Here is a 57,671-nt window from a genome sequence, read left to right as displayed (position 1 = left end):
TCAGCAGTGATGCCAAAAGTTTTAATAAGGTACTTTTCCCACTGCCGGAGGGGCCTGTGATCGTCACATGACTGCCTGATTCAATCATGATCGAAATATCCTGAAGGATCATCTGCTGATCAGATTCATAAAAAAGAGATTCTGTTGTTAAAATCGGCTCCACGTTTTATCTACTCCTATCCTATTTTTACTAATATCATCTTCTATCTTACCGTCCAGTGCATTTTGACTCAATAGTTAATTTGATCAAACAAAAAAAAACGAAACAACCAATAATCCTCTTTGATCGCTCGTAGAGTTTTACTCGTTGCTTCGTCTTTACTTAGTTTTTTTGAAATGATGTTAATCATACGTAAAAATCAGTGCTGTTCCATTTGGATCTGGCACGATCAACGCATTATCATTTTTTTCATGAGCAATTGCTTGTTCCTGCAAATGCTTTTGTAATTGCTCATAAGCTTCTTTATTTGGTAATGAAAATGTATAGGATTCTAAACCAAATTGTTCCGGCTGCATTTTTGGCAGATCACGGCTTTCCCAAACATTCATACCAATATGATGATGGTAATTACCAGCCGCGAAAAACTTCGCCTGACGCCCAAAATTGTATTTTAGCGAAAAGCCGATTTTCTCCATAAACGCCCCTGACTTTTCTATGTCAGAAACACTCAAATGAATATGCCCAATTTTTGATCCCAAAGGCATTCCACGCCAAGTTCTATCAGCCTCAGCAATAATCCCGTCTGCATCAAGTTCTTCTGTGACACCGACGATTTCACCGTTTTCTCGGATATCCCAGTCTTCCATTGGACGATCACGATAAATTTCGATCCCATTTCCTTCTGGATCTGAGAAATAGAGTGCTTCACTATAGCCATGCTCGCCAGCACCGATTTCGATATTGTTTTGCAATAACCATAACAGTGTATTGCCTAAGTCTTTTCTTGTTGGAAGTAAAAAGGCGATGTGATACAATCCTGCCGTCTTTATCGTTTCTTGAGGTTCTGGTAGTTGTTTTACTACTAAAATAATTTTTTCAGGAGTTCCTTGAGCACTTAGATAAGCCGTTTGTGCTTCTGACTTAACAAGCATCAGTCCAACGATTTCAGTGTAAAACGCAACCATTTTCTCTAGATTTTTTACTTTTAAAACAACTTGACTTGGATGTGTCTCAGCAGATAATTGAAACATCGTGATCCCTTCTTTCTCCCAGCTTGAACTTTTTTTAACCGAATGTTTTAAAGCGAGCGCTGTCTTCCATGTATTCTTTTGAACCGGCTGCTTCTTCGATCGAACCAAAGACTAATTGTCCTCTTAATTTCCAGTTACTTGGAATCGACCATTCTTTAGCAACAGCTTCATCGATCACTGGATTGTAGTGTTGTAGGTTTGCACCAATATTTTCTTGAGCTAATGCAGTCCAAACGTTTGCTTGTGTCAAACCACTTGCTTGTTCTGACCAGATTGGGAAGTTTTCTGCATATAATTCAAATTGTTCTTGTAAAGATTTCACTACGTCTTGATCTTCGAAGAATAAAATCGTTCCTTTACCTGCTGCAAAGCTTTGTAGTTTTGCTTGAGTATTCGGGAAAGCTTCTGCTGGTGTTAGAGGTTTCAATGCTTCTTCAGTGATTGACCATAATTTTTTATGTGCGTCTCCAAATAAGAAAACAACACGTTGAGTTTGTGAGTTGAATGAAGATGGGCTTTCTCTTACAACTTCTTTAACTAACGCTTCGATCTCTTCATTTGATTTCGTTACGTTTGTTCCTAAAGCGTAGATTGAGCGGCGTTTTTTTAATGCTTGAATAAATTCTGTCATGGGTATTTCTCCTTTTCGATTTCAAATAGTTTTTAGATTACTTACACAGTATATACTCTTACTAAAAGTAAGTAAAGAGTTTTGACTTACTTTTTATAAGTTTTTTTGAAAATAAAAAGAAAAGCCTGCAACCATAAGATCCTTGTTGCAAGCTTTTTGTCTTTTCTATCTAAATATAATCAATGTCACTAACGTAATAATTGCCGGCACACCTTGTTTTAAAAGAATCGATTTTGACGAGGTGAGTCCGCCATATACAGCTGCCACCACCACACAGCTAATAAAAAAGGTTACGACTGCCCAAGAATTGGACGCGAAAAATGCGCCCCATAAAATACCCGTCGCTAAAAATCCATTATACAATCCTTGATTCTTAAATAAGGTCTGTACGCGTTCATCTGATAAAAATTCTTTATCTAAACCGAAGGCTTGTTGCGCTTTCGTTGACGTTGTCTGAAACATCTCTAAATATAAAATGTAATAATGTTCAAGTGCAACAATCACTGCTAAAACTAAAGGAATCATCTGCATTGTAGGTTTCTCCTATCTCCAAAAAGTAATATCTTCTGCTGGTAAACGATAAGAAGGATAGCCTGCTTCTTTGGCTTTTCCAATCGATACGATCATTATAGGATAGTATTGTTCTGGGTCCAACTGTAATGCTTCAGTGATTTTTTCACGGTCAAAGCCGCCGATCGGATTCGTATCATAGCCATACGCGCGCGCAACAAGCATCAGATTCATAGCAGCTAATGAACCATCGATCAAAACCGTTTCTTTTTTCACGTCCAAAGGCATTTTTTCCATCAACGGACTAAACATTTCCAGTTGTCGTTCTTTTACATCTTGAGGCATCAGGTTTTGTTCGACCGCCGTACCATAAATTTTTTCTGCCTGTGCAAAATTATCCAGGTCACCAAAAATCACGACCATTGCCGCAGATGTTTCATTTTGCAGTTTATTGAAATGAACTAAAGGAGCCAAGGTTTCTTTCCCTTCATCACTGCTCACTACAACAAAACGCCACGGCTGCATGTTGATCGATGATGGGGCTGTAACAGTATCATTGATGATTTGTTCCATTTCTTCTTTAGAAATTTTAACCGCTGGATCATAGTTACGAACAGATCTCCGGCCTTTTAATATTTTTGAAAAGTCGTTTTCTTTATATGTGTTTTGCATAATATCCCTCATTTCCTTTTTTGTTCGAAAATATTCGAACTATTAAAATATAGCATTGTCTAAGTAATATGTAAAGTAGAAGGTTTGTGGTATACTCATCCTATGAATAATAAATATGATTCCAATAAAAATGACCCTGTTTTACTCGCTCTTCAGGCCGTTAGTGATCCGATCCGCTTGAATATTTTGACTTGTTTACTGATGGATGGCGAGAAACGAATTACCTCAGAAACCTACAATATTGTTAAATCCACACTTTCCCATCATGTAAAGTTGTTGAAAGATGCCCAGTTGATCCGTGAAAACAAAGTAGGCACCACTAAAAAATATGCATTGAATCAGACGTATATCGAACGAGAATTACCTGGTCTGATTGAACTTATTCGCCATAGAGCAAAAAAACAGAACGTTTAAAGAGAGCGAAACAAAACTAAAAATCAGTTTTGTTTCGCTCTCTAAATTCAAATAAACGGCGAGAAAAAAGTAGCTCCTACGCTACGCTTCGATCACACCAGCTAACAAAATTCTAAGTGCTAAAGCATTAAGAGTTGAAGGCATCGGAAATAAGCCGAAACTCACTAAAATTTGAAAAGCACCAAGTAGGAATCATTCAACATCGAAAGGTACACTTTCGTGTTTCTTGTCATTTTCGTGAATTTCTTCTTATTGCTGTAAACACAACGAAGAATGGGTTGATGCTTTCTCGTCAAAGACTCGTCGCAGATAAACAGTGGTACACTTCGTTTCGATCTCATCAATCTCTAAGGATCAAAGATCCTAAGAATTGTAGGACTTGGTTCTCAGAGCTAAACACTTTTGTCTCAGCCTCTTCTGGCTATACTTTTTTCGTAAGCCCTAGGATAGCTCTCGCTTCTTCCGGCGTTGCCGGTTCTTTCCCTAATTCTTTGATCAAGGTTTTTGAACGTTCAACAAAGTCAACATTCGATTCAGCTAACTGACCTTTAAACAAGTAGCTATTGTCTTCCATTCCAACCCGAACATGACCGCCGAGCGCCAATGTCGTCATCAGGATGGGTGTACTTTCTTTACCGATCCCAAAAGCACTCCATGTCGCATTTTCAGGAAGTAAGCTTTTTAGATAAACTAAATTTTCAACTGTTGCCGCAATACCGCCTGGTGCACCTAATACAAACTGAAAATGCAGCGGCTCTTTTAAAATACCTTTTTTAGCATAATACAGCGCGTTGTACAACATCCCTGGATCAAAAACTTCAATCTCTGGTTTCACATTGACTTCCTGCATTTTCTTCCCTAATTTTTCTAAAAACATAGGATTATTTTCAAATACTGTCGTATGCTGCCAGTTCATCGTACCGCAGTCATAACTAGCGATTTCCGGGAGCAGCTCTACAAATGGTTTCATTCGCTCATCATCATTGAAGCCAGTTCCACCAGATGTAGTAATGTTGATGACGATATCACATTTTGATCGAATCAATTCCACTGTTTCTTTAAATTTCTCAAAATCCATCGTTGGATTTCCAGTTTCATCTCTTACATGGATGTGGGCGATCGCCGCACCTGCTTGATAGCATTTGTACACCTCATCAGCGATCTCAACTGGTGTTAGAGGGACATTCGGATTATGTTCCTTCGTCGTATAACCGCCTGTTGTCGCAACGGTGATGATTACTTTGTTTTTCAATTTTATCAGACCTTTCTATTCGTCGATCATAGCAACAGCTCTGATCCAGCCGCCGCTTGCTGCTTTTAATTTTACAGGAAAACAACTGAATTTAAATCCTGTTGCAGGCACTTGATCCAGATTCGCTAATTTTTCGATATGGCAGTATGCTTTTTCGATTCCGGCAAAATGACCTTCCCAAATGATACTTTTGTCGCCAGTTTCATCAAATTCTTTGCCGACGATTTTAAGCGGGCGATCCCAGCTCCATGCATCTGTTCCCATTACATGGATGCCTTGTTCGATCAGCCATAACGTAACCTCTCTGCCCATTCCGCAACCGGCTGACAGATACTCGATCGATCTCCATTTTTTAGAGGCTCCAGTATTTACCAAGACGATATCGCCTGGCTTCAAGGTATAGTTTAAGCGTTCAAATTCTTTTTCAAAATCTTCGATCGTTGCAGCAGAACCATCTGGTTTATGTGTAAAATCAACGACTACACCATCACCATAGCACCATTCAAGCGGTACTTCATCGATCGTCCAGGCACGTTCACCATTATTCATTGTTGGATGGTAATGATAAGGTGCATCTAAATGTGTGCCTGCATGAGTAGTCAATGTCACATCTTCCAAAGCCCAAGCCAAGCCATCCGGCAAATCTTCAGGTGTAGCCGTTCCAAAAAAACTCAACATGTACTCGATGCTATCTTTATGATCCTTATATTTGATCTCTGGAATCATTCCTACAGGATCAGACGGCAAACCACTTTCAATCGTTGTACTCAAGTCGACAAATTTCATATTTCTTTCCTCCTAAATAAGTTATTCTCTTTAAAATAAAACAGCTAAAAGCAATGCTGCGATAAACGCGATGAAACTTCCTACTACAACAGATATAAACAAATTTTTGTACGTTTCTTTATGTGTCAATCCCGTCAACGCATACATCGACAGTAAAGCGCCGCATTGAGGCAGACAAGTCAATACACCTGAAGCAATCGCTGACATTCGATGGATGATGGCTGGGTCGATCCCCATATCGACATAAGGCTGGACAAAATTGTTCATTACGATCCCTAGCGCACCAGAAGATGAACCAGTTACACCTGCCATGGCGCCTGTCAAAATCGATAAACTGATCAACGGATTTCCAGGAATGCTTTGAATGCCCGCTAAAATCGTTTGAAACCCTGCTGCTGATGCTACTACAGAACCAAAACCAACAGCCGAAGCAGAAAAAATCGTTGGTGAAATCGCTCCTGTTGCCCCCAGATTTAGAACTTGTTTATGGCTTTCAATGTAGGGATGGAATACAGCAGCTGAAAGAATGATCGATACCGTAAGTGCTGGAATGATAATGTTGCTGACTTTAAAAAAGCTGCCGACAAAAATAATAATGATCAATGTTACTAACGGCAAAAGACTTATGATCAAGCTCGGTTGTTTTCCTTCTGTTTTTACGTCTTCTTTTTTCGCATACTTTTGATCGAAAATCTCACCATTATTCAATGCTGCTTTAAGTTCTCTTTTCATACACCATAATCCCCAGATCGTCACTACGATCGAGGCAACAATGCCAAGGATAGGAGCTGCTGTCAAAGTAGTACCTAAAGTCATCGTTGGGATGACATTTTGAATAGCAGGTGTTCCCGGCATCATCGTCATCGTTACAGTTGCAACCCCTAAAAAATAAGGTGTGATGATCAGACGCCAAGGAATATTCAATTTTTCAAATAGATTTCTTGCCAAAGGAACGACCGCAAATAGAACAACGAATAAGCTCACACCGCCATAGGTCAATAATAGGCTCATTAGAAAAATCGCCACTAAAACAGAATAAGGTTTTTCCGTCCCAGTCAATTTCAAAATACCATTTGCAATTGAATTAGCTGCACCGCTTTCTTCACTATATTTCGCTAACACAGAGCCTAGTAGAAAAATAATAAAGAATGAGGAAACAAATCCTGATAATCCACCCATATATGAGTTTGGTCCTTTTAATAGGCTATCCAAGATCGGCATTTGATTCGTCAGCATAACAAGTAAGGCACAAAGCGGAGAAATAACTAAAATATTGATGCCTTTCAATGACAAGTAAATAATTAGGCCTGTCGCAAAAACAACCCCTGCAATCGCTAAAATTTCCATTAGTTGGACTCCTTTCGTTCAACGATCATCGATACGCCCATGCCGCCGCCAACACATAATGTGGCTAGACCTGTTTTCGCTTTATTCGCTTCCAAGCCATGTAACAGCGTGGTTAAAATCCGGGCACCTGAGGCTCCAATAGGATGACCTAATGCAATTGCTCCACCATAGATATTTGTTTTTTCTAAATCTAAACCAAGTTCTGATGCAACCGTAAGTGATTGTGCCGCAAAAGCTTCATTCGATTCTACTAAATCAATTTCCTTGATGTGCATGCCGATTTTATCAAGAGCTTTTCTCGTTGAAACAACAGGACCATAGCCCATAATATCAGGTTCCACTCCTTCAAAAGCATAGCTTTTGATTGTTGCCATATAAGAAATGCCAAGCGTCTCAGCTTTTTCTTTGCTCATCAAAAGCAGCATTGCTGCACCATCATTGATACCGGAAGCATTGCCGGCTGTTACAGTGCCATCTGCCTTAAAGACAGCTTTTAGATTGCCTAATTTTTCAAGTGATAGGCCTGCGCGAGGACCTTCATCTGTTGTCATATCAAAGGGAGCTTTTTTCTTTTGCTGTATAGTGATCGGTACGATTTCTTCTTCAAATTGATGATTTTCAATTGCTCTCAATGCCTTTTCCTGACTGTTCAATGCAAAAGCATCCTGTTCTTCACGGCTGATATGAAAACGTTCTGCTAATTTCTCAGCTGTGATTCCCATATGGATGCCGGAAAATGCATCTGTTAATCCATCAGATAATATCGTATCCGTTAATTGACTATGCCCCATTCTCATCCCCCAACGACTATCAGATGAAACATATCCAGCCTGACTCATACTTTCTGTTCCGCCAACTAAAACAACCTCTCGATCCCCAGATAAAATTGCCTGCACACCATTGATAACAGCCTTCATTCCTGAGCCGCAAACATTCCCAACAGTGGAAGCTGGTACTGAAAATGGTAATCCAGCGTTTACAGCAACTTGTCGAGCCACATTTTGACCTTTACCAGCAGATAAGACATTTCCGATGATGACTTCTTCGATCATTTCTTTAGATACGCCAGCTCTGACGATCAAGCCTTCCACAGCTTTCACACCTAAATCAACGGCTGAAAACGATGCTAGTGTACCGCCAAAGGTACCGATCGGCGTTCTCATCGCTGATACAACCACTACTTCTCTCATATTACTCTCTCCTTTAATTCAATAGTTCTGGAAGAATATCAAACTCTGCTTCAGTCGAAGCCTTGATTTCTTCTAAATTACTTCCTTCACAAATTTCAATAAGCGTTAAGCGATTTTCAATAAATTTGAAGACAGCCATCTCTGTGACGATCATTGAAACCGCACCGCTGGCTGTGAGCGGTAATGTACAAGCTTTTAAAATTTTTGGTTCCTTATTTTTAGTCATATGCTCCATCGCAATAATAACTTTTTTGGCTCCCGCTACAAGGTCCATAGCTCCACCCATTCCCGGAATCAACTTACCAGGAATCATCCAGTTTGCTAAATTTCCATTTTGATCCACTTGCAACCCACCTAAAACGGTGATATCGATATGTCCTCCCCGAATAAGAGAAAAGGAAGTCAGGCTATCAATAAATGTTCCGCCTTTGATAATTCCTGCTGGTGCACCACCGGCATTCACTAAAGTTGGCTCAATTTGATTTTCCAAAGGTTTGTCAATACCAACGACCCCATTTTCAGATTGTAAAAATACAGTAATGCTTGGATCGATGTAATTTGCAACTAATGTCGGCATTCCGATACCTAAATTGACAACATCACCATCTCTTAGTTCTTTCGCTACCCGCTTTGTAATTTTATCTTTTACCCGCATTGTTCTTCTCCTTCACCAAGATTTTATCGACAACCACAAATGGTGTCACGATTTCTTCTGGATCAAGCTCCCCCACTTCTACCAGTTCATCAACTTCAACGATCACTGTTTTTGCCGCTAATGCCATTACTGGATTAAAATTACGTGCTGCTTTTTGGTAAACAAGATTTCCTAAAGAATCTGCTTTGTATGCTTTGATCAACGCAACATCGGCAGTCAATGGGGCTTCCAAAAGATATTTTTCCCCATCAACAGAAATAATTTCTTTGCCTTCTTCTACAATGGTTCCTAGTCCAGTTGGTGTCAGAAAACCGCCAAGTCCTGAACCGCCAGCATGAATCTTTTCGGCTAATGTTCCTTGCGGCACCAATTCTACCTCTATTTCTTTGTTGATCATTTGTCGACCTGTTTCAGCGTTCATCCCAATATGCGAGGCAATAACTTTACGAACTTTATGCTGCAACAATAAATGACCAATCCCCAATCTATCTTGATCATCGGAAGAAACACCAGTATCATTACTAATGATCGTTAAATCTTCCAGCTCACTTTCAGCAATCGCTCGAATCGCTGTGTCCGGAGTTCCCACTGACATGAAACCGCCGATCATGATCGTCTCTCCTGTATGAATTAAATTTATTAGATCTTTTTGATTTATCCTTTTCATAACTTCCTCCATCGCCTTTGATTAAAACGGTTGCATTTCCTTATATACTAATAATATCAATGCTTTTTTTTCACGTCTAAGACTTTATTTTCATAACACCTATATGTTAAAGTTATAGGTATAGAATAGTTTATAGGAAGAAATATTTACTAAAGGAGGAGAATCATTTGGATATCAAGCAATTAAAATATTTTGTGACGATCGTCGATTCCGATAATAATTTATCTGCCGCGGCAAAAAAAATGCACCTTTCCCAACCTGCATTGAGTAAGATGATCAAAACGTTTGAAGAAGAAGAAAATGTCGAGTTGTTTATACGCAAACAAGGAAAACTTTCTGCTTTAACCGCTGTTGGGGAAACGTTTTACGAACAAGCCATCGAAGTCATTGCTTCTTATGAAGAAATGATGAAACAGCTCGAAGAAAAAAATCAGTTTTTGACTGGCAGTATCACGATCGGGATCCCGCCATTGATTCTTTCTCTGGTTTTTGCGAATTTTTTATCTCAGTTTATTCTAGAACATCCTGAGATAAGAATAAACATTGTCGAAGAAGGTGCGTATGAGCTAAAAAAAATGCTGCTGGTCAATGAAATCGATCTAGCCATTTTACTGCAGCCGACAGAATTAGCGAATATCGAGGAACATACGTTGGTAGAAGATGAGCTATATGCATTTATGAGTATCAACAATGCCTATGCTGAAAAGGAATGGATCACTTGGGAACAACTGGCAAAGGAGCCGTTGGCATTATTCAACGATACCTTCATGATCCATCATTTGGTCATGAGTTATTTTGACAAGCTAAATTTAAAGCCAATGATAAAAATCCAATCTGGTGCGTGGGATTTACTACTGAAAATGACCTTTAATACAGCATTTTTGACTATTCTGCCAGCTCCTGTCAAAGATTTCATTCAAGAACGGGATTACAAAGCTGTTCGAATCCAGCATCCATTATCTTGGAAAGTCACTGTCTGTCGTCCAAAAAAGAAAAATTACTTAAATGTCGAAAAATTTGTTTTAAAAAGTATCTTAGAACATTTTTCTAAACCGAATAACTAAAAAAAAAGACTGAACTCTATTCTATAATGATCAGTAGAAGGCACCTTCTATTGATCATTATAGACAGAAATCTCAGTCTCTTCTTTTTTATTCACCCATTTTTATTACGATTTTTCCGACCGCATGATGAGTTTCGCTCAAAGCATGTGCATCATAAACACCTTGTCTTGAGAATGGGAAAACCTCTCCAACAACAGAAGTAACTTTCCCTTTTGCCATTAAATCAGCGATTTTACTCAACTGCTCACCATCTGGCTGTAGCCAAATACCTTCCGCTCGAATATTTTTTTCTTTGGCAAGTTCTTCGTCTACGATCCCAACGATCGAAATCAAGCGGCCTGTATCAGCTTTTAGGACCTTGAAACTATTTTTTTGAACGTCTCCGCCCATCGTATCAAACACTAAATCGATATCCGATAAAATATCTGTAAAATCTGTTGTATGATAATCGATCACTTCATCTGCACCTAATTTGTTCAATAACTCATGATTTTTTTCACTAGCTGTTGTAATAACATAGGCACCTGCTTCTTTTGCTAATTGGATCGCATAAGTTCCCACGCCGCCTGCACCCGCATGGATCAAGACTTTTTCACCTTTTTTAAGATCGCCATGATCGAACAATGCTTGCCAAGCAGTCAGCCCTGCTAATGGCACAGCAGCAGCTTCTTCAAAGCTAATATTTTCAGGGATCGCTGCTAATAAATGATCATCGACGATCGTTTCTTCTGCGTAAGTGCCAAAACGAGTGGTTTCAGGACGAGCGAAAACTTTATCGCCGACTTTCCACTCTGTTACAAGGCTTCCAACCTCAGTGATCACACCGGCAACATCCCAGCCTAAAATAATTGGAAATTCCCAGTCGAACATTTGCTTCAAATAGCCTTCTCTAAGTTTCCAGTCGATTGGATTGATCGACGTTGCATATTCCTTTACTAATACTTGATGTTCTTTTAATTCAGGTAAGGTAACCTCTTGTTCTTCTAAGACATCCTTACTGCCATATTGATTGATTACTACTGCTTTCATGATCGTTCCTCCGTTTTTCAACAAAATGTAAACTTAGTATACTCCTTTTTATTTATTTAGGTAACTAATATGCTTACTAAAAGAAAGTAAAAAAGACAAAGCAAAATGAGCTGGTATCTTTGCTTTGTCTTTCTATTTTCTATTTATTTTTATTCATAACGTAAAGATTCGATTGGATCTAATTTGGCTGCTCTTCTTGCTGGTAATGTTCCTGCTAAGAAAGCAATTGCCATGATCACTAAGATAATCACGAGTGAAGACCCTGCTGAAAATTGGATCAGTGTAAATCCAGTCAATGCTTCTAAGAATGAATCTGCAGCGATTTGGTTCACTAGTGCGCCAACACCGACTGCTCCTAAAATTCCTAATACTGAGCCTAAGAATCCGATCAACGCTGCTTCTACACTAAAAATCGTAAAGACTTTACCACTACTTAATCCCATTGCTTTCATTAAGCCGATCTCTCTTGTGCGCTCTTGAACGGACATGTACAACGTATTGATGATCCCAAAGCTTGCTGCTAATAATGCAATCGCCCCAAACATTGTTAAGACTCCTGTAATTGCATTGATGATATTTCTGATCATACCGATTTCATCTTCCACGGTCGATCCAGTATAACCTGCTTTGTCCAAACGATCTTTAATTGCCGTAATGTCTTCTTTTGTACTATTTTTATCCGCAGCTGCAATGACCATTCCATATTGGTTTTGCATGTTTTCCGGCAGACCTTCTTCGTTGATTTCGACCAGTTTATCTACTAATGAGCGGTTCATCAATGACATACCACCTTGAATCAAGCTGGTATTACGAACGCCAACGATTTTTGCTTCGACCACTTTTTCTTCTCCGCCAAGCGTTGGAGCTGTTCCTAGTTTCACAGTTTTACCAACTGCGTCCTTACTTGATTTGAAGCCAAGTGATTTCACATATTCAGGTGCTAAATTGATTTCAAATGCTGTGCTGTCTTGAGAAACAGTTTTACCCGTTTCCAGATCGATATTCATATCTTCCATCGTCGAACTTGCAGAAAATACATATTTTTCACCGTTTGTACCTTCAATATAATCGATCGTTGCAGATTTCATCGGTTCAACAGAATCGATCCCTTTAAGTTCTTTTATTTTTTCAACATCTTTTTCTGTCATTGCTTGTATTTGTGACATTGTGCTGGTCTTTTTATCTGGATCATATTTTGTAGGCTCATCGCTATTGCCCATGTTCATTTCCATTTTCGGCTGAACAAAAATTTGATTTTCTCCGCCGACACTGCCGACTTGCTTATCGATATAGTCATTCACACCAATATTGACCCCTGTCGTCAATGAGATAGTAAAAGCACCAATAAAAATCGCAACAATCGTCAAAATCGTCCGACCTTTGTTACGCATTAAGTTTGAACTTGCTGATTTCAAAATATCGCTGAATTTCATCTACTCATCTCCTCCTATGATCAAGCCGTCACGAACATGGATCTGACGATCACAGCGAGCCGCAAGTTCTGGGTCATGCGTTACAATGATCAGCGTGATGCCTTTTTTCTTATTCAAATCAAATAAAAGCTGTTCGATTTTATCTCCTGTTGTCGAATCCAGATTCCCCGTTGGTTCATCAGCAAAAATGATTTTCGGATTATTGACTAACGCACGCGCAATACAAACACGTTGCTTTTGTCCACCAGATAAGTTATTGGCTTTGTTATTGATTTTATCTTCTAAATCAACAGCTTTAAGTGCCTCAAGCGCCATTTCCTTGCGTTTACCACTAGAGATCCCACCGATTTTTAACGGCAGCATCACATTGTTTAAAACGGTATCTTTAGGGTTCATAAAGAATTGCTGGAAGACAAAACCGAATTGTTCATTCCTTGTTTTATCTAATTGTTTTTTACTGATGCTGGTAACATTTTGATTATTTAATAAAATTTCACCGGATGTTGGCTTATCCAACAATGCGAGAATATGCATAAATGTTGATTTTCCTGATCCACTTTTCCCGATGATCGCTACAGATTCGCCTTCTTCAACTGATAGATCCACACCTTTTAAGGCATCGAATCTTGATTCGTTTCGTCCATAGCTTTTTTTTATGTTTTTAGCTTCGATTACAGACATTTTATCCCTCCATTTTTTGACTTACTGCTTGATTTAGTAAGTGATGACTTTTCCAGTTTTCCCTTTTTCCACATACAACCTCCTGCTACCCTTACTATTTTGAACTAAGTTACTTTTCTTGTCATGGTACCTTAGACCTATAAACAGATAGACTTTAGGTGGATATTGAAAAAACAACACAAAACAAGTCAAGTGACTGCTCTGTGTTGCTTTTTTCAACATTTTATAACATGGTGTTTCGATTCTCATTTCAGGTCATCAACCTTTTTGGAAGGCTTAGATTTTTATATTCTTTTAATCGACCGCTTTTTTCGTCTCCAACATTCTGTAGCCGATCCCTATCTCAGTTAAAATATATTCCGGTTCTACTGGATTTTCTTCGATCTTTTTACGAATATTCGACATATTGACTCTTAGCGTCTGGCTTTCATTGCTGTATGGTCCCCAAACTTTTTGAGAAATAAAGGTGTGTGTCAAAACCTTTCCCATATTTTCACCTAAGACTTGGATGATCTTGTATTCGTTTGGCGTCAAGTGAATGATTTGTCCTCGTTTTGTCACTTGATGATGTTCAATATCGATACACAAATCTCCATTTATGATTTGTTTAACTTCTTGTGTATTCGAATGAGCCGCCGCATGACGCAAGGCTGTTCTGATCCTAGCCAAAAGCTCAGGAGTGCCAAACGGCTTGGTGATATAGTCATCAGCTCCAAGATCTAAGGCTTCTACCTTATGATCCTCATGATCCCGAGCTGAAATAATGATGATCGGTATAGAGGAGGCTGCCCGAATGCTTTTCAATACATCCATCCCATCTTGATCTGGCAAGCCAAGGTCCAGCAAAATCAAATCGACAGGCCACATTCGATACGTCGACAAGCCTTCAAGAGCCGAGCGTGCGATATAGATCGTGTGTTTTTCTTTTTCTAAAACGGCGCCCATAAACTCTGCAATTACATCGTCATCTTCTATGATTAAAATCGTTGCCATTTATAGTTGCTCCTTTCTTTCCAGAGGGAGTGTAAAGGTAAAGAATGCGCCCCTTTGTGGTCGATTGCCGGCGTTTAGTGTCCCATCGTGTGCTAAGATGATCGTTTTTACAATGGATAATCCGATGCCCATGCCATTTTTTGAATCGACGGGTGTACTTTGCTGGTTCATTCCGCTGAATAGACCTTTTAGCTGTTCTGAAGTCAAGCCCTGTCCTTGATCTGCCACTTCGAATACAGCATCATTTTCAGCTAGTGAGATCGTCACAAAAATCGCTGATTGGCAATTGGAATGACGAATAGCATTTTCCATCAAATTAAAAAGCACTTGTTCGATCAAAATAGAATCCATCGGTACTAAAATAAATTCTTCTGGTAAAGAAACCTTGATCTCACTTGTTGGATAGCTTTTTCTAATTCGCTGAATCGCTGAAGCAACAACTTCTTCAACCGCTTCTTTACGTTTTGCGACTTTCATAGTTTCCTCATTGATCCGAGTGATCGATAATAGATTTTCTACCATACGAATCAACCAGTCTGCATCCTCTTTGATTCCGACCAGTAGTTTTTGTTTCGTTTCTGTAGGCAGTAAAGTGCTTTTATCTTCTGCAAGAATAGCTTCAACTGAGCCCGAAATCCCTGTGAGCGGTGTACGCAGATCATGTGAGATCGCCCGCAACAAATTTCCACGCATTCGTTCTTTTTCACTTTCAAATAAGATTTGCTGACGCTCTGAGGTGAGTATATTTTGTTCGAGGGCAAGTGCCAACTGTGTCGAGATCAACTCTAGGAAGCTAATGATTTCATCCGTGATCGGGTTCTCTTTACTTTTTTCAATACCGATCACAGCTAAGGTAGCACCATTTGATAATACTGGTAAATAGAGTGCTTTAGCTCCCATCAATGTATCAGTTCCATAACCAGCCTGCTTTTGATTGACAAAGACCCAATTTGCGACTGCCAATTCTTCCAAACTTCTTAACGGCCCTTTGATCGGTGCGCCATTTGGTTCTTTGACTTCCTGTTCGTCATACAGCACGACTTCACGATCCAGCATGTTCGATAGATAGTCGGCAGTTGTTGCTAGAATTTCTTTTTGATCATGAGTTACTAAGTATTTTTTATTTAGCTCGTATAAAATTTCCAACTGATGTTCACGTTTCATCGCATAAAAAGCCTGTTTTTTGATCTGCATCATCAAATTACTGACTAACAAAGCAACCAAAAGCATAAAAAAGAGGGTCAATGGGTAGCCTTGTTTATAGACTGTCAATGAATAAAGCGGCGCTACAAAAAACCAATTGAACATCAGCACACTAGCAATCGATGCTATCGCTGTCCATAAATAACCCGTTGTGGCTCTAGCTACCAATAATACAAATAAGATGTAGATCAGAATCAGATTTTGGTCGCCGATATGAAAGTACGAACCTAATTCTGATAAAATGGTCGCCATCGCCAACAACCCCAGTGTCATATAAAAATCTTTCCAAGTGAAAACGGTATTCAGATTTTTTTTCTTTGCAGCATATTTATTCAAAAGATACTTATTTGACTGATAAGGCACTAAATGGATGTCCACATCCGGGATGAATGAAACAAGCTCATCTTCTAGATCCGGCCGATACAAGCGAATGAAACGAGAGCGATTGATGACTTTCCCCATCACAAGATCCGTGACACCGCGCATTTTGACATACTGGATGATCGTAGCTCTTTGATTATCACTTTCTAAAGTGACCACTTCACCGCCTAATTTCGTTGCTAATTTTGCGTTTTCTGACTCGGAATGCTCAGACAAATCTTCTAAAATTTCCAATGCAATCCACTCAGTCCCCAATGCTTGTGCTAATCGAGCGGTCCAACGTAAACATTTTTTAGTCATTTCAGGATTTTTCTCATCAATAACTGTTAGTAATTTAGAATGGATTCCTGTACTCTTTTGCGTTTCCTGTTGATTTGTCGTATTGATATGATCGGAGGCTTTACGTATGGCAAGTCCTCTTAACAGTGTGAGATTGTCCGAGGTAAAAAAGTTCGCCATCGCTTTTTTGGCGTTTTCTGAATGATAGATCTTCCCTTGTTTTAGACGCTCTAAAAGCTCTTCTGTTTCAATATCAACGACTTTTAAAGCACTTGTTTCAAAAAAAGTATCTGGAACTGTTTCGGAAATATGAACACCTGTTACTTGTTCAACGATATCATTCAGGCTTTCGATATGCTGAACATTGACTGTCGTATAAACATCGATTCCAGCTTTCAATAATTCTTCGATATCCTGGTATCTTTTTTTGTTGCGGGCGCCCACAGCATTTGTATGAGCCAATTCATCCACTAAAATAAGATCCGGCTTTTCTTTTAGAGCAGCATCTACATCAAACTCTCGGATCGTGATTCCTTTGTAGGTATACTTTTTAGTCGGCATAATGGGAAGCCCTTTGACCAAGGCTTCTGTCTCAGGTCTAGCGTGAGGTTCTACATACCCCACGACGACTGTCTTTCCTTCTGCTTGTTGCTCATGCGCTTCTTTCAGCATAGCATAAGTTTTTCCTACCCCTGCAGCATAACCGAAGAAAACCTTCAGTCTACCAGACCTCAGGCTTTGTTCGTTTTTCTTCCATTTCTCTAATAAGTATTCTGGATCTAACCGTTCCTCAGTCACGTTGATACCATCCTTTATTTAGCCTCATCCAGCATTTGATTGACGCCTAACACATTGATCCGTCTTGAGTCTGCTGGTCCGATTTTGAGCCCCGTGATATTTTGTTTGATTATATCACGGACCTCTTCTTTTTTCATCGTTCTCGCTGAGGCGATTCGTGAAACCTGAAGCATTGCAGCATCGAGCGAGATTTCTGGATCGACACCACTCGCTGAAGCGGTGACTAGTTCGATCGGGACTTCTTTTGAATCTGCTTGTTCGATTCTTTCATCAATCAATTTTTGTTGTTCTTTTGATACTGGCGAAAGCTGACTGACTGTCGTTGGTCGTCCATGTAAATATTTATCCGCTGAAAACTCTTGTCCAATCAATTTGGAGCCGATGATCTGCTTTTTCCCTGCTTTTTCTGTTTTTACTAAACTGCCATTAGCCTGAGATGAAAAAAGCACTTGACCGAACGCAGTGACAGCTGCTGTATAAAACACACCGCACAATAGGGTGAATACTACGAGACTCTTTAATGAGGCAATCATTGTTTTTTTCACTTTTTTCTCTCCTCTTTATATAAACTACGAACTAATACAATAAAAATGTGAGACAAAGGTCGATCAATTTGATCGCAACAAACGGTGCGACTACTCCGCCTAAACCATATACCAGCAAGTTGTGACGCAAAATTTGACTAGCTGGCTTTTCTTTATAGGGAACGCCTTTCAACGCAAGAGGGATCAACGCTACAATGATAAATGCATTATAGATGATCGCTGATAAAATAGCCGTTGTCGGATTTGTCAGTTTCATGATATTCAGCGCTTCTAAAGAAGGATAAATACTGAAAAATAACACTGGGATGATCGCGAAATATTTTGCGATATCATTGGCGATGCTAAAGGTCGTCAATGCACCACGTGTCATCAACAGCTGTTTGCCGATCTTAACAATACTGATCAATTTCGTCGGGCTGGAATCCAGATCGATCATATTACCGGCTTCTTTAGCCGCTTGCGTCCCTGTATTCATCGCAACAGCAACATCTGCTTGAGCAAGCGCTGGCGCATCGTTCGTCCCATCTCCGGTCATAGCAACCAAGTGCCCTTTTTCTTGATAATCACGGATCAAGCTCATCTTATTTTCCGGTGTTGCTTCTGCCAGAAAGTCATCTACACCAGCTTCTGCAGCAATTGCTGCAGCAGTCATCGGATTGTCCCCTGTGATCATGATCGTTTTGATCCCCATTTTACGTAGATCATCAAATTTTTCTTTTACTCCGTTTTTGACGATATCTTTCAAATAAATCACGCCAAATACTTGATTGTTTTTAACAACAACTAACGGTGTTCCGCCTTCGTTGGCTACACGTTGGACGATCTGATCACATTCTTCAGGGTATTGATTGCCTTTTTCTTCCACATAATTTTTCATTGTATCAGCCGCACCTTTACGGATTTCATCCCCTTGATAATCGATGCCGCTCATTCTAGTCTTAGCGGTAAACTCAATAAATTCAACGTCTACATGATTAAGCTCACGTCCGCGGATATCAAATTTTTCCTTTGCTAAAATGACGATGCTTCTACCTTCGGCTGTTTCATCCGCTAAAGAAGAAAGCTGTGCTGCATCCGCCAGTTCATATTCAGACACCCCTGCTACAGGGATAAATTCACTAGCGCGACGATTCCCTAAGGTGATCGTTCCTGTTTTATCTAGTAATAAAATATCCACATCTCCAGCCGCTTCGATTGCCCGTCCGCTCATGGCGATCACATTTTCTTTATTCAAACGGCTCATGCCCGCGATCCCGATCGAAGAAACTAATGCACCGATCGTTGTCGGCGCCAAGCATACCAATAACGCGATGATCACAGTCAATGCTAATGCAGAGCCATTTCCAACCAATTCACTGGAAAATTTAGTAAATGGCAGTAAAGTAGCCGAAACAACAAGAAAAATAATCGTCAACATGATCAAAATGATTTGTAAACCAATTTCATTTGGTGTCTTTTTACGTTCGGTTCCTTCCACCATAGAAATCATTTTGTCTAAAAAAGATTCGCCATTTTCAGCTGTTACTTTGATCACCAAATAGTCAGAAACGACCGTTGTCCCTCCTGTTACTGCACTTCGGTCACCTCCTGATTCTCTGATCACTGGTGCTGATTCTCCTGTGATCGCACTTTCATCAACAGAGGCAGCTCCATCGATCACATCGCCATCCATAGGAATTTGTTCATTTGCACAAACGTAAACGAGGTCGCCTTTTTTCAGCTCTGATGATTTGACCTCGCTGAATTTTTTCAGCTCAGCGTCTTCTACTGAAGCAACTTTATGCGCAACGACATCTTTTTTTGCCTGCTTTAAACTTTCTGCCTGAGCCTTGCCTCTTCCTTCTGCGATCGCTTCAGCAAAATTTGCAAATAAAATCGTCAACCATAAAATCAATGCGATTGCCAAAATAAAGAATGGTTCTGTATCTGTGTATCCTGTAAAGGTCAAAATATAAAGAACGGTCGTTAGCATTGCGCCGAGGTAAACAACCAACATGACAGGATTTTTTATTTGAACAGCGGGAGCTAATTTTTTAAAGGAAGATCGTAAAGCGTCTAAATAAACGGTGCGTTTACTTTGTGTTTTTTTCAATTTTTTCCCCTTCTTTGCTTTATTTAGTTATGAAATGTTCAGCGATCGGGCCTAATGCCATTGCTGGTAAAAAGCTTAGTGCTCCTACGACTAAAATCACGATGATCAGCATCGTCACAAAGGTCGCATTCGTTGTTGATAATGAGCCTGATCCTGTGGCAACGATTTTCTTTTTCCCTAAATTAGAGGCCAAATAAATCACTGCCAACATAGGAATAAAACGAGATAAGATCATGATCACACCACCTAGTAAATTCATAAATGGCGTATCTACAGTCAATCCGGCAAATGCACTTCCGTTATTATTTGCTAATGAAGAAAAGGCATAGAGGATCTCTGAAAATCCGTGAGGGCCCTGATTACCTAACCAGCTCATTGCCTGAGGATTCAAAATAAACAACATTGTTCCGATCAAGGTCAGTAACAGCGGAGTCAAAATCACTAAGCAAACCATTTTCATATCAAAAGGCTCGATTTTTTTCCCTAAATATTCGGGCGTTCGTCCAACCAATAAACCTGCAATAAAAATGGCTAGTAAAATAAAGACGATCATGCCATAAAGTCCACTGCCAGCTCCGCCAAAGATGATTTCACCAAGCTGCATCAAAAACATCGGCAGCAAACCGCCCAGCGGTGTGAAACTGTCTAGCATCGCATTGACCGAACCATTTGACGCAGCAGTCGTACTAACAGCCCATAAACTTGACCAGCCAATACCAAAGCGTGTTTCTTTTCCTTCAAGGTTCATTTGACCGATCACTTGCTGAAACTGTGGTCCGTAATATTCACTCAAGGTCACACCGATCAAAGCAGCGATCAAAAAACCAAGAGACACGATCATGATCGTTCTGCCTTGTTTCCAATCCTTGACGAATAATCCAAAAGCAACGATCAAAGCTGCTGGTATCAGTAAAATAGAAATATTTTCAATAAAATTACTGATCAAATTAGGGTTTTCAAAAGGATAAGCAGAGTTTCCACCATAGTAGCCACCACCATTTGTTCCTAATTGTTTGATCGCAACTTGACTGGCTACAGTTCCCAACGGTAAAAAGATTTTTTCTCCAAGCTCTAAACTCGTTGTTTCAACCGATCCAGCAAAGGTTTGAACAGCACCTTGAGAGATCAAAAGGAGCGATACGATAAAAGAGAGTGGTAATAATACATATAAAATGATTCTCGTTAAATCTTGCCAGAAGTTTCCAATCTGCTTCGTTGTCCGATTCACAAAACCACGAAGTAAAACAAATAAAACGGCAATTCCTACACCAGCAGAAACAAAATTCTGAACGGTTAAGCCAAATGCCTGACTAAAAATCGATAATGATTCTTCTCCTGCATACGCCTGCCAGTTCGTATTTGTTACAAAGCTTGCCGCTGTATTAAAAGCAAGGGACACGTTCATTCCTGGCATCTTCTCTGGATTTAGCGGTAAAAACCCCTGTGTCACAAGCATACCCATCAGCAGTAAAAACGAGAACAAACTGAAAAACACTACACTTGCACCGTATTGTTTTGCGGTCATCGCTTTTTGTGCCGGACTGCCTAAAAACTGATATATTTTTGTCTCAACTGGCGCAAGTATCCTTGTCATAAATGTTTTCTGTCCAGTCATGACCTTATTCATATAAACACCTAATGGAATCGCTAACCCTATCAGCACAATAAAAAAGAAGAACTGCTGTATCAAAATAGTACTCACTGTTGATCCCCCCAAAGTAGTTGGTAAAATAAATAAATAAGCAATAACGCTGCGATAATACCCGAAATAATCGTCATCAAAATTCCTCTCCTTCATTTGATAAAAAAATGATATCAGTTTTTATATAAAGATAGTGTTAAAGTGGAGGGATTTTCTTTATAGAATCTTTATACGTGAAGAAGAACCTATTTATCCGTATTTATGCGTATTTTATTTTGTCGCCTTTTCTTACAGTTTTGCGACTGAAAGGAGGTGTGCTTGATGTTATTGGCATTTCTTTGTCCACTTCTTGTCGGAATTTTGCTTGCTCTATTCGAGTATTGGTTAAATAACAGAAAGAAGAAGTGAAAATAGGCGACAAAAAAAGACCCCCTAGAGTCCCAAGCTCTAGGGGGTTTGTGTACTTGATGTTTTTGGCTTTCAAAGGTAGTATACCATGATCAGCATTTAAACATCAAGAAGAATGTTATATTTTACATTAATTTCTCAATATCCCCAGCGATTTTCTCTGGTTCTACTGTTGGTGCAAAGCGCTTCACGACCTTGCCTTCACGATCAACTAAAAACTTCGTGAAGTTCCATTTGATCGCTCCACCTAAAAGTCCGCCTTTTTCGCCTTTTAAAAAAGCATATAATGGGTCAGCATTTTCGCCATTCACATCGATTTTTCCAAATGTTTCAAAGGTCGTTTGATACGTCAATTGACAAAAATCGCTGATTTCCTGATTCGTTCCTGGCGCTTGATGCCCAAACTGATTACAAGGAAAATCCAGAATTTCAAATCCTTGCTCTTTATACTCTTTATATAATTTTTCTAATCCCTCATATTGTGGAGTAAAACCGCAGCCGGTCGCCGTATTGACGATCAACAGGACTTTCCCTTTGTATTTCTCTAGCGAAACTGTATCGTTGTCAGTCGTCTTTACTTGATAGTCATAAATACTCATCCTCTATCATCCTCTCTATACTCTTTTCTAAATACTAGCTAGTAAAAAGAGATTCGTCAAGAATACACGCTTCAATAATAAATCGGAGTCATTTCCAGCAAAACGATGCCGTTCGTATCTAATGTTACAAAGTAATGAAAGGTTTCTTGAATGTGTACATCAAATACTCTCATCTTAGGCCGACTTTTATTCATAATATATTCCTGTGCTTCCAGATCAAGTGACGCCGCATTTTTAAATTCTTCATAAGTATAAAATAATGCGCCATTGTAGCGATTAAACTCAATTTGCTTGACCTGATATTGTGCAGGCTTGATTTTCGATAGATCCAGTTCGATATTTACCGAATGGCTTTTTAAAAAAGCTTCCTCCGTAGAAAGGTGCGGGTCAAAATAATTAGTATTGAACAGTAATAGCTGATATTTCCCATTGTTATGTGTCATTATATACTCTTCTCCTGCCGTTACAACAGTTCCACCCAGTCGACGTGCTAGCCATAAGCAAAAATACACTGGACGTTTGCCGCTATGATAATGAAAAAGTTCCAAGCCATCATTTTTCAGCGGACGATTTTGAGTGTTGACCTCATATAAATCGATATTCAGCCAAAAACCATAGCCCTGTAGTAATGGCGTCAACATCAACAAATCTTTTAGAACGATCGCTCCTCTAAAAAATGTACCGTTACTGATACGCGTCATTCCTGTCAATGTATTCCACTCCGTTAAATACAAGGGTAATTTCACGTCAAACTCTTTCATGAGATGCTTGATATAGAATGTTTTATTCAGCACATATTGATGATAATTCTTCAAATCGGGAAACGTGCTGTCTAAATTCCTAAACACATAATTCGGTTCCGCCGAAAACGAAACAAATTTACAAAAAGGAGCAATTTCTTTAAAGAAAAATCGGAATGAGCTCAACTCATCATATTCAAAGAATGGATCATCTAAAGACAATTCTGCGCCTATTTCGATTTCTGGAAATTGGCTATCTATGATTTTCTTCAGCTCCAAAAACTCAGAATGATAATTGTCTGTCTGTTGCTCTTCAAACCGGCAATTGATTTTCCAATGTGTCAACATCTGTTTACCGAACGTACTTTGAACATGTCTGAAAAATTTACGATAATTTTCTCGTTCATAGGCACCCATTGCCCTGAACTTTGGCAATGATAGTTGAAAAAATAGGCGGAATCGATGTTCATTCAAAAATGCCAATATACAATCCAGCTTTTCAAAGGCTGGGAAAGAGTTCATTCCAGCTTCTTGATGAATCTGAACTGTCAGCGGCAACTGAGCATATAAGGAATGCACACTGATGTAATCGATTCCTATTTGTTCATTCAATTCAATAAGCTCTTCTTGCACCTTTTTCAACGCTAAATTTTCCAGAGTACCGACCTTGATGATCACTTCTTTCTTTTGATAATCTGTCACTGTTTTTTCACAAGTAATCTGTAATTGCTTAGTTTTTAATGAAAGCTCAGAGCTCTGAGCTTCTTCTAACGTCGTCTGAAGATAGCTATATAATGGGGGCAAAATTTCTTTGATCGTTAAATCAGCAGTAGATGCTTTCAAATGCAGCGTTGGGCTGACTTCTTTTTTAGATAAATGGGCGAAACGATAGTCTGTTGGCGACACCTGAAAAAGCTTCTTGAACTGTTCCCGATAGGTCTTACTGCTATGAAACCCTACATCAAGAGCAATTTGTTCAATGCTTTTTTTCGTATAAAGCAGCTCTGTTAAGCTATGCTTGACCGCAAGTGATCGAACATAATGGGAAAAATAATCACCTGTCTCCTTTTTAAAAAATTTGGATAATGTCGGTTCTGACATAAAAAAGTGCTCTGCCGTCTCTGCTAAAGACACTCCTCTCTGATAATTATTTTCGATATATTCCAAGATATCTCTCAATGTCTGATTTTCTGAATGTAGCGCCGTACTCTCTTCTTCCCTTTGAAAATTGTGTACCAAAGACAAAATAATTTGGGTCAAGTATAACGAAGCTTTTAATTGCTTAGCGGATTCCTCACTGAATTTGACTAAACATAACTCAGCAATCTGTCTTCTTAAGGATAAAACCGCATGCAATTTCCCATATTCTTTTTGCTTGGGTCGACAATCAAAGTAGGTGTAGAAAAAAGCTGGAAACTGGGAAGCAAAGAACAGACTATTGATAGTCAATTCAATATAAAAGCAGGATTCATGTGTCTGTCTACTCAAGACAAAATAATCACTGGCATTGATCACAAACAGTTCTCCAGCTTGGATCGTTTCGCTTTTTTCTTCTATCGTAATCGACAATTCTCCTTTTAAAACGAGCAGAATCGTTGTTTCTTTGGCTAACTCTTGTCTTTCATCAGTCAATTGATGATAACGAACGCGATAATTTTCATTTGCAATCATTTGTTTGCTCCTTTATCAGATTTCTCTAATATTGTAGCACATTTCAGAAAATATCGTTCTTTAACAAGTTGTTTCTTTTCTCATATTTTGTTTAATAAAAATTATCCTGAATTTATGAAAATATCCGCATTGTCTTAGTCAAAAATAGGTATAAACTATGGAGTGTATTTGAAAGGAGATTCACAAAGAATGGATATTAAAACCCAATTATTTACGTTGCTTCAACAAAAAGAAGCTGAAATGATCAAGATTCGCAGACATTTTCACGAGAATCCAGAATTATCATTTCATGAAACCAAGACTGCACAATATATTGCTGACTTTTATGCGGGCAAAGATTGTGAAGTAAAAACACATATCGGAGGCGGAAATGGTCTTTTAGTCGATATTCATGGCGGCAAAAAAGGACCTGTTTTGGCAATTCGAGCAGATTTTGATGCTTTGCCGATCCAAGAAGATACAGGTCTGGATTTTTCCTCTAAGACTGATGGCGTGATGCATGCCTGTGGTCATGATGGCCATACCGCTTACATGATGATTCTAGCAGATTCTTTGATCGAGCTGAAAGATCATCTGCCTGGTACGATCCGAATCATTCATCAACCTGCTGAAGAAGTTCCGCCAGGCGGAGCCAAAGGAATGATCGAAGCCGGTTGTTTAGACGGTGTGGATCATGTTTTAGGTATCCATGTCATGAGTATGATGCCTTTAGGGGATGTCCTTTATCACAAAGGCTCTGTTCATACCGGCCGTGCAACCTTTAAAGTCGTTTTACAAGGAAAAGGCGGGCATGGTTCAACACCTCAGGATGCAAACGATACGATCGTTGCTGCTTCACAATTCGTGACTGCTGTCCAAACGATCGTCAGCCGCCGCATCGATCCTTTCGATACAGCCACTGTAACGATCGGTTCATTTGATGGCAAAGGGTCAGCGAATGTAATCAAAGATTCCGTTACTCTTGAAGGCGATGTACGGATCATGAAGGAAGAAACACGTGAAATCGTGGAAAAAGAATTTAAACAAATTTTAGATGGTGTCTGCAAGGCGTTTGGTATTGAGTACGATCTTGATTATGCCAATGATTATCCTGTTTGTGTCAATGATGAACAAACAACTGAAATGGTCGCAGCAGCACTTACAGAAGCACAAATTCCCGAAATCAAACATTTAGTAGAATGCGGTCCGCAAACACCTTCTGAAGATTTCGCTTATTATGCCAAAGAACGTCCAAGTTGTTTCTTTTTCGTTGGCGCGCATAAAGAAGGCACGCCGATGTATCCACATCACCATCCTAAATTTTATATCGATGAAGACTGCTTGCTGATCGCAGCAAAATCAATGGGAGCAGCCGTTTTACATTACTTATCTGAAGGAGTTTAATCATGAAAGCAACAGCACACACAGCAGAAACTGCAGCATATAAAGGAACAAATAAATTATTAGTTGGGATCGTTTTGAGCGTATTGACCTATTGGTTATTCGCTCAATCGTTACTCAATATGGCTCCGGATGTTCAGCGTGACTTAGGGGTTTCATCAGGTATTTTAAGCATTGGTATTTCTATGACGGGGTTATTCTCCGGTATCTTTATCGTCGTTGCCGGCGGTTTAGCCGATAAATTAGGCAGAATGAAATTGACTTATATCGGTCTGATTTTAAGTGTGATCGGGTCAGGTGCATTAGTCGCGGCCCATGGTCCAGCGTTATTTATCGGTGGTCGTATTTTACAAGGGTTATCCGCTGCTTGTATCATGCCGGCGACAATGGCTTTAGTAAAAACGTATTATGAGGGAAAAGACCGCCAACGGGCACTAAGCTACTGGTCGATCGGTTCTTGGGGCGGTTCAGGCTTTTGTTCTTTCTTCGGCGGAGCGATCGCTAGTTCTTTAGGTTGGCGCTATGTATTTGTTTTTTCAATCATTATTTCTATTATCAGCGCACTATTGATCTTCGGTACTCCTGAAAGCAAAGTCGAAACAAACAGCAACAGCAAGTTCGATACAGTTGGTTTGCTTCTCTTTATTATTTCAATGGTCGCTTTGAATATCGTTGTTTCTAAAGGTTCTGAATTAGGCTGGACCAGTCCGATCGTCTTGATTTTAGCTGTCATCATAATAGCTGGATTGATCGCCTTTTACAAAGTTGAACAAGCGATCGACAACAGTTTCGTAGAATTTTCACTCTTTGAAAACCGCGGCTATCTCGGTGCGACGATCTCAAACTTCTTATTAAACGCTGTCGCTGGAACATTGATCGTTATTAATACGTATGTCCAACAAGGACGCGGCCTTTCATCAGCTAAAACAGGAATGCTTTCTATTGGTTACCTTTGCTTAGTGTTGATCACGATCCGTATTGGGGAAAAATTATTGCAAACGATCGGTGCTAAAAAACCGATGCTTTGGGGAACCATTCTCTCAGGTGTAGGTGTTGGTCTAATGGCGTTGACCATGATCACAGGTACAGCTTATTTTGTCCTTGTTTTTATCGGCTATAGCTTGTTTGGTATGGGACTTGGTATGTATGCAACACCGTCTACCGATACAGCGATTTCAAGTGTACCGAATGAAAAAGCAGGGGTTGCATCCGGTATTTACAAAATGGCCAGCTCTCTAGGCGGCGCACTCGGCGTAGCAATTTCTGCAGCTGTTTATAACGGCTTGAGTGCATCAGGGAATTACACATTAGGTGCCACAGGCGGACTACTAACGAATATCCTGTTTTGTGTATTAGCACTAGGCTCTATTCTTTTTATCATTCCAAAAGAAAAACATAATTAAATTAGTCTTATTTCATAAATTGGAGGAAATACGGATGAACAATCAAGAAGCATTACAATTATTAAAAGAAGTCGTTCAAATCAAAAGTATTTTAGGAGAAGAAAAGCAAGTGGCTGACAAGCTTGAAGCGCTATTCAACTCCTATGATATTCCTTGTGAGCAAGTGACTTACAGTGACGGACGAAGCCAGTTGGTCGCTACGTTGAAAGGCACTGCATCTGGTCCTGTTTTAGGTTTTTCTGGTCATATGGATGTTGTGCCGGTCGGAGAAATCCCTTGGGATGAAGATCCATTTGCAGCAGTTGAAAAAGATGGCTTGCTCTACGGCCGAGGCACTTGCGATATGAAGTCAGGGCTGATAGCAGCAGTTGTAGCTATGATCCGTTTAAAAGAAGCGGGCAGTCAGTTTAAAGGTAGTATCAAACTCTTAGCGACGGTTGGGGAAGAAACAAGCGCGATCGGATCAGGACAATTAGTCGATGAAGGCTATGCTGACGATCTTGATGCCTTAGTCATTGGTGAACCAACAAATGTAGAAATCGGTGTGGCTCATAAAGGTGCTTTATGGCCTCGAATCACAACTTACGGGAAAACAGCGCACGGTTCTATGCCTGATCAAGGTGTCAACGCAATCGAACATATGCTTTTGGTATTAAATGCATTTAAAGAAACCTTTGATTTCTCTAAATCTGTCGATGAATTAGTGGGCGCATCTACTTCTAGTCTGGACATTATCAACGGTGGTAACGGCACCAATGTTGTTCCCGATAAATGTACAGTAGAAATCGATATCCGCACGATCAAAGCACAAAATCACGCTGAGCTAAAACAACAATTCAACGATATGCTGGCCAAACTGACTGAAACTGTTCCGGGGTTTAAAGCGGAAATCGAGTTCATTAACGATTTACCTTCAATGAGAACAGAGCTTGACGATCCATTTACCGTCTTGACACAAGAGGTCGTCTCTAAAGTAATAGGTAAACCTGCGAAGACCTTCGGCATGACTGGCTATACAGATGGTTCACAATTTGGACGAGTAGAAAAAGATTTTCCTATTTTGATCTTAGGTCCTGGTGAAACAAAATACGCTCATCAGCCAAATGAATTTGTAAATATCGATGACTTTTACCAAATGATCACGATCAATGAATCGATTGCTAAAGAGTATTTGAAATAAAGTGGAATGAGGCCGAGACAAAACTAAAAAAAGTTTTGTCCCGGCCTCTAAATTCGAATAAATGGTGAGAAAAAAGTAGATTATTTCTCGAAGCTAACTGCTTTTAGTCTCAACCTCGTTCATTTTTAACTAAATAGCTACAATGATCTTACTATTTTAAGTTCCTGTTAAGAACCTCACTCGTCAATTGAAGAATCATTTACAATAAACTAGTATTAAGAAAAAGGAGGTAATAACATGGAAATATATATTAGACGCTCAGAAATGAAAGATCTTCCAGAATTAACTACATTAATGCAGAAGTATATGAATTTGAGTATTCTAAAACCAAATGTAACCAGAAACCAAATAGAGGAACATATTATACATCTCGTTGATTCTGATTGTTTAGGTTGCCAGTTGGTTGCTGAGATCGATCAAAAAATCGTTGGTTTTGCAACCTTATATTATTCATTCAGCACAATGAATTTAAAGAAAGTCATCAATATGAATGACTTATTTGTTGATAATGATTATAGAGGATTAGCCATTGGCAAAAAACTTATTCAAGAATGTATCTTTTTTGGAGAAAAAAATAATTGTGCTAGTATGGTTTGGGAAACTCACATAAATAACCTTGGCGCCCAAAAACTTTATGATTCCTTCGGGGAAAGAACTGATTCTTGGATCCATTATGAAAAATCACTATTATAGTCAATTATTAACTGCAGCTGCTTTGTCTTTTGAACAGCTGTTTTATTCATTTTTAGATTACTAAACAAACTCGACAGCTTCCACTTTAATTATAAAAGTGGTGCAAAAAGACCACACACCCGACCTTTTATTTTTTTCCAACGGCTTCTTTCAGTAAGAGCTACGTCAGTGATCTCAGTAGCTTTCTGCATATCCCTTCGATAATCCTCCGCCAATTTTTTTACCCCTTTTCCATTGTATAAAATAACAGAAACCTCATGATTGATATCAAAGCTGCGAATATCAAAATTCGTAGAACCAACAGTCGCGATCTTTTCATCGATAATCATCACTTTACAATGTAAAAAGGCTGTATTGTCATACTTATATACCTTGATCCCTGCACTGATCAGTGTTTCTAAATAAAAATCATTTCCATAATATGAGAGCTTTCTATCTCCTTTTCCCGGAATCAAAATTTCTACTTCAATCCCGTTACGGGCAGCTCTTCTTAACAAAGCCAACATTTCATCATCTGGAACAAAATACGGGCTGGCGATCGATATCTTTGCGGTTGCTGAATCGATCATATTAAAAAATACATCACGGATCACTCGTTCCTGATCATAGGGACCGCCATAAATGACTTGTCCCTCATCATCACCCGCATAATTGATTGGAAAATACTGTTCCGATAAAAATTCACTGGCACTCCCAGTTGTATTTTTCATATACAGCCAGTCATAAAGAAACGTTTCCTGTAGTTGTGTGACCACTGGCCCTTGAAGCCTCATATGTGTATCTCGCCAAGATGAAAATTTTTCAGTCAGACCTAAGTATTCATTTCCAATATTCATGCCACCAGTGAAACCTATACGTCCATCGATCACGATCACTTTTCGGTGATTGCGCCAATTGGCTCTAAATAGGTGATAGAAGGTACGGATCGGATTAAAAATACATACCTCTACATTCGCTTCTCGTAATGCGTTTAAATAGGCATCAGACAATTTTAATGACCCTAAGCCATCTACAGCAAAACGTACCTTGACACCTTCTTGCGCTTTTTTGATCAAAGATTTCTTCAATTTTTCAGCCAACTCATCTTCTTTGATGATGAAATAAAACAAATGGATATGCTCTTTTGCATCTTCGATAGCGGTAAAAATGGCATCAAATGTCGCCTCACCATCTGTTAAGATATCAAAACGATTGTCTCCGAGCACTTTCTTATCAGCTAAGCGTTCATTTTTGATCTTTAGCATGCTTGTCGGACTAGTATGATTTGTCCGAAGGGTTTGAACATATTCATGTAGATATTGCTGTTCTTTTTTTTGGATCGCTGTGCTTTTTAGCTGGCTTCGACCAAAAAAAAGATACAAAAATATACCAACTATCGGTAGGCAATACAGTGTTAGTATCCAAGCAACCTTAATACTCGTCACATCTGTCCGTTTAAATAAAATATAAATACTCAATATAATAGCAATAAATTCAAAGAACATAAGAAAAACAAGCATCACTTGAGGAAAAAGAAGAAACAGTATTCCTATTCCAATAATCAGTGCTGCTAATAAAACACCAAATTGCCGTATCGATTGATTCATATCATTTCCTCTACTTTTCAACATTTTTTACGATTCCTATACATTATAAAGGTAGTAAACACTAAAAATAAAGCATAACGATAATTCATAGACAGTTGATTTTCAACCTAAAAAAGCGCTAAAACAAAAGTCGCCTATCAAGAAGTAGAGTCCAGATCAAAACGGTTTTCTAGTTTTTGTTCTGGACTCTTTTTGCTATTAATATAAATACCCTAAATCACTGCCAACCGTTGGATAAAGCATAATCAATCGATCGATTTGTTCTGATCGTAACTTTTGATTGATCATGATAGTGAAAAGATTGATCAATTGGTCGGCCTCATTACCTAAAATAGAGGCTCCTACTAACATTCCTGTCGCTTTTTCGGTTACGATCGTAGCTTTAACTAGCGGCTCATTGATGCGTTTGTATGTAAACCATTGTGACAGATCCAATTTTTGTACCTCATAGTTTTCAGCATCTAGTTTTTCTACATTTGTCAAACCAACTTGAGCAAGTTTAGGCGAGCTGAAAATAATGGTTGGTATAGTCGGATAGTCGATAGGCTCTTGTTTATTTTTTCCAATCAAATCCGCTAAATAACTGCCTTCAAAACTTGAAACGGGTGTCAATTTAGGGAGTGATTTTTCTAAACAGTCTCCTAATGCATAAATGTTTTCAACACTCGTCTGCAAATAGTCATTTACGATAATTCCCTTTCGACTATAGTTTACTCCGATTTTTTCTAATCCTAAATTCTCTACATTTGGTATTCTTCCAATTGCGCAAAAGACACGATCAACAAGTAATTCTCCACCGCTTGTCAAAGTTACATTGTATTTTTTCTCCTGCTTGACGATCTTTTCAGCAGATTCATTCAGATGAAAGTGAATTCCCCGAGCGCTCAACTGTTGGAGCAGTTCCTTGGTCAACTCTGCATCAAAACCTTTCAGTGGACGATCATTATGATGCAGCAAATGAACCTCTGCTCCACAGCTGTTTGCGATATTTGCCAATTCCAGTGAAATATAACCGCCGCCGACAAAAATCATTGTTTCTGGTAATTCTTGCATGCTGAGAAATTCAGTACTTGTCTCAAAATATTCCTTGCCGGGAATAGTGAGAATGGCTGGTCTTTGACCTGTTGCTATGATGAATCTATCTGCTTGATATTCCTGTTCTGCCACAGTAATGGTGTGCTCATCTTTAAACACAGCCTGTCCGTAAATCGTTTGAATACCTGCGCTATCCAAGCCAGCTTTTTGTTCAGTTGGAACGTGCTGAGTGAAGGTTTCTTTGTAAGCCATCAATTCACGCCAATTGATTTTAGGTACGGTAGAAAAACCATGATGTTCAAGCTGCTGAACGGCATCTTGCGCTTCTATTGCCCCATACAATACTTTTTTCGGATCACATCCACGGTTAGGACATGTGCCACCCCAAAGATCCGCTTCAACAACAGCAATTTTTTTACCACTAGCCGCTAGATCATACGCCGCTGCCATTCCGCCAGGCCCACTACCGATGATGATTACGTCAAATTTTGCCATACTGATTCCTCCTTTGATCCATTCGATATCCCTAAGGACTTCACAATTCAATTATATCAAAGGAGGAAACGACCGCACAGTAAAGACTCTTTAACAAAAAAACGTTTGAGCAGTACGAACACTGTTCAAACGTTTCCATTCACTATGCATTATTTTCCATAAAATGATAGACCGCACCAATCAAATTTGCATCATTCCCAAATTTACAGGTAACCAATTCGTAGTCCATATCTGTCACTGCATGTTCCAATAAAATACGCGTTAAATGTCTTTGGATATTCGGCAGTAGCCGTTCATTTTTAGAGACTCCGCCGCCTAAAACGACTCTTCCCGAGTCAAAGCAGACCAGCAGATTATAGATGCCTCTCGCAATCGCTGCATAAAACTGCTCGACTAATTGGATAGCTAATGGATCTTCTTTTTCCGCTCGTTCAAAAAGCTCTTTACCGTCGATTTGGGTTCTATTGATCAAATTGTACTTTTTGACGATTTTGACCGAGCTGCCTAAGTCACTTAAAGAAGAAGATTCATTCAATGCCATATAACCAAACTCACCGCCAAACAGATTTCTGCCTTTAAACAGTTTTCGATCAATGATCACTGCCCCGCCGATCCCTGTACCGATCACAAAGAAAATAGAATCAGACACATCTTTAGCTGCTCCCTGCCACACTTCTGCCAACGCGGCACAATTGGCGTCATTTTCCATTGAAACCGGTACTCCAAATAGCGTTTCTAACTCTTTCTTAATTGGAAAATGATGAATATATGGTACGGCGCTCACTCCACGAATCTCCCCCTTTTTATCATCAACGACACCAGGTGCACTGAAAGCGACGCCTGAAAGGGTTCCTGCTTGGCTCTTTTGATCAAAAATTTGTTTTAAGATCTGTTTCATTTCAACCCAGTCTTTAGGTAAAGGAAAGCTATCCTGTTCGGCGAGCTTTTCATTTTTCCACAGTCCGTATTTAACTGAACTTCCCCCAATATCAAAAGCTAATAGATTCATCGTTTCAACTCCAAACCGATTTATTTTAATTGATGACACAACTTTCTCGTTTGCGGATAGACTTGCGCATATAAGTGGTAGATTTTTTCGTATTGCATTGCTGCTTTTTCATCTGGGAAATATTCTCTGTCATAATCAACAAAAGTTGCTGCACATTCTTCCACTGTTTTGAACCAGCCGCATCCCACAGCAGCAAGCATAGCTGCGCCCAAGCCTGGACCTTGTTCTGTTTTTAATGTCACGATTTTCGTATTAAAAATATCAGCTTGTATTTGCAGCCAAAGATCACTTTTAGCCCCGCCGCCAACCGAAACAATTTCTTTAAATCGCTTCCCTGCAATGGTTTCCATCAACAATTGGGCATCTCTTAGAGAAAAAGTAATTCCTTCTATAACTGCTCGGGTAAAATCAGTTATTTTTTGACTCGCATCGATCCCGATAAAGCTCCCTCTGATCTGACTATCTACATGAGGCGTACGTTCTCCCATGATATAAGGTGTAAATAATAAGCCGTTCGCACCTATGGGACTTTGCGTTGCTCCGTAGAGCAGATCATCAAACGACCTTTCTTTTGCAAAGGTTTCTTTAAACCAAGTCAAGCTTTGACCCGCAGCAAGAGTGACGCCCATCGAATAATAAGCCTTTGGGATCACGTGATTGAAGAAATGCAGTTTGCCCTGATATTGTGGTTCCTCTATTCCCTCGTAAGTTAAAAAAACACCAGAAGTGCCAATACTGCATAATCCCCGTTCTTGATTGATGATTCCTGCACCGAGAGCCGCGCACGCATTATCGGCACCACCAGCAAAGACATCGACACTGTTTTTGATTCCCAACTCTTCACATAGATCTTCGTTTATCGTACCAACTCTATCGATTGAAGAAACGAGTGTCGGCAGCAATTCATGAGCAATTCCAAAAGCATCCGCTATCTCAAGATCCCATTTTTGATCCATCACATTCAATAATAAAGTCCCTGCTGCATCAGAAAGCTCCATCTGCTTCTCACCCGTCAGCCAAAAAGCTACGTAATCTTTCGGCAAAAGGAAATGCGCTGCCTGCGACCAAAGATCAGGTTCATGCTCTTTGACCCAAAGCAATTTAGGTAAGGTAAAACCTTCCAAGGCTAAATTTTTCGTTTTTATAAGCAATTGTTCTCCCAAGCTTTCAGTGATTTCTTCACATTGCTTTGTCGTACGCACATCATTCCATAAAATAGCGTTTCTCAAAGGCTGATCGTTATCGTCTAGCAACACCAAACTATGCATTTGACCGGAAAAGCTGATACCTTCCAACTGTTCTTTTAGTTCTGGCATTTTTTCGATCAAGCGTTTCAATACTTGTTTGGTTCCATTGAGCCAATCTGCTGGATCTTGTTCACTAAAGCCTTTTTCTGGATGATATAATGGATAATTTTCGGCAGCTTCTAAAACCACCTTACCCGCTTGATTTACCACCAGTCCCTTGACTGAACCAGTTCCTAAATCGATACCAATAACATAGGACATTTTATCCACCTCATTTTATAATAACGGTTACATTTCCATTTTAAAAATGGCTGGAACAAATGGAAAAATTGCTCCAGCCTTTCTTACGTACATTTTAAACATTGGTACCATTTTCACTGATCACTTTTTGATACCAGTAAAAGCTGTCTTTTTTATAACGATTCAGTGTGCCATTTTGGTTTTCATCTTGTTCAACATACACAAAACCATAACGTTTTTGGTAGCCATTCAACCAGCTCAAAAGATCTGTATAGGACCACGTGCAATAGCCTAAAACTTCAACACCATCGGTGATCGCTTCTTTGATCGCGTGTACATGGCTGCTCAAATAATCGATACGATAATCATCATGGATCTCTTTTTCTTCTGTCAGCTTATCATATTCACCTAGACCATTTTCAGTGATCAATACAGGAATCCGATAGCGGCTAGCGATTCTTCTAAGGCCGATCCGCAACCCTTCTGGATCGATCTCCCAATCCCAATTCGTCCGTTCCACAAATGGGTTTTCAATACGTTTGAAGACACCCGGCAACCCAGATTCTTCTGTAGAGCCTTTCTCTCCTGTCGTATTCATTTTGCCCATGCCGACACCATCAAGAGGATTAAACACGACTGTATTCGTTTGATAGTAATTGATTCCTAAAAAGTCTGGTTTCCCTGCTGCTAACAATTCTTCGTCTCCGGCTTCCATCGTTGGCGCCAGACCTTGTTCCTTCAACATTTTCATTGCAGCGATCGGATATTTTCCGAATAAGTAAACATCCATCCAAAAATGAGCATTCAAATCTTCTGCATCTTCAGCTGCTAATACGTTTTTAGGATCACTATCTAGAGCATAGTTTGGACCATAAGCAAAACTTGGACCGATTTGTCCCGGCATGTCCATCTCATGGAACTTTTTGATGACCGCAGCATTGGCAAGGTTCGCATAGTGGTTTGCTTGATACATCCGTTTTGGATCACTGACTGCTGGCGGATGTGATGCCATTAAATAGCCATGGCTGATAAAAATATTCTGCTCATTTAAACTGACCCAGTATTTTACTTTCCCGCGTAATGCTTCAAACAAAGTTGCTGCATAATTTGTGAAGTCCTCTACGATTTTTCTTGATTCCCATCCCTGATACTCATCTTGAAGTGCTTGAGGCAAGTCCCAATGATACAACGTCAATACCGGTTCGATTTGATTGTTGAGCAGTTCATCGACTAAATCAATATAAAACTGCAGCCCTTTCTGGTTCATCTCACCGCGTCCGTTCGGAAAAATCCGTGTCCAAGCAACTGAAAAACGATAGGCTTTTAAGCCTTGTTCTTTCATCAAAGCAACATCTTCTTTGTAGCGATGATAATGATCGACAGCCACATCACCATTGGTTCCTTTAAACGTTTTTCCAGGAATCCGAACAAACTCATCCCAGACAGAAACACCTTTGCCATCTTCTTGCCAAGCGCCCTCTACTTGATAAGCAGCAGAAGCTGATCCCCATAAAAAATTCGTTGGAAACTGATCCAGTTGTTTATGTTCCATCTTATTGCCTCCAGTTTTAGTTTGTGCTGATCTCGATCGTTTGTTTAGTTTCTGTTAATCGATCTGTGATCACACGCTCATTTTCGTGGATGTACACGTCATTTTCTCCGACCAAGCCTTCGGTACGAATCACCACATGTTCATTATCCTTCTCTATTATAATCTTAGCAAGAGGATTTCCACTACTATTTACAATAAGTTGTTCATGTACGCCATTTGATAATTGATAACAATGAATAGCCAGTTCTTGATTGTAGTCATAAACCACACTTGGATGCTCATTTTTTGCCATGACTAAAATTGTATTTTCTTTGACCCAAACAGGTAGGCTTAAATAATCATGCTGTTCAGTTTGCCACTGACCGTTGCGGTCAACTGCCTTGAATGAATGATCTAACAGCTGAGTCCATCTGCCTTCCGGTAAATAATACGAAACTTCACCTGTTTCTGTGAAGACAGGTGCTACCAGCAAGTTATCGCCTAAAAAATATTGTTTATCCACAAAGTAGCTGTTGCGGTCTTTTGGGTACTCCATAAAAACAGGTCGCATCATCGGTACACCAGTTGTTGCCGTATAAACAGCTTGTTGGTAAAGATATGGCATCAGTTGAACCTTAAGCTTCGTGAATTTTCTAGTAACTTCCACCGCTTCTTCATCATAATTCCAAGGAACCCTGTATTCGATATTGCCGTGGTAACGGCTGTGAGTTGAAAGTAGACCGAATTGTGTCCAGCGTTTGTAGATATCTGCAGAAGCATTTTCTTCGAATCCACCAATGTCATGGCTCCAAAAGCCAAATCCTGATAATAAGAAGGATAACCCGCCTCTTAAGGTTTCTGTCATCGATACATATTCGGATAAATTATCGCCGCCCCAGTGGACCGGGAATTTTTGAGACCCAACGGTTCCAGAACGGGCAAACAGCACAGCTTCATTTTTCCCACGCTTTTCTTCTAAAAGCGAGAAGACAGCTTCGTTGTATAGATAACTGTAATAATTGTGTGCTTTGTTCGGATCCGAACCGTCAAAATAAACAGCATCTGTCGGGATCCGTTCGCCGAAATCTGTTTTGAAACTATCTACACCCATATCCAGCAATTCAGCTAAATAGCCTTGATACCACTTCACTGCTTCCGGATTAGTAAAATCAACGATTCCTTGACCAGCCTGCCACATATCCCATTGCCAAACGTTGCCATCTGCTTGTTTTAAGAAATACCCATTTTTCCTGCCTTCTTCAAACAACGGCGATTTTTGCCCAATATATGGATTGATCCACACACACACTTTGATCCCTTTGTCATGGATACGCTGAAGCAGGCCTTTAGGATCCGGAAACAAGTCTTCATCCCACTTAAAATTGCACCATTCAAAAGCCTTCATCCAAAAACAATCAAAATGGAATACTTCCAGCGGAATGTCTCTTTCCAACATGCCATCAATGAATGTCATGACTGTTTCTTCACTATAATCTGTGGTAAATGAAGTGGATAACCATAGACCAAAGGACCAGGCTGGCGGCAATGCCGGTTTCCCCGTCAAGTTGGTATATTTTTCCAAGATCTCTTTTGGCGTCGGTCCATAAATAATGATATACTCCAGCGCTTCACCTTCCACACTGAATTGTGCTCTTGAAACATTCTCAGAAGCCATTTCAAATGAAACTTTTTCGGGATGATTGACAAACACACCATAACCATTGCTGCTTAGATAAAAAGGAATATTTTTATAGGCCTGCTCACTGCCTGTCCCACCATCTTCATTCCAGATATCAACTGTTTGCCCATTTTTGATAAATGGTGTAAAACGTTCACCTAAACCATAAAGCTGTTCATCGATCCCTAAAGACAGTTGCTCTCTCATAAAATGCTTCCCACTTGTATGTGTGATTTCTCCTTGAGCACCAAATTTTGACTCGGTTAGTAATTGTTCATCACCAAAGAAACGAAGTCGGAATTTATCCTCTAAAGCAACAGTTGCTTTTAAATTTCCTGAGGTAAAAGATAACTGTTCCGCTGTTTCCTCAATGACCGGCTGAACCTCTGTCTTCGTTAGTTCAAAATTTGGCCCTAGATCATTTTTATCATGATGAACAATTTTTACTGAAATCAGATCTGTTTGAGGACTTGATAATGTGATCGTGCTCATTCCTAAATTGAGCGTATCACCACGCCGCTCAATTTTCTTATAAGGTGCATATAAAACAACCGAATCCTGATTTTTCTGATAAGAAAAAACTTCTTTAGGGGACTGAATCGTAAACCCCTCTTTTGTCATCCAATAACCATCTGTAAACTTCATAATTTCCTCCTGACTATAAAAGCGGAACAAATCGTTTAATCCTGTAGAAAATTAGGAAATTGTCATTGTGACGTTCTTTGTCTCACTGACAATTTATCTATTTTCCTAAGGATTGATTTGTGCAGCTGGATAATTCATAGGTAACAACGTTCCGTTTCACTCCACCTTGTACTGTTCTACATCAGTTCATTTCATTCACTGTGTTTCACAGCAAAAGCGGAACAAATCGTTTAATCCTGTAGAAAATTAGGAAATTGTTATTGTGACGTTCTTTGTCTCACTGACAATTTATCTATTTTCCTAAGGATTGATTTGTGCAGCTGGATAATAATGATCAACACTTTCTACGAAAGTCTTGTACTGTTCATCATCAACTCATTACTTTCGTTGTGATTCTCAGCAAATAGGAACTATTGATTGAGATGCTTTTTCTTTCACTAAACCCTTTACTTCACCGCACCATCCGAAATTCCTTTGATGATATACTTTTGCAAGAACACATAAAGAATGATGATCGGAATAATCGCAATAAATAGCGCCGCCAAAGCTAAATGCCATTGTTTTGAATATTGCCCGAAGAAATAAAACATCTTCAGCGGGATCGTGTACATGCCTTCTTTATTGATCACCAGAGAAGGAAGTAAGTAATCATTCCAGAACCAAATTGCATTCAAAACGATGACCGTCACAGTTGTTGGCTTTAATAATGGCAAGATGATATACCAATAAATTTGAAATTTTGAAGCGCCGTCGATCGTTGCTGCTTCATCCAATGACTGCGGTATGCTTCTTAAAGCCCCAAAGTACAGAAAAATTGCCATACTACTGGCTAATCCAAGATACATGATCACAAGTCCCGGACGGTTCAGCATATTGGCCTTTCCAAAGAACGAAACCAAAGGGATCATGATTGCTTGAAAGGGAATCAATAAACCAATCGCAATCACAAAATACAAGGTATTACTCAACTTACTCTTATTTCGAGACAATGCATAGGCAGCCATAGAGGTACAAACGACGATCACAAACAATGAAATACCTGTGATCAAAATTGAATTGAATGCACTTCTAAAGAAATCCAGCTTTTCAAAAGCGACTGGATAATTTTCTGTTGTAAAATTCTGCGGCACATTCAATGTATTCTTAAAAATCTCAGATTTTGTTTTAAACGAATTTACAACGATCAAATAGAATGGATATAGCCATAAAAGCGTCAAACCAATACCAAGAAGCTTGATCCAGAATGCTTTTCTTTGTTTTTGCTTTCTCATAGGTCAACCTCCCGCTTTCTGGTAATACTGATTTGAACGACTGAAATCACAGCGATGATCACCAAGAAAATCACAGCTTTCGCTTGCGCATAGCCCATATTTCTAACCGCAAATGCTTCATTGACGATATTCATTGCCACCATTTGCGTAGAATCAAATGGACCACCAGCTGTTAGCGCTAAGTTTTGATCGTATATTTTGAACGCGTTTGACAATGTCAAAAACAAGCTAACGGTAAAGGCCGGTGCCAGCATTGGAAACTTGATTTTCCAAAATGTTTGCCACGCTGTTGCCCCATCGATTTCTGCCGCTTCGATCATTTCATCTGGAATATTATTGATGAATGAAATGTAGATGATCATAATATAACCACTCATTTGCCAAACAAATAAAATGACCAACCCCCAAAAACCTGTATTTGTCGTCGACAGCCAACCTTTGAAAAATTCGATCCCAGTCGCATCACCAATAGCAGAAAATGCTTTGATAAAAATAAACTGCCAGATGAACCCTAATATGATCCCGCCAATCAAATTAGGCATAAAGAAAACCGTTCGAAACAGGTTATTCAATTTATCGGCTTTTTGCGTCACTAATAGCGCCAAGCCAAGTCCAATCACATTGACCAACAGAATAGCAACGACAGAAAACTTCGTCGTAAACCAAATACTGCTAAGAAAACGTTCATCCTGAAACGCTCGAATATAATTATCTAAGCCTAGAAACTGATCCACTTTGATCCCATTCCAGTCAGTCATTGAATAGTAGGCACCTGTGATCAAAGGTATAAATAAAACAACAGCCATCCCAATCAGACTGGGCGCCAAAAAGAACCAAAAGGATTTTGATTTATTGCTCACAACGATTTCCCTCCTTAAATGATAAGAGTTTGACAGAAACTTTTCTTACCGTTTCTGTCATCTCCTATCGAAACATCGATTATTTACGATCAGACGCCCAAGCTTCTTTTCCTTTCGTCATCACTTCGTCCCAGCTGATATCTCCATTCAAATATTTTTGGAACTCAGGATAAAACTGTGTTTGTGAAAAGCCATCAGGGTATTGATTATGCGCCCAAGGAACAACTTTTCCATCAGATAGATAATCAAAAATTTGTTTTGAGGTCGGATCACTGATCGCATCAGATGAGAAGTTTGTGTATGCCGGAATAAATTCCATTTCATCCGTTACAACTTTCATTGCATCTTTATCGGTATACAGCCATTCCAAGAAATCCTTACTTGCTTCTACGACTTTCTCATCTTTGTTTTTATTCACACCCCAGTACCAAGGAGCGCCAGCTGCGATTTTTCCATCAGTATCATCTTTTACGTACAATGGTAAAATTCCTAATTTGTCTTGGGTAAATTCTGGATCTAAACTGTTCAACGTTGGCACGATCCAGTTTCCTTGATGCACGATCGCTACTTGATCATTGGCAAAATCTTCTTCAACTGATGTGCTGTAGTCTAACGATAAAATCGGTTGTACGTTGTATTTATTGATCAAATCTGTGTATTTTTTGAATTGATCCCCATATTTAAAATCGATCGTTTTCGCATCGTAGATTTTTTGCAAGTTGTCATCGAACTCTGGTGACGTAAAATGAGCGCTGTATTGGCTGACTACCCAGAACTCCTTCGCACTAAATCCGAAAACCGCTTTCATTCCTAAGTCCTCTTTTTTACTGTCTAACGTTTTTACAGCCTTCTCAAAATCTTGGTATGATTTGATATCTTCAACATCGATGCCCGCTTTTTTAAACAACTCTTTATTGATCAATAAGCCGAAGCCTTCGATATTCATTGGTAAACCATAGACTTTTCCATCTTTTGTCGCGCCATCCAAGGTTCCTTCAATAGCAGTTTCAGCTAATTTCGTATCACTTAAATCTGCTAAACTATCGCCCCATTTTTCCACATCTGCTAAACCGCCTAAAAGAAAGACGCTTGGTTCATCACCAGAAGAAAACTTAGATTGCAGCGCTGCATTCGCATCCTGTCCGCCGCCCACAGTTGTTACATTGATCTTGACGCCGTCATGAGTTTCTTCATATTTTTTAGCCAGTTCATCCAATTGATCTTTTGTTTCGACTTTGATATTGAAAACATCCACTGTTGTCGTATCTTTGGAACTTGCACTACCGCCGCCATTGCCACATGCTCCTAACAATAAACCTACTGCTGCTACAACTGTTGCTGAAAGAATAAGTTTACTACGTTTCATTTTATCTCGCTCCTTCTTTTTTAGACTAAATAGTCGTTCAAACGCGATTTTACATACTCCAAGTGACTAGACTCTAAACGAACATCATCGTGTGTCAGTGCATATTCTGTTAAACTTTCCAGTGTTTCCTGATCCTTAAGGATTTTTGCGCCGATCCCTGATCGATAAGATGCATATCGTTGCTCTTTCAGTTCATCGAAGAAACGATCTTCTTTCAATTTCGCTGCTGCTTTCAAGCCGCGGGCAAAAGTATCCATCCCTGCGATATGAGCTAATAATAAGTCTTCCATTTCAAACGATGAACGACGGACCTTCGAATCAAAATTGATTCCGCCAGGTGCAATACCGCCATTTTCTAAAATTTCGTACATCGCTAAAGTCGTATCATAGATATTCGTTGGAAATTCATCAGTGTCCCAACCTAACAACATGTCTCCCTGATTGGCATCGATCGAACCAAGCGCTTCATAACAGCGGGCAACCGTCAATTCATGTTCAAAGGTATGTCCAGCCAACGTTGCATGGTTGGCTTCTAAGTTCAATTTAAAATCATTTGTCAGATCATATTTTTGTAAAAAAGCCATTGCAGTTGCTGCATCAAAATCATATTGATGCTTCGTTGGCTCTTTTGGTTTTGGCTCGATCAAGAATTGAACTTGATGGTTTATTTCTTTGGTGTAAGCGACTGCCATCTTGAATAGACGGGCAATATTATCTTGTTCCAGCTTCATATCTGTATTTAATAGCGACTCATAGCCTTCACGTCCGCCCCAGAATACATAATTTTCACCACCAAGTTTTTTACTGATGTCCAAGCCTTTTTTCACTTGTGCTGCAGCATAAGCAAATACCTCAGCATTATTTGAAGAAGCCGCACCATTCGTATAACGAGGATCAGAAAACATATTCGCTGTATTCCATAATAATTTGATACCGGTTTCATTCATTTTTACTTGAATCAAATCAGTGATTTCATCAATATTAGCGAAAAATTCTTCTAATGAATTTCCTTCAGGCGCAATGTCGACATCATGAAAGCAAAAATACTCTACATCCAGCTTAACCAAGAGTTCAAAAAATGCCTCGACTCTATTTTTCGCTGTTTCCATTGGATCACTTGTTTCCCATGTTCGAATATTGACTGGCTTACCGAATGGATCAGCCCCATCTTGTGTCATCGTATGCCAGTAAGCAACAGCAAAGCGTAACTGTTCTTTCATTGTTTTCCCAAGAACTACTTCATCCGCATTGTAATGACGGAAAGCAAACATATTCTCTGTTTTTGGACCTTCATACACAACTTTTTCTACCTGTGGAAAATAATTCATTCAAATTCCTCCCAATAAATGACTTGCTTCTAGTTAGTTAGTAAGTTAAACTAACTTACATAAAGAATATAAAACATTCGAAATTAGTTGTCAAGCGCTTTCAAAAAAATTATGATAGTCATTAAAGAGGTGGACATATGGTTGTAAATAAATACAAAATCAGAGAACAAAACGAATCACTTATCTTAAAAAGCATCATCGATCATGAAAATATCTCCAGAGCAGAGCTATCTACTCTGACTGGTTTAAACAAAGCATCAGTCTCTTCTATCACTAAAACTCTTTTAGATGATGGATTGATTTTTGAAACAGGTATTGGCTCTGCCAGTATACAAGGCGGACGTAAACCTATTATGCTCCAATTCAATCCAAAGGCAGCTGCGATTTTATCCTTTGATATCGGCATCGATTATTTAAAAGGCTCACTTGCCTATCTTGATGGCACCGAAATCCTATCTATACAAAAAAAACGGATCACCGTTGATGCCAAAACGGTCATGTCGTTATTAGAGCAAGCTATCGAGGAGCTATCTATAAAAGCAAACGTAGAGATCGTTGGTTTATGTACAGCAGTTCATGGAATCGTCAACGAAAATTCGATTGTTTTTACGCCATATTATGATTTAGATACGATCGATCTATACCAAGAATTAACGTCCCGTTATGATTACCCGATTTTTATAGAAAATGAAGCAAATCTTGCTTCACTTGGTGAATATGTTTTCTCTTTGGACTCTAAAACACTTGTCAGCTTGAGCATTCATAGTGGTATTGGCGCAGGTATCGTCGATCATGGAATTTTACGCAAAGGACAATATGGAGAAGCTGGTGAGATCGGTCATTCTATCTTATATCCCAATGGAAAAAAATGCCCTTGCGGTAATCACGGCTGTCTAGAGCAATATGCATCAAATTCTGTTTTGTATGAAACACTTGCTAAAGTTAAACAGTTGGATTATGTTGATTCTTCTGTGGTCAAAGAATTGATCGATCATGCTGATACAGAAACTTTGCAAGAGTTAAATAAAAACGCTTTTCTACTAAGTGTCGGTATCAATAATATCATCGCTATTTACGATCCAGAGGTAGTTGTGATCAATAGTTCTATTTACCGCAGCAATCCTGCCTTACTTTCTGTTGTTGAACATCACCTAACCAGTCGGATCGCCCGTAAAGTATTGATCCAAAATAGTGCATTAGGCAGTCAAGCAACTCTTTATGGCGGTATTGCTTTATGCTGTCAAAATTTCTTAAATATTAGAGAATTAAAATTCCATTTGCAAAATAGTTACTGATTAAAAGAAGAATATACAATAAAAATAAATAAACCAGCATAATACAAAACTATATTTCAAAATAATTTGTATTTTTTCACAATAAGTTGTTTTTTTATTTTATTGATCAACTCTCTTTTATCCGCTATTTCATTCGTCTAAAAAATCTACTTTGAGCCTGCCCTAATTGTATGATATACTATTATTGCTTTATTTTAGGCTTTTCAATTAAATCAATGACGAAAGGAATGAAAATAACTTGGAAGAAGAATACTCTCGACGCAAACAAACACGACCAGCTTCTACACCAAAATCGTGGATGATCATTGTTATTTTATTATTATTTATCAATACGCTGGCACTGGGTAGTTTGTTGTTTATGAATACGCAGGAAAATACCAAAAATGAAGAACGATTCAATAACATTGAAAAGAAAGTCAGCCAGCTTGATCAAGAAACAAACAAACAGACACCTGTCTCTGAAGAGACAGAACAAAATGTTTTGACACGACCAAGCTCAACTCAAGAAAGTCAATCAGAGCAATCAAGTTCGACTACAGTAGATTCCACACACACTGCAGATCAGACAACACCATCATCTGAAACGACTACTCATGTTGCTGAACCTGCTGCAACGACGTATACTGTTCAATCAGGTGATACACTTTCTGTGATCGCTGAGAAAAATAACATTTCTCTTCAAGATTTGATGGCTAAAAATAATCTAACTGACGCAACTGTCTACATTGGGCAGGTACTCTCATTACAATAATTTTCCTACATAACTCTGTGACAATAAAAAACGCAAAAGGCCAAAACCTTTTGCGTTTTTTTTAGTTTGCTTGTTCTTTTTTGAACTCTTGCTCATTCACAGGAGCTACTAATTTTATACTTCAATCGATTGGGTACTACTATTTTTTCTGAAGAACGAATGTATTCCACGATCAATTCAACGATTTCTTTTGCTCCCTCATCAACAACCGGACAGTCTTGGTACGTCGAAAAACCACCGCCTCCGCTTGCTCGATAATCACTCAATGAAATCGTAAACTTCTCCTGATCTTCAACAGGGGTTCCCTGATACGTTAAAGCAGCTAAGCGCTCTCCCGCTTTTTGACAAAGGTCGATTTCATATTCTACTCCAACAAAAAAATCATAGTGGTAATGTTCAATTTTTGGATATAGATATCTTTGAGAAATATTGATGTTATTTTGTTCATCTAAAGCAAAGTAATCGGCATTTTTCTCTATCACCTGCTTTAATTGTGCACCTGTGATCTTTAATGTGATTAGATGATTCGTATAAGGATACGTAGCAATAACATCTCTCATCGTCACTTCTTGGTGAAATCCTGGTGATGTATTTGCTAAAGAAACAACCGTAATCTGTGCTTGACTGGCTTGAAGTTGAACAGCACCGATCAGCTCAACAACAGGACTGCCGTGAAGTGCTATCGCTAGTTTTTCATCTGCTAAGGCTTCTTTATCCAGTGACCCGATCGATTCATCCAGCCATTGTTGGACTTTTTGTTCCACAGGCTGTAACAGTTCAAAAGTATCTGCTTGCGGCTGTTCACTTGGTTTCCCGACAATCGATGCTATTTGTAAAGCACCCTCTTTTTTTTCAACAGTGATCGCTGCATAATTCAATGCATTAGCAGAAGGCTGAACAATATAGGTCCCATGTAAAATCTGGCCTTCGATCAACAGATGCTGATGTCCAGTCAATAAAAGATCAAAATCGAGCTGTTCACAGATTTTATAGCCAATGTTCTCAGTCGTTATAGACAATTGTTTCCCCGACTTTACATCACGCTCAAAGCCGCCATGGTAGACGCAAATCGTCAAATCGAGTGCTTGTTCTTTCATTTCAGCTAATGCCTGTTTTGCCGCTTCAAAAGGATCAGTGATCAAAATATCCTCGATATTCTCTTCTTTTTCCCAGACGTTGATATAATCCGTAACCACACCTACGATGCCAATTTTCATGCCGTTTTCTAATGTTTTAACTGTCCACGGGTATTTTTTACTTTGTGTTTTTCGGTCAAGTATATTTTCGCAGATACAAGCGGCATTCAATTGTTCTAAATAGTGATATAAATAAGCTGTGCCAAAGTTGACGTCATGGTTTCCTAACGTCACAAAATCATACCCTGCCTGATTTAAAACAGTTGCTTGCGGAAATCCTTCTTCGGGATGTGCTTGACAATAGGACGCTAATGCTGAACCTTGCAGCATATCTCCGCCATCAATGATCAAGGTATTTTCATCCTTTTGAAAATCAGGAATACATTTTAATAACCCCATCGGGCGATCTTCTGTATCCGCGTAATTCGTAGGAAACAAATAACCATGGACGTCAGATGTATAATAAATATTCATTTGTTGTTTCACATACCTTCTCCTTTCTAGTAGCTTTTGATTCTTTCAATTATTGACTGATAAATGAAAGATACTCGTCGAAAACATTGTAAATATAATTTGTTTCTAAGCGATACTTTGGAAATATTGCTGTATTAGTTGTGATGCGATAGTCCTGTTGTTCTGGATCAATTTGTCCTTCATGTTCGTCTATACCGCAAATGCCTTCATGCTGCAAATATTCTTTCAGCTCTTCTTTTGAGATATGATAAGTAGATAATGTATACGGTGGTTTAAAGCTCTGTAAAAATCCGCCAATTGTTTCATCCTGAAGTTTAATAGAGTAAAAGGTATTCGGTACCCTTTTTCTTAAATAGCGATCTAATTCACCTAGATTTAATTTTTGCTGCAGCCAGAGCTGATAGGCTTTTTCATCGTATACTTGGCACTCTGCTGGCGGATATTCTCGAGTAGCGATCAGTTGTGCCTGTTTGTTGATAATTTGACGATGTTGAACAGAGAATGATAATTCTCCAACATAATTGCCACGATAGCCTGGCTGGACAAACGCTGTATCATTCGTGATCCCTGCGTTTGTTCGATGCTGATGCCCGCATATCAGGCCGTCGATCCCATTGACCTCATCAATGATACGATATGTCTGATCCTCACCAGTATCATACTGTGTCGATGCACCAGTCATCATATCACGTTCGATTCCGCCATGATAGCTAACGACGAGCACATCAACTTTTTCTCGTACGATCGGCACCCATTTGTTTAACGTTTCGATGACATCGAGGAATTTTACTCCCTTTATTCGATCATAGTCTGAAATTTGAGGCATAGCGCTTGTTATCACACCGATCACACCAATTTTTAACTGGCTTCGTTCCAAAATTGCGTACGGATCAAAAATCAAATGGTCATCTAAACCCAGTACATTTGCACACACATACTTTCCTTTAAAAGCTGCCGCCTGACGAACCAAAAAATCAAGTCCATAGTCAAAATCATGATTTCCCGGCACCATTACATCAAAGCCAACTTTATTAGCCAACTCGATTAATGGAGAAATCATTTTTGTAGTATTAAAAAAAGTCGATTGCGGACTCCCTACTAAAAAATCCCCATTATCGATCAAAATGGGGGCGTCAAAATTTTCAGCAATTGCTGAAAGAGAGCAAACTCCGCTCTCACTTTCAGCCTCTGTCAGAAAACCGTGGATGTCTGTCGTACCTAAAATTGTTAATTCTGTCATTTTCTACCCTCACGAGTCATTGTAATTTTTTGCGTAAATAGCCAGTCACTGCATCGATCAGAAAGACCGTAATAATGATGCCGAACAAAATGATCCCAACTTTATCCCACGCTCTTGATTGAATCGCAAAAATCATTGGTGCACCGATTCCTCCTGCACCAACCAATCCAAGAGTCGCAGCACTACGTACAGCTATTTCAAAATGATTCAACGCTAATGATAGAAACGTCGGAATCAATTGCGGTAAGCGTGCATAAAACATGGTTTGCCAGAAATTGGCGCCAACCGCTGTCATCGATTCTACAGGCGCTTCATCCATCGATTCGATTTCTTCTGTATACAATTTACCCAACATCCCAATTTGGTGGACACCGATCGCTAAAACACCCGCAAAAGGTCCTGGTCCCACCATTTTCACGAAAATGATCGCATAAACCAGTTCTGGAAATGCTCGAAGAACATTACAGATAAACTTCCCGATTTTAGAAATGATCGTATTCGATTTCCATAGGTTATGTGCACTGATAAATGTCAATGGTAAAGCTAAAATCGTAGCAATCACCGTTCCTAAAAAGGCGATCCCGATCGTCAAAAGCATCAAGCTCACTAAATCTTCACCGCTGCCATCATACACATACGCCCAATCCGGCTGAAACAATCCCGTTAAAACTGATTTCACCATATCAAATGACATGTTTCCTGCTTCTGAATAGTCAATGCCTACAGCAGAATAAAGAATGATCGCCAAAACAATCAGGATCGGCATATAGCGTTTTACTTTTCTATTTATGCTCATTACACCAACCTCTTTCTGATGATTTCACTGATCCAGTCGATCGTGATCACAACGACTAAAATAGATAAAATGATGATCGACACACGGTCATAACGCATCAAACTTAATGAAGAATTCAAAATCACACCAATTCCCCCCGCACCAACATAACCAAGGATCGTTGACGCACGAATATTCACTTCAAAAGCATACAATGAATAGCTGGCGATCTGGTGTGTGATCTGCGGTGCAATCGACCAAAAAGCAACCTGCGTTTTAGTTGCACCAACTGATTCAGCTGCTTCGATCGGACCATGATCGATCGTCTCGATCGCCTCATAGACTAATTGGGAAACCATACCAAAAGTAAAGACTGCTATCGTCAGCACACCTGTAAACTCTCCGATCCCAAACATTGCAACAAATAGCGCCGCCAGTAAAAGATTGGGGATCGTCCGAACAATACTCATCAAAAAACGGATAATCGTTGTAAAAAAGAAATTTCTAGTAACAACTGTTGTCGCTAGAAAAGCAAACGGAACAGCAAAAATCACACCGATCGTCGTTCCTACAACAGACATTTTGATCGTTTTCAGCATAGGTTCAACAAGCTTTGGAAGATAGCTCCAGTCTGGACGAAGAAAACGCTGTAGGAAAAGCCCCATTTGATCCAGATTATTGAAGACATCAGCCATTTGAGCCCCTGTGACACGAGCACTAGAATACACACAAATCAAGACTAAAGCTAAAATAAATAAGTGCTTATATAAATTTCGATGGATCGTATCTTTCAGCTTCATTCTTGTACACCTTCAGTTTGTTTCAAAATATCTGCCCCATAAATGCTCGTGAGTACTTCATCTGTTGCTTCAGCAGCTGTTCCATCAAACACGACCTCACCATCCCGCAATCCAATGATCCGGCTTGAAAATTCACGCGCCAAATCAACTGAGTGAAGATTGATCACAACTGTATGATTCAATTCCTGATTGATTTTCTTCAAATCTTTCATGATTTTTTGGGTAGTGATCGGATCAAGAGATGCCACAGGCTCATCGGCTAAAATGATCGATGCTTGCTGTACCAATGTCCGAGCGATCGACACTCGCTGTTGTTGTCCACCACTAAGCTCATCACTTCTTGAATGTAACTTATCGGCTAAGCCAACACGTCCTAAAGCATCTTCTACCAGCGCATAATCATCTGCTGAAAAGATCCCGAAAATACTCTTGAATGTCGAATAATAACCTAAACGTCCAGAAATAACGTTTTTTTGTACAGAACTTTTCTTAACTAAGTTAAAATGCTGAAAGATCATGCCAATGTTTCTTCTTATTTTTCGTAGATTTCGCTTATTGGCCTTTGTGATCGATGTTCCATCGATCAGGATATTTCCTTCTGTGATTTCATTCAAACGATTGATCGAACGCAGTAATGTACTCTTTCCAGCTCCACTTAAGCCAATAACAGAAACAAACTCGCCATCTTTGATCGTTAAATTGATATTTTTCAATCCTTTAACACCGTTGCTATAGGTTTTTGTAACATTTTCAAACTGAATCATGATTTCTCCTTTTGATATAAAAAATAGAAAAGAGCGTCGTCCAAAAGTACATACAAACTTTTGTGCACGCTCCAAACTCAAAAAATAGCGAGAAAAAGCAGAAGCCGCGGTCTTATCATACAATAAATAATAACAGAGCGCCTGACTTCTATAGCTTTTATCTCATCCACTTGATCTTTACTCTTTCATGTACACTCAATTTACTCCGCTGCTTTTTCCGTATATTCTTCAACAGTATCGTAGTTTTTGTCATCTGCTTCTACATAGCCTTTATGTCCCCACATTGCCATCGCTTCAGAGCCTTCTTCGTCTTCTGACATTGCTAAGAACGTTTCTTTGACTTTTGCCTGAAGATCTTTATCCATGTTTGGCTGAACAGCGATCGCGTCATTCGGAATATCCCCTTCAGTTAAGTAAAGGACGTTCAACTCTTTGAATAGATCATCTTTTTCAAATTTTGAAGCAAATACATTACGAGCTCCTTCAAACACAAAACAAGCATCCTGCTGGCCGTTCAAAACAGCTGTGATTTCACTTGGAATATCATTGACTGTTGTCAAAGTAACATCTTTCGTTGGATCGATCCCAGCTTCTTTCATCTCAACAACAGGGTAAATATAGCCGCTTGCTGAGTTTGGACTCAAGGTAGCGATTTTTTTACCTTTCAAATCTTTCAATGAATCAATACCACTATCCGCTCTAACTAAAATTTCTCCCTTGAACGTACCAGATAATTTGCCATCTTCCGGCTTGCCTGTTTCACGATTATACGCACCTAATTCAGAAGATAAAATCGCTGTTGCTGCTTTTTGATTACGCGCCTGAACATATGCTGACGGCGGCATGATCCCGATATCGACTTTACCTGAAGCCATCGCTTCAACGATCGTAGAGTAGTCAGTCGCTAACGTAACATTGACATCTCGACCTAATTTGTCTGATAAATATTTTGCGAAAGGTTTCGCTTTAGCCTCCATTGAGCCATCGTTATTTGTCGGTACAAATTGCAGTTCTAATGGTTTAGTATCATCAGCAGCCTTTTTATCGCCCGATGAACCGCATCCTGTAAGTAAACCGATACTTAAACCGATCACTGATAATAACCCTAACAATTTCGTTCTCTTTTTCACTCTTTCCATCCTTTCGCATCTTGGCATAGCTAAAACGAATGTTTTTTCTATTTTAGCTATATTCATTCTAGTTTAATGGTGTAAACTTCTGATAATAACGACGTAAAGATTGTGTAAATTTTCAATTTTCACTTCGTAATCATCACTAAATCGTCATGGACTGCAGCAAATCTTCTTTTCAGTAATTTTCACTGTTTCTCTCATAATATGATCATCCAAAACTAAATTTAGTATAGCATAAATCCGATAATATTCTAGCCTTCTTTTTCAATTTTTGTTTTTTTACTTCTCATCTTTTTTTCTGAAAAACACGAACATTCTCCAAAATTAAAAGGCAATAAAGAAAAAAAGGACAGCATCAGAGTTGCTCTGATATTGTCCAGTACTTTTATCTTTATCAATAAAAAATTACTTGAAATAGATTGATTCCCAAATAAGAGAAACTTTAAGTTGATTGCATCTTTGATTGGAAAGATAGCCGCTTCCTTCTTTTGTTTTTACCATGAGTTTTCGCTTCTTACTTTTCTGGATACATTTCATCAGCCAATTTTTCGATCCCATCTAAAGATTGATAGCCATAACCAAACATATAGTTATAATCGACAGTATAAACTTGTTTATTTTTGATTGCCTGCATGCTTGAAAGCTTAGGATTATTCATGATCCCTTCAAGCATTTTCTCACCGGAGATCCCACCTTTAGTCGAGCTCCAGTCAGCTAAAATCAGAACTTCCGGGTCTGTTTCGATCAATTTTTCAACACTTACTTCTCCCTTTTCATCCTTAAAAACATTCTCTAGTTTGACCATTGTAAAAATATCATTGAAAAAGGTCTCATTATGAGCAGGATAAATATAAAGTTCGTTCGGATCAGTGGTATGGATATAGGCAAATGTACGTTTTTCTTTTATCCTTTTAAGCTTCGTTTCAAGCGCTGATTGACGTTCTTTCAGTTCACGTTTAAATGACTCTGCTTTATCTTTAACATGAAAGACTTTTCCTAAATTGTCGATATCATCATAAATAGATTCAAATGTCCCTCCTGTTACTGAGGAATGTAAAACAAATGTTTTGATCCCCATTTCATTGAGGCTATCAACTGTGCCAACGCCCCAGTCTTGATTATCAAATAGACCTCCGCGACCATAGACAAGATCTGGGTCTACGCTCAACGCCATTTCTTTACCGATATAATCCTCTGATAGCTGATTCAACTGATCAAAATCTTTTTCGACCGTGGTGTCTGGTGCTCCAAAAACTGCTCCAACCCCAGCGATTTTGTCTTTCAACCCTAAATGCAATAATAATTCTGCTGCCGGTCGTGTATTGGCTAAAACTTTTTCTGGTGCTTTCTCAAATGTTTGCTCCTTTGATTGCCAGCTTTCTGCGCCTTCCGCTCGGGTAAAATTCTTGATAGTTACTGGATAATCCGTGCTTGTTTCTTTATCACTAGCTGATTGTTCTTTCGTTGCACAGCCTGTAAAAATCGCTAAACTCAATAGAGTGATCATCATTGTTTTTTTCATTTTTACGCTTCCTCATTTGCTATATATTTTAATTCTACACATTAGTCCAGCGAATAATTAAATCCCAAACGCTTTGTGATCGGATTTGTGTAGATCGTACATTTTACTTCATAGATTTCTTCGATCAATGCTGCTGTAAATAATTCTTCTGGTTTCCCTTCCGCAATGATTTTGCCCGCCTTCATCGCATAGATATAGTCACAGTAATAAGCTGCCAACTCTAGGTCATGAAGCGCAGCCAAAACGCCGATCCCTAAGTTTTTCACACACGTTAAGATCTCCAACTGATAACGGATGTCCAAATGATTGGTCGGCTCATCTAAAATCATATATTTCGGTTGCTGCGCAATCGTACGAGCTAAAATCACCCGTTGCTTTTCTCCACCGGATAATGATAAGAAGCTGCGATCGACATAGTTCGTCAAATTGGTTTTTGCTAACGCATCATTCACGATCTCAATATCTTCTTGTGTATCTGATTCAAGTAATTTTTTATGCGGCGTTCGACCTAAGAGAACCATCTGAAAAACGGTTAAATCAAAATTTAATTCATTAAACTGATTGACCACACCTAACCGCTGCGCTACTTTCTTTTCAGAAGTTGCTAAAAGATCTAGATCGTCTAGAAAAACTGTGCCTGCTTGAGGTTTGATCCCTTTATAAATTCCTTTCAGCATCGTTGATTTCCCACAACCGTTTGCTCCAATGATGCCGACAAATTGGTCTTTTTGAGTTTGCAAAGAAACACTTTTAACAATTTGCTCTTGCCCAATCATAATAGCCAGATCTTTCACATTTAATTCCATAGCTCAGCCTCCGAAATTATATCCTTTTTTAACGATAATATAGATGAACAATGGCGCTCCGATGACCGAAGTAATGATCCCAATGGGAAGCTCTACGGTAGCGATCAGCGTTCTAGAAAGCACATCCGCCCAGATCATAAAAAGAGAACCTGTCAATGCTGACACAGGCAATAAACGCTTATGATCAGAACCTGTCAAACCACGTACGATATGTGGAATAATCAATCCAACAAAGCCGATCATACCTGAGTAGGCAACGATCACACCTGTTAATAAGGCTGCAAGCATCAAATATAGCTTACGATATCTACTTAATGGAACACCCAACGTGATTGCCGCTTCATCTCCTAATAGCATCACATTCAAAATACGATACTGAAATAAAAAAAAGAGAGTGATCAAAACGACAGTCACTGAAAGGACACTCAGCTTATTCCAACTTGCAGAAGCCAGACTTCCCATCGCCCAAAACGTGACCGTTTTCATTCCTTCTGCATTATTGGCAAGATATACAATAAAACTTGAGATAGAGCTGCAAAGCGCGCCGATGACAGAACCCGATAAAACCAATTTTACAGAAGTCATCCGCCCGCCGATACCAGATAAGATCAAGACACCAAAGGCTGCTGCTATTGCACCGACAAACGCGCCAAAAGCTAAGCCAAATTGTGAAAATACACTGGCAGTACCAAAACCGATCAAAATCGCAAAGGTTGCTCCAAGAGAGGCACCAGATGAAATCCCTAGAATATAAGGATCAGCTAAAGGATTTTGCACCACTGCCTGCATCACAGCCCCTGTCACAGCTAACCCCATTCCCACAAAGACAGCCAAGATCACACGGGGGGTTCGCACAAACCAGATGATGTTGACCGCAGAATTGCTTGAAACACCATCTAATGAACCAACTCTTCCACCCGATAGTTTTGATAATAAGATTTGAATAATGTCATCCACTGAAATATCCGCCTGACCGTTGAGCAAAGAATAAATGATCGAAATGAAAATAGCTATGATCAAGCCGAGCAAAACGAGCGGATAATACCGCTGTGTTTTCACTTTTAGATTGTCTTCTGTTGCTTTGATTGCCTGCAAAAAAATGCGCCTCCTAAATAACTGAACATAGCTCTATTATTCTTTATTTTCTGACAATTTTTCTGATAAATGAAATGCCCACTGATCAACTGTTTTTCTCTTGGCTCTTGGTAACTTGACTGCTTCATCGATCATACTTATATCTAATAAACCAATGATCTGACGATCCGATCCAACACCAACCTCTTGTTTAAAGACATCATCAAAAATGATCGGTACTGTGCGCCAAGTAACACCGATATTTCGAGACCATGCAGCTAACTGGAAATTTTGGATAAATGCAGAAACAGCACCAACGGCTTCAAAATTTGCTTTTTTCTTTTCATGAATCGGTGCTGTTACAATCAATGTTACAGGAACACTAAGGTAATAATCTTCAGTTCTTTTCTTTGACGCTGCTAAGTGTTCTTGGTCATACCTTGCCCAAATGTTCATCCGCTCATAGCTATCCATGATTTTTTCCACGAATAAACTACGCTCTTCTGGTGACATGATCATAATGACTGCCCAAGGTTCCTCTTTCGAATGAAATGGTGCATAACTTGCCACTTCCAATAACGCTTTAATATCTTCAATAGAAACAGGCTGCTTCGATATCGTTCGAATCGTTCGCCGCTCTTTAATCACCTGTTCAATAGACACACTAAACATTTTTTTCCTCCATTCTTTTCTACTTAAACAAACATTCACAATCAAATGCGAATGAAAATCATTCTCAATTAGAAATTAAGAGTACCATTCAACTTCTATTTTTGCAAGTTTCATTCAGATAAAAAAAACGAAGAAAAACCAAATCAGCTTTTCTTCGTTTTTAATTATGATGTTTCATTTACTTAAGGTCAAAAGTAGCTTCCAAGGTTTCTTTCACATTAGGTCCAACAAACACGATGAATTTACCAGGTTCTTCCTCAAACAGCATTTCCTTCGTGTAGAATTTCAAGTCCGCTCTAGTTAAATGAAACGTTACTTTTTTCTCTTCGTCGGCACGTAAATCAACTTTTTGAAAAGCTTTTAGTTCCTTGATTGGGCGAACAACTGAGCCAGTCACATCTTGAATATATAGCTGCACCGTTTCCTGTGCTGACCGATCAGAACGATTTTTTACTGTTACTGAAATAGTCAATGACTCATTCATATACTCACTGTTAAGTGTCAACTCAGAATACTCGACCTTACTATAAGATAAACCAAATCCAAAGGAGAATAGCGGTTCATTAGGGCTATCTAAATATTTTGAAACAAAACGCCCTTTATGTGTTGGGCTTGTCAACGGTCTACCTGTTTTGAATTCACTATAATAAAGAGGTAGCTGACCGACAGAATAAGGAAAACTCATGCTTAAACGGCCGGAAGGATTGGTTTGACCAAAAACGATATCCGCTAAAGCATTTCCGCCTTCTGTTCCTGGGAACCACGCTTGAAGAATCGCATCGACTTGCTCAATTTCTTTTGTCAGTACAAGCGGCCTGCCGCTAATAACGATCAAAACTGTTTTCTTTTTCAACTCGACCATTTTTTGTAAAAAGACCTGCTGGATTTTAGGCAAAGTGATATCTGTACGGCTTCCTGCTTCACCGCTTTGCATCGTATGTTCACCTAAAGCAAAAACGATCGTATCTGCCTGTTGCGCCAATGCTAATGCCGTTTCTAGTTCAGTTGCTTTCATTTGTTCATCAAGCCCCAGCTGTTCAATTTGGTCTTTTGTTGCCCCAAATTCTCCTAAAAAGGCATAGTCTTCCAACATATCACAGCCTTGAGTATAAAGAAGATGGTCCGAATCAAGATAGTTTTCAAAGCCTTTTTTGATCGTCACTACATCTTCTCTTTGACCATGAACCGCCCACAGTCCGATCAATTCTTGATTATCACCGTATGGACCAACCAGCAACACTTTTTCTTTATTGGGCGCAAGCGGCAACACTTGATTTCTATTTTGCAGTAGAACAACCGATTCAGCAGATACCTTTTTCGCTAAGCGACGTTTTTCTTCCGTCAGAAAAGCTTGTTCTTCTAATGCTTGGCTTGCACCTCTGTAAGGATCTTCAAACAACCCTAAATCA

52 protein-coding genes (2 of these 52 cut by a window edge) are annotated in these 57,671 nt (G+C 39.2%); 9 read left to right on the top strand and 43 right to left on the bottom strand.

The features are described from left to right. The 5 genes from A5889_RS12355 to A5889_RS12335 form a co-directional block, all read right to left on the bottom strand. Positions 1–163 carry the 5' portion of an ABC transporter ATP-binding protein gene (locus A5889_RS12355; RefSeq protein ID WP_176372904.1) on the bottom strand. Its footprint begins 500 nt before the window's first position, so the window shows 163 of its 663 coding nt (coding positions 1–163); its start codon is at positions 161–163; its stop codon lies beyond the left edge, outside the window. A gap of 179 nt (positions 164–342) precedes the next feature. Further along, positions 343–1,191 carry a VOC family protein gene (locus A5889_RS12350; RefSeq protein WP_087642171.1) on the bottom strand — a complete coding sequence of 283 codons (849 nt, stop codon included), beginning with the start codon at positions 1,189–1,191 and terminating at the stop codon, positions 343–345. A gap of 34 nt (positions 1,192–1,225) precedes the next feature. Beyond that, complete coding sequence (locus tag A5889_RS12345) at positions 1,226–1,822, bottom strand: nitroreductase family protein (protein WP_087642170.1); 597 nt, start codon at positions 1,820–1,822, stop codon at positions 1,226–1,228. 165 nt (positions 1,823–1,987) lie between these two features. Continuing rightward, a complete protein-coding gene (locus tag A5889_RS12340) occupies positions 1,988–2,353 on the bottom strand; it encodes a DUF1304 domain-containing protein (RefSeq protein WP_087642169.1) in 366 nt (121 codons plus the stop codon). Between the two features lie 12 nt (positions 2,354–2,365). Next, positions 2,366–3,004, bottom strand: coding sequence for a nitroreductase family protein (locus A5889_RS12335; protein WP_087642168.1), 639 nt, complete (start codon positions 3,002–3,004; stop codon positions 2,366–2,368). A gap of 102 nt (positions 3,005–3,106) precedes the next feature. Here A5889_RS12335 and A5889_RS12330 point away from each other — a divergent pair, with 102 nt between their 5' ends. Then, complete coding sequence (locus A5889_RS12330) at positions 3,107–3,418, top strand: ArsR/SmtB family transcription factor (RefSeq protein WP_087642167.1); 312 nt, start codon at positions 3,107–3,109, stop codon at positions 3,416–3,418. 421 nt (positions 3,419–3,839) lie between these two features. Here A5889_RS12330 and A5889_RS12325 read toward each other — a convergent pair whose 3' ends face one another. From A5889_RS12325 to A5889_RS12300, 6 genes are read right to left on the bottom strand one after another with little or no spacing between them, the layout of a single operon-like run. Further along, positions 3,840–4,670 carry a 3-keto-5-aminohexanoate cleavage protein gene (locus A5889_RS12325; RefSeq protein ID WP_207114642.1) on the bottom strand — a complete coding sequence of 277 codons (831 nt, stop codon included), beginning with the start codon at positions 4,668–4,670 and terminating at the stop codon, positions 3,840–3,842. Positions 4,671–4,685: 15 nt separating this feature from the next. After that, on the bottom strand, positions 4,686–5,456 hold the full coding sequence (locus A5889_RS12320; protein ID WP_087642165.1) for a cyclase family protein: 771 nt from the start codon (positions 5,454–5,456) through the stop codon (positions 4,686–4,688). 30 nt (positions 5,457–5,486) lie between these two features. Then, a complete protein-coding gene (locus A5889_RS12315; protein WP_087642164.1) occupies positions 5,487–6,803 on the bottom strand; it encodes a GntP family permease in 1,317 nt (438 codons plus the stop codon). Further along, positions 6,803–7,993, bottom strand: a complete 1,191-nt coding sequence (locus A5889_RS12310; protein WP_087642163.1) for an acetyl-CoA C-acetyltransferase — start codon at positions 7,991–7,993, stop codon at positions 6,803–6,805. The genes A5889_RS12315 and A5889_RS12310 overlap by 1 nt, the downstream gene beginning before the upstream one ends. Before the next feature lie 13 nt (positions 7,994–8,006). Next, on the bottom strand, positions 8,007–8,648 hold the full coding sequence (locus A5889_RS12305) for a 3-oxoacid CoA-transferase subunit B (RefSeq protein ID WP_087642162.1): 642 nt from the start codon (positions 8,646–8,648) through the stop codon (positions 8,007–8,009). Beyond that, complete coding sequence (locus A5889_RS12300; RefSeq protein WP_087642161.1) at positions 8,632–9,315, bottom strand: CoA transferase subunit A; 684 nt, start codon at positions 9,313–9,315, stop codon at positions 8,632–8,634. Before A5889_RS12300 ends, A5889_RS12305 begins: the two co-directional genes overlap by 17 nt. A gap of 167 nt (positions 9,316–9,482) precedes the next feature. On the opposite strand from A5889_RS12300, the gene A5889_RS12295 reads away from it, so the two are divergent. After that, complete coding sequence (locus A5889_RS12295; RefSeq protein ID WP_087642160.1) at positions 9,483–10,379, top strand: LysR family transcriptional regulator; 897 nt, start codon at positions 9,483–9,485, stop codon at positions 10,377–10,379. A gap of 87 nt (positions 10,380–10,466) precedes the next feature. On the opposite strand, the gene A5889_RS12290 is transcribed toward A5889_RS12295, so the two are convergent. The 9 genes from A5889_RS12290 to kdpF form a co-directional block, all read right to left on the bottom strand. Continuing rightward, on the bottom strand, positions 10,467–11,408 hold the full coding sequence (locus tag A5889_RS12290; protein ID WP_087642159.1) for an NADP-dependent oxidoreductase: 942 nt from the start codon (positions 11,406–11,408) through the stop codon (positions 10,467–10,469). A 149-nt stretch (positions 11,409–11,557) separates the two neighbouring features. Continuing rightward, complete coding sequence (locus A5889_RS12285) at positions 11,558–12,841, bottom strand: ABC transporter permease (RefSeq protein ID WP_087642158.1); 1,284 nt, start codon at positions 12,839–12,841, stop codon at positions 11,558–11,560. Beyond that, entirely contained in the window at positions 12,842–13,522 is a 681-nt protein-coding gene (locus tag A5889_RS12280) for an ABC transporter ATP-binding protein (RefSeq protein ID WP_087642157.1), read from the bottom strand. It lies immediately after the preceding gene. 294 nt (positions 13,523–13,816) lie between these two features. After that, a complete protein-coding gene (locus A5889_RS12275) occupies positions 13,817–14,515 on the bottom strand; it encodes a response regulator (RefSeq protein ID WP_087642156.1) in 699 nt (232 codons plus the stop codon). Next, on the bottom strand, positions 14,516–17,176 hold the full coding sequence (locus A5889_RS12270) for a sensor histidine kinase (protein ID WP_087642155.1): 2,661 nt from the start codon (positions 17,174–17,176) through the stop codon (positions 14,516–14,518). A 14-nt stretch (positions 17,177–17,190) separates the two neighbouring features. Further along, positions 17,191–17,721, bottom strand: coding sequence for a potassium-transporting ATPase subunit C (locus A5889_RS12265; RefSeq protein WP_087642154.1), 531 nt, complete (start codon positions 17,719–17,721; stop codon positions 17,191–17,193). A gap of 31 nt (positions 17,722–17,752) precedes the next feature. Beyond that, complete coding sequence (gene kdpB, locus A5889_RS12260) at positions 17,753–19,813, bottom strand: potassium-transporting ATPase subunit KdpB (RefSeq protein ID WP_087642153.1); 2,061 nt, start codon at positions 19,811–19,813, stop codon at positions 17,753–17,755. A 19-nt stretch (positions 19,814–19,832) separates the two neighbouring features. Then, complete coding sequence (gene kdpA / locus A5889_RS12255) at positions 19,833–21,515, bottom strand: potassium-transporting ATPase subunit KdpA (protein ID WP_087642152.1); 1,683 nt, start codon at positions 21,513–21,515, stop codon at positions 19,833–19,835. Then, positions 21,512–21,592 (bottom strand): K(+)-transporting ATPase subunit F, encoded by an 81-nt coding sequence (gene kdpF / locus A5889_RS16500; protein ID WP_087642151.1) that lies wholly within the window; start codon positions 21,590–21,592, stop codon positions 21,512–21,514. The genes kdpA and kdpF overlap by 4 nt, the downstream gene beginning before the upstream one ends. A gap of 184 nt (positions 21,593–21,776) precedes the next feature. Between kdpF and A5889_RS12250 the strand changes: the two genes are divergently transcribed. Continuing rightward, a complete protein-coding gene (locus tag A5889_RS12250) occupies positions 21,777–21,863 on the top strand; it encodes a type I toxin-antitoxin system Fst family toxin (protein ID WP_140405355.1) in 87 nt (28 codons plus the stop codon). 125 nt (positions 21,864–21,988) lie between these two features. Here the strand turns inward: A5889_RS12250 and A5889_RS12245 are convergent, their stop codons facing one another. Together A5889_RS12245 and A5889_RS12240 are read right to left on the bottom strand one after the other, a co-directional pair. Then, positions 21,989–22,462: a glutathione peroxidase gene (locus A5889_RS12245; RefSeq protein ID WP_087642150.1), complete on the bottom strand. Its 474-nt coding sequence runs from the start codon at positions 22,460–22,462 to the stop codon at positions 21,989–21,991. A 71-nt stretch (positions 22,463–22,533) separates the two neighbouring features. Then, entirely contained in the window at positions 22,534–24,873 is a 2,340-nt protein-coding gene (locus A5889_RS12240; RefSeq protein WP_087642149.1) for a helix-turn-helix domain-containing protein, read from the bottom strand. A gap of 189 nt (positions 24,874–25,062) precedes the next feature. Between A5889_RS12240 and A5889_RS12235 the strand changes: the two genes are divergently transcribed. The 4 genes from A5889_RS12235 to A5889_RS12220 all read left to right on the top strand — a co-directional run bounded on the left by A5889_RS12235 (position 25,063) and on the right by A5889_RS12220 (position 29,529). Continuing rightward, positions 25,063–26,256: a M20 family metallopeptidase gene (locus A5889_RS12235; protein WP_087642148.1), complete on the top strand. Its 1,194-nt coding sequence runs from the start codon at positions 25,063–25,065 to the stop codon at positions 26,254–26,256. A 2-nt stretch (positions 26,257–26,258) separates the two neighbouring features. Continuing rightward, the gene (locus A5889_RS12230; RefSeq protein ID WP_087642147.1) at positions 26,259–27,656 is read left to right on the top strand and encodes an MFS transporter; all 1,398 of its coding nucleotides are present in this window, start codon (positions 26,259–26,261) and stop codon (positions 27,654–27,656) included. A gap of 34 nt (positions 27,657–27,690) precedes the next feature. Then, positions 27,691–28,836, top strand: a complete 1,146-nt coding sequence (locus A5889_RS12225) for an ArgE/DapE family deacylase (RefSeq protein WP_087642146.1) — start codon at positions 27,691–27,693, stop codon at positions 28,834–28,836. A gap of 237 nt (positions 28,837–29,073) precedes the next feature. Then, positions 29,074–29,529, top strand: coding sequence for a GNAT family N-acetyltransferase (locus A5889_RS12220; protein ID WP_087642145.1), 456 nt, complete (start codon positions 29,074–29,076; stop codon positions 29,527–29,529). An 89-nt stretch (positions 29,530–29,618) separates the two neighbouring features. On the opposite strand, the gene cls is transcribed toward A5889_RS12220, so the two are convergent. The 10 genes from cls to xylA all read right to left on the bottom strand — a co-directional run bounded on the left by cls (position 29,619) and on the right by xylA (position 43,820). Then, entirely contained in the window at positions 29,619–31,139 is a 1,521-nt protein-coding gene (cls, locus tag A5889_RS12215; protein ID WP_254909578.1) for a cardiolipin synthase, read from the bottom strand. A 174-nt stretch (positions 31,140–31,313) separates the two neighbouring features. Continuing rightward, on the bottom strand, positions 31,314–32,645 hold the full coding sequence (locus A5889_RS12210) for a dihydrolipoyl dehydrogenase family protein (protein WP_087642144.1): 1,332 nt from the start codon (positions 32,643–32,645) through the stop codon (positions 31,314–31,316). A 142-nt stretch (positions 32,646–32,787) separates the two neighbouring features. Beyond that, positions 32,788–33,654 (bottom strand): ROK family protein, encoded by an 867-nt coding sequence (locus tag A5889_RS12205; RefSeq protein ID WP_087642143.1) that lies wholly within the window; start codon positions 33,652–33,654, stop codon positions 32,788–32,790. Between the two features lie 20 nt (positions 33,655–33,674). After that, positions 33,675–35,162: a xylulokinase gene (xylB, locus tag A5889_RS12200; protein ID WP_087642142.1), complete on the bottom strand. Its 1,488-nt coding sequence runs from the start codon at positions 35,160–35,162 to the stop codon at positions 33,675–33,677. Positions 35,163–35,256: 94 nt separating this feature from the next. Beyond that, a complete protein-coding gene (locus tag A5889_RS12195; RefSeq protein WP_087642141.1) occupies positions 35,257–36,693 on the bottom strand; it encodes a glycoside hydrolase family 1 protein in 1,437 nt (478 codons plus the stop codon). A gap of 16 nt (positions 36,694–36,709) precedes the next feature. Further along, positions 36,710–38,995 carry an alpha-xylosidase gene (yicI, locus tag A5889_RS12190; protein ID WP_087642140.1) on the bottom strand — a complete coding sequence of 762 codons (2,286 nt, stop codon included), beginning with the start codon at positions 38,993–38,995 and terminating at the stop codon, positions 36,710–36,712. A 446-nt stretch (positions 38,996–39,441) separates the two neighbouring features. Next, positions 39,442–40,266 carry a carbohydrate ABC transporter permease gene (locus A5889_RS12185; RefSeq protein WP_087642139.1) on the bottom strand — a complete coding sequence of 275 codons (825 nt, stop codon included), beginning with the start codon at positions 40,264–40,266 and terminating at the stop codon, positions 39,442–39,444. After that, positions 40,263–41,126, bottom strand: a complete 864-nt coding sequence (locus A5889_RS12180; RefSeq protein WP_087642138.1) for a carbohydrate ABC transporter permease — start codon at positions 41,124–41,126, stop codon at positions 40,263–40,265. The genes A5889_RS12185 and A5889_RS12180 overlap by 4 nt, the downstream gene beginning before the upstream one ends. A gap of 79 nt (positions 41,127–41,205) precedes the next feature. Then, positions 41,206–42,492, bottom strand: a complete 1,287-nt coding sequence (locus A5889_RS12175) for an ABC transporter substrate-binding protein (RefSeq protein WP_087642137.1) — start codon at positions 42,490–42,492, stop codon at positions 41,206–41,208. 20 nt (positions 42,493–42,512) lie between these two features. Next, a complete protein-coding gene (gene xylA / locus A5889_RS12170) occupies positions 42,513–43,820 on the bottom strand; it encodes a xylose isomerase (protein ID WP_087642136.1) in 1,308 nt (435 codons plus the stop codon). A gap of 137 nt (positions 43,821–43,957) precedes the next feature. On the opposite strand from xylA, the gene A5889_RS12165 reads away from it, so the two are divergent. Together A5889_RS12165 and A5889_RS12160 are read left to right on the top strand one after the other, a co-directional pair. After that, positions 43,958–45,115 carry an ROK family transcriptional regulator gene (locus tag A5889_RS12165; RefSeq protein ID WP_087642135.1) on the top strand — a complete coding sequence of 386 codons (1,158 nt, stop codon included), beginning with the start codon at positions 43,958–43,960 and terminating at the stop codon, positions 45,113–45,115. A 238-nt stretch (positions 45,116–45,353) separates the two neighbouring features. After that, positions 45,354–45,866: a LysM peptidoglycan-binding domain-containing protein gene (locus tag A5889_RS12160; RefSeq protein ID WP_087642134.1), complete on the top strand. Its 513-nt coding sequence runs from the start codon at positions 45,354–45,356 to the stop codon at positions 45,864–45,866. 92 nt (positions 45,867–45,958) lie between these two features. Here A5889_RS12160 and A5889_RS12155 read toward each other — a convergent pair whose 3' ends face one another. The 11 genes from A5889_RS12155 to bglX form a co-directional block, all read right to left on the bottom strand. Continuing rightward, positions 45,959–47,488 carry a bifunctional metallophosphatase/5'-nucleotidase gene (locus A5889_RS12155; RefSeq protein WP_087642133.1) on the bottom strand — a complete coding sequence of 510 codons (1,530 nt, stop codon included), beginning with the start codon at positions 47,486–47,488 and terminating at the stop codon, positions 45,959–45,961. 37 nt (positions 47,489–47,525) lie between these two features. Further along, positions 47,526–48,716, bottom strand: a complete 1,191-nt coding sequence (locus tag A5889_RS12150) for a bifunctional metallophosphatase/5'-nucleotidase (protein WP_087642132.1) — start codon at positions 48,714–48,716, stop codon at positions 47,526–47,528. Positions 48,717–48,732: 16 nt separating this feature from the next. Next, a complete protein-coding gene (gene phnE, locus A5889_RS12145; RefSeq protein ID WP_087642131.1) occupies positions 48,733–49,512 on the bottom strand; it encodes a phosphonate ABC transporter, permease protein PhnE in 780 nt (259 codons plus the stop codon). Beyond that, the gene (gene phnE, locus A5889_RS12140) at positions 49,512–50,291 is read right to left on the bottom strand and encodes a phosphonate ABC transporter, permease protein PhnE (RefSeq protein ID WP_087642130.1); all 780 of its coding nucleotides are present in this window, start codon (positions 50,289–50,291) and stop codon (positions 49,512–49,514) included. The genes phnE (A5889_RS12145) and phnE (A5889_RS12140) overlap by 1 nt, the downstream gene beginning before the upstream one ends. Next, positions 50,288–51,055 carry a phosphonate ABC transporter ATP-binding protein gene (gene phnC / locus A5889_RS12135; protein ID WP_087642129.1) on the bottom strand — a complete coding sequence of 256 codons (768 nt, stop codon included), beginning with the start codon at positions 51,053–51,055 and terminating at the stop codon, positions 50,288–50,290. Before phnC ends, phnE (A5889_RS12140) begins: the two co-directional genes overlap by 4 nt. Positions 51,056–51,255: 200 nt before the next feature. Further along, positions 51,256–52,194, bottom strand: coding sequence for a phosphate/phosphite/phosphonate ABC transporter substrate-binding protein (locus A5889_RS12130; protein ID WP_422389701.1), 939 nt, complete (start codon positions 52,192–52,194; stop codon positions 51,256–51,258). A gap of 508 nt (positions 52,195–52,702) precedes the next feature. After that, positions 52,703–53,710, bottom strand: a complete 1,008-nt coding sequence (locus A5889_RS12125; protein ID WP_087642128.1) for an ABC transporter substrate-binding protein — start codon at positions 53,708–53,710, stop codon at positions 52,703–52,705. Between the two features lie 41 nt (positions 53,711–53,751). Next, positions 53,752–54,516: an ABC transporter ATP-binding protein gene (locus tag A5889_RS12120; RefSeq protein ID WP_087642127.1), complete on the bottom strand. Its 765-nt coding sequence runs from the start codon at positions 54,514–54,516 to the stop codon at positions 53,752–53,754. A 3-nt stretch (positions 54,517–54,519) separates the two neighbouring features. Further along, positions 54,520–55,611 carry a FecCD family ABC transporter permease gene (locus A5889_RS12115; RefSeq protein ID WP_087642126.1) on the bottom strand — a complete coding sequence of 364 codons (1,092 nt, stop codon included), beginning with the start codon at positions 55,609–55,611 and terminating at the stop codon, positions 54,520–54,522. A 36-nt stretch (positions 55,612–55,647) separates the two neighbouring features. Continuing rightward, entirely contained in the window at positions 55,648–56,262 is a 615-nt protein-coding gene (locus tag A5889_RS12110) for a nitroreductase family protein (protein ID WP_087642125.1), read from the bottom strand. A 178-nt stretch (positions 56,263–56,440) separates the two neighbouring features. Then, positions 56,441–57,671, bottom strand: partial view of a beta-glucosidase BglX gene (gene bglX / locus A5889_RS12105; RefSeq protein WP_087642124.1) — the 3' portion only. It continues 986 nt past the right edge of the window; only the last 1,231 of its 2,217 coding nucleotides appear in the window; its start codon lies beyond the right edge, outside the window; its stop codon occupies positions 56,441–56,443.

The organism is Enterococcus sp. 9D6_DIV0238, assembly GCF_002174455.2.
In the GTDB taxonomy this organism is placed as follows: domain Bacteria; phylum Bacillota; class Bacilli; order Lactobacillales; family Enterococcaceae; genus Enterococcus_L; species Enterococcus_L dunnyi.
This window is presented reverse-complemented; position numbering and strand designations above follow the sequence as displayed.

What these genes read in the sequence shown, in the direction of transcription:
- A5889_RS12340 (WP_087642169.1), bottom strand. Translation starts at nt 2,353, where the DNA reads ATGCAGATGATTCCTTTAGTTTTAGCAGTGATTGTTGCACTTGAACAT.
- A5889_RS12350 (WP_087642171.1), bottom strand. Translation starts at nt 1,191, where the DNA reads ATGTTTCAATTATCTGCTGAGACACATCCAAGTCAAGTTGTTTTAAAA.
- xylB (WP_087642142.1), bottom strand. Translation starts at nt 35,162, where the DNA reads ATGTCCTATGTTATTGGTATCGATTTAGGAACTGGTTCAGTCAAGGGA.
- A5889_RS12335 (WP_087642168.1), bottom strand. Translation starts at nt 3,004, where the DNA reads ATGCAAAACACATATAAAGAAAACGACTTTTCAAAAATATTAAAAGGC.
- A5889_RS12230 (WP_087642147.1), top strand. Translation starts at nt 26,259, where the DNA reads ATGAAAGCAACAGCACACACAGCAGAAACTGCAGCATATAAAGGAACA.
- A5889_RS12120 (WP_087642127.1), bottom strand. Translation starts at nt 54,516, where the DNA reads ATGGAATTAAATGTGAAAGATCTGGCTATTATGATTGGGCAAGAGCAA.
- A5889_RS12345 (WP_087642170.1), bottom strand. Translation starts at nt 1,822, where the DNA reads ATGACAGAATTTATTCAAGCATTAAAAAAACGCCGCTCAATCTACGCT.
- A5889_RS12225 (WP_087642146.1), top strand. Translation starts at nt 27,691, where the DNA reads ATGAACAATCAAGAAGCATTACAATTATTAAAAGAAGTCGTTCAAATC.
- A5889_RS12220 (WP_087642145.1), top strand. Translation starts at nt 29,074, where the DNA reads ATGGAAATATATATTAGACGCTCAGAAATGAAAGATCTTCCAGAATTA.
- A5889_RS12240 (WP_087642149.1), bottom strand. Translation starts at nt 24,873, where the DNA reads ATGATTGCAAATGAAAATTATCGCGTTCGTTATCATCAATTGACTGAT.
- xylA (WP_087642136.1), bottom strand. Translation starts at nt 43,820, where the DNA reads ATGAATTATTTTCCACAGGTAGAAAAAGTTGTGTATGAAGGTCCAAAA.
- A5889_RS12185 (WP_087642139.1), bottom strand. Translation starts at nt 40,266, where the DNA reads ATGAGAAAGCAAAAACAAAGAAAAGCATTCTGGATCAAGCTTCTTGGT.
- A5889_RS12245 (WP_087642150.1), bottom strand. Translation starts at nt 22,462, where the DNA reads ATGAGTATTTATGACTATCAAGTAAAGACGACTGACAACGATACAGTT.
- A5889_RS12205 (WP_087642143.1), bottom strand. Translation starts at nt 33,654, where the DNA reads ATGAATCTATTAGCTTTTGATATTGGGGGAAGTTCAGTTAAATACGGA.
- A5889_RS12150 (WP_087642132.1), bottom strand. Translation starts at nt 48,716, where the DNA reads ATGACAGAATTAACAATTTTAGGTACGACAGACATCCACGGTTTTCTG.
- A5889_RS12280 (WP_087642157.1), bottom strand. Translation starts at nt 13,522, where the DNA reads ATGTCTGTAATCGAAGCTAAAAACATAAAAAAAAGCTATGGACGAAAC.
- A5889_RS12290 (WP_087642159.1), bottom strand. Translation starts at nt 11,408, where the DNA reads ATGAAAGCAGTAGTAATCAATCAATATGGCAGTAAGGATGTCTTAGAA.
- yicI (WP_087642140.1), bottom strand. Translation starts at nt 38,995, where the DNA reads ATGAAGTTTACAGATGGTTATTGGATGACAAAAGAGGGGTTTACGATT.
- A5889_RS12310 (WP_087642163.1), bottom strand. Translation starts at nt 7,993, where the DNA reads ATGAGAGAAGTAGTGGTTGTATCAGCGATGAGAACGCCGATCGGTACC.
- A5889_RS12235 (WP_087642148.1), top strand. Translation starts at nt 25,063, where the DNA reads ATGGATATTAAAACCCAATTATTTACGTTGCTTCAACAAAAAGAAGCT.
- A5889_RS12315 (WP_087642164.1), bottom strand. Translation starts at nt 6,803, where the DNA reads ATGGAAATTTTAGCGATTGCAGGGGTTGTTTTTGCGACAGGCCTAATT.
- A5889_RS12330 (WP_087642167.1), top strand. Translation starts at nt 3,107, where the DNA reads ATGAATAATAAATATGATTCCAATAAAAATGACCCTGTTTTACTCGCT.
- cls (WP_254909578.1), bottom strand. Translation starts at nt 31,139, where the DNA reads ATGTTGAAAAGTAGAGGAAATGATATGAATCAATCGATACGGCAATTT.
- A5889_RS12210 (WP_087642144.1), bottom strand. Translation starts at nt 32,645, where the DNA reads ATGGCAAAATTTGACGTAATCATCATCGGTAGTGGGCCTGGCGGAATG.
- A5889_RS12110 (WP_087642125.1), bottom strand. Translation starts at nt 56,262, where the DNA reads ATGTTTAGTGTGTCTATTGAACAGGTGATTAAAGAGCGGCGAACGATT.
- phnE (WP_087642130.1), bottom strand. Translation starts at nt 50,291, where the DNA reads ATGAAGCTGAAAGATACGATCCATCGAAATTTATATAAGCACTTATTT.
- A5889_RS12195 (WP_087642141.1), bottom strand. Translation starts at nt 36,693, where the DNA reads ATGGAACATAAACAACTGGATCAGTTTCCAACGAATTTTTTATGGGGA.
- A5889_RS12305 (WP_087642162.1), bottom strand. Translation starts at nt 8,648, where the DNA reads ATGCGGGTAAAAGATAAAATTACAAAGCGGGTAGCGAAAGAACTAAGA.
- A5889_RS12320 (WP_087642165.1), bottom strand. Translation starts at nt 5,456, where the DNA reads ATGAAATTTGTCGACTTGAGTACAACGATTGAAAGTGGTTTGCCGTCT.
- A5889_RS12275 (WP_087642156.1), bottom strand. Translation starts at nt 14,515, where the DNA reads ATGGCAACGATTTTAATCATAGAAGATGACGATGTAATTGCAGAGTTT.
- kdpF (WP_087642151.1), bottom strand. Translation starts at nt 21,592, where the DNA reads ATGACGATTATTTCGGGTATTATCGCAGCGTTATTGCTTATTTATTTA.
- A5889_RS12165 (WP_087642135.1), top strand. Translation starts at nt 43,958, where the DNA reads ATGGTTGTAAATAAATACAAAATCAGAGAACAAAACGAATCACTTATC.
- A5889_RS12125 (WP_087642128.1), bottom strand. Translation starts at nt 53,710, where the DNA reads ATGAAAAAAACAATGATGATCACTCTATTGAGTTTAGCGATTTTTACA.
- A5889_RS12175 (WP_087642137.1), bottom strand. Translation starts at nt 42,492, where the DNA reads ATGAAACGTAGTAAACTTATTCTTTCAGCAACAGTTGTAGCAGCAGTA.
- A5889_RS12250 (WP_140405355.1), top strand. Translation starts at nt 21,777, where the DNA reads ATGTTATTGGCATTTCTTTGTCCACTTCTTGTCGGAATTTTGCTTGCT.
- A5889_RS12285 (WP_087642158.1), bottom strand. Translation starts at nt 12,841, where the DNA reads ATGAAATTCAGCGATATTTTGAAATCAGCAAGTTCAAACTTAATGCGT.
- A5889_RS12300 (WP_087642161.1), bottom strand. Translation starts at nt 9,315, where the DNA reads ATGAAAAGGATAAATCAAAAAGATCTAATAAATTTAATTCATACAGGA.
- phnE (WP_087642131.1), bottom strand. Translation starts at nt 49,512, where the DNA reads ATGAGCATAAATAGAAAAGTAAAACGCTATATGCCGATCCTGATTGTT.
- phnC (WP_087642129.1), bottom strand. Translation starts at nt 51,055, where the DNA reads ATGATTCAGTTTGAAAATGTTACAAAAACCTATAGCAACGGTGTTAAA.
- A5889_RS12130 (WP_422389701.1), bottom strand. Translation starts at nt 52,194, where the DNA reads ATGGAAAGAGTGAAAAAGAGAACGAAATTGTTAGGGTTATTATCAGTG.